This is a genomic window from Thalassobacter sp. HA4-2, assembly GCF_055693705.1.
The window spans coordinates 847,369-900,557 of the sequence record NZ_JBVFUK010000001.1; the positions used below are offsets into that span (position 1 = coordinate 847,369).

The 53,189-nt window shown below is 60.9% G+C and carries 65 protein-coding genes, 1 tRNA gene and 3 pseudogenes (1 of these 69 running past the window's edge); 53 read left to right on the forward strand and 16 right to left on the reverse strand.

The genetic code is table 11. The annotated features are described in order from the left end of the window. Window positions 1–50 precede the first annotated feature (50 nt). The 12 genes from ACZ1G0_RS04285 (at window position 51) to rplP (ending at window position 7,348) form a co-directional block, all read left to right on the forward strand. Window positions 51–818 carry a hypothetical protein gene (locus ACZ1G0_RS04285; protein WP_472735811.1) on the forward strand — a complete coding sequence of 256 codons (768 nt, stop codon included), beginning with the start codon at window positions 51–53 and terminating at the stop codon, window positions 816–818. 180 nt (window positions 819–998) lie between these two features. Beyond that, window positions 999–1,319 carry a 30S ribosomal protein S10 gene (gene rpsJ, locus ACZ1G0_RS04290; protein WP_472735812.1) on the forward strand — a complete coding sequence of 107 codons (321 nt, stop codon included), beginning with the start codon at window positions 999–1,001 and terminating at the stop codon, window positions 1,317–1,319. Window position 1,320: 1 nt separating this feature from the next. Next, window positions 1,321–2,046, forward strand: a complete 726-nt coding sequence (rplC, locus tag ACZ1G0_RS04295; RefSeq protein ID WP_472735813.1) for a 50S ribosomal protein L3 — start codon at window positions 1,321–1,323, stop codon at window positions 2,044–2,046. Then, on the forward strand, window positions 2,043–2,660 hold the full coding sequence (gene rplD, locus ACZ1G0_RS04300) for a 50S ribosomal protein L4 (protein WP_472735814.1): 618 nt from the start codon (window positions 2,043–2,045) through the stop codon (window positions 2,658–2,660). Before rplC ends, rplD begins: the two co-directional genes overlap by 4 nt. Continuing rightward, a complete protein-coding gene (locus tag ACZ1G0_RS04305) occupies window positions 2,657–2,953 on the forward strand; it encodes a 50S ribosomal protein L23 (protein WP_472735815.1) in 297 nt (98 codons plus the stop codon). Before rplD ends, ACZ1G0_RS04305 begins: the two co-directional genes overlap by 4 nt. A gap of 99 nt (window positions 2,954–3,052) precedes the next feature. Beyond that, window positions 3,053–3,235 carry a hypothetical protein gene (locus ACZ1G0_RS04310; protein WP_472735816.1) on the forward strand — a complete coding sequence of 61 codons (183 nt, stop codon included), beginning with the start codon at window positions 3,053–3,055 and terminating at the stop codon, window positions 3,233–3,235. A 110-nt stretch (window positions 3,236–3,345) separates the two neighbouring features. Beyond that, window positions 3,346–4,311 carry a hypothetical protein gene (locus tag ACZ1G0_RS04315; protein ID WP_472735817.1) on the forward strand — a complete coding sequence of 322 codons (966 nt, stop codon included), beginning with the start codon at window positions 3,346–3,348 and terminating at the stop codon, window positions 4,309–4,311. Window positions 4,312–4,706: 395 nt separating this feature from the next. After that, window positions 4,707–5,549: a 50S ribosomal protein L2 gene (gene rplB, locus ACZ1G0_RS04320; protein WP_472735818.1), complete on the forward strand. Its 843-nt coding sequence runs from the start codon at window positions 4,707–4,709 to the stop codon at window positions 5,547–5,549. A gap of 3 nt (window positions 5,550–5,552) precedes the next feature. Then, complete coding sequence (rpsS, locus tag ACZ1G0_RS04325) at window positions 5,553–5,831, forward strand: 30S ribosomal protein S19 (protein WP_472735819.1); 279 nt, start codon at window positions 5,553–5,555, stop codon at window positions 5,829–5,831. Window positions 5,832–5,834: 3 nt separating this feature from the next. After that, window positions 5,835–6,215, forward strand: coding sequence for a 50S ribosomal protein L22 (gene rplV, locus ACZ1G0_RS04330; RefSeq protein ID WP_472735820.1), 381 nt, complete (start codon window positions 5,835–5,837; stop codon window positions 6,213–6,215). Next, window positions 6,215–6,922: a 30S ribosomal protein S3 gene (gene rpsC, locus ACZ1G0_RS04335; RefSeq protein ID WP_472735821.1), complete on the forward strand. Its 708-nt coding sequence runs from the start codon at window positions 6,215–6,217 to the stop codon at window positions 6,920–6,922. The genes rplV and rpsC overlap by 1 nt, the downstream gene beginning before the upstream one ends. A gap of 12 nt (window positions 6,923–6,934) precedes the next feature. Continuing rightward, window positions 6,935–7,348, forward strand: a complete 414-nt coding sequence (rplP, locus tag ACZ1G0_RS04340; RefSeq protein ID WP_472735822.1) for a 50S ribosomal protein L16 — start codon at window positions 6,935–6,937, stop codon at window positions 7,346–7,348. A 475-nt stretch (window positions 7,349–7,823) separates the two neighbouring features. Here the strand turns inward: rplP and ACZ1G0_RS04345 are convergent. Continuing rightward, window positions 7,824–8,440: pseudogene (locus ACZ1G0_RS04345) on the reverse strand (TIGR02466 family protein). 228 nt (window positions 8,441–8,668) lie between these two features. On the opposite strand from ACZ1G0_RS04345, the gene rpmC reads away from it, so the two are divergent. The 18 genes and pseudogenes from rpmC to rplQ all read left to right on the forward strand — a co-directional run bounded on the left by rpmC (window position 8,669) and on the right by rplQ (window position 18,400). Then, window positions 8,669–8,869, forward strand: a complete 201-nt coding sequence (rpmC, locus tag ACZ1G0_RS04350) for a 50S ribosomal protein L29 (RefSeq protein ID WP_472737768.1) — start codon at window positions 8,669–8,671, stop codon at window positions 8,867–8,869. Continuing rightward, complete coding sequence (rpsQ, locus tag ACZ1G0_RS04355; protein WP_472735823.1) at window positions 8,869–9,099, forward strand: 30S ribosomal protein S17; 231 nt, start codon at window positions 8,869–8,871, stop codon at window positions 9,097–9,099. Before rpmC ends, rpsQ begins: the two co-directional genes overlap by 1 nt. 105 nt (window positions 9,100–9,204) lie before the next feature. Continuing rightward, window positions 9,205–9,573 (forward strand): 50S ribosomal protein L14, encoded by a 369-nt coding sequence (rplN, locus tag ACZ1G0_RS04360; protein WP_472735824.1) that lies wholly within the window; start codon window positions 9,205–9,207, stop codon window positions 9,571–9,573. Window position 9,574: 1 nt separating this feature from the next. Continuing rightward, window positions 9,575–9,880, forward strand: a complete 306-nt coding sequence (gene rplX / locus ACZ1G0_RS04365; RefSeq protein ID WP_472735825.1) for a 50S ribosomal protein L24 — start codon at window positions 9,575–9,577, stop codon at window positions 9,878–9,880. Beyond that, window positions 9,880–10,443 (forward strand): 50S ribosomal protein L5, encoded by a 564-nt coding sequence (rplE, locus tag ACZ1G0_RS04370; RefSeq protein WP_472735826.1) that lies wholly within the window; start codon window positions 9,880–9,882, stop codon window positions 10,441–10,443. Before rplX ends, rplE begins: the two co-directional genes overlap by 1 nt. A gap of 13 nt (window positions 10,444–10,456) precedes the next feature. Beyond that, the gene (rpsN, locus tag ACZ1G0_RS04375; protein ID WP_472735827.1) at window positions 10,457–10,762 is read left to right on the forward strand and encodes a 30S ribosomal protein S14; all 306 of its coding nucleotides are present in this window, start codon (window positions 10,457–10,459) and stop codon (window positions 10,760–10,762) included. Between the two features lie 12 nt (window positions 10,763–10,774). After that, a complete protein-coding gene (gene rpsH / locus ACZ1G0_RS04380; protein WP_472735828.1) occupies window positions 10,775–11,167 on the forward strand; it encodes a 30S ribosomal protein S8 in 393 nt (130 codons plus the stop codon). Between the two features lie 12 nt (window positions 11,168–11,179). Beyond that, a complete protein-coding gene (gene rplF, locus ACZ1G0_RS04385; RefSeq protein ID WP_472735829.1) occupies window positions 11,180–11,713 on the forward strand; it encodes a 50S ribosomal protein L6 in 534 nt (177 codons plus the stop codon). 11 nt (window positions 11,714–11,724) lie between these two features. Continuing rightward, window positions 11,725–12,084, forward strand: a complete 360-nt coding sequence (gene rplR / locus ACZ1G0_RS04390) for a 50S ribosomal protein L18 (protein ID WP_472735830.1) — start codon at window positions 11,725–11,727, stop codon at window positions 12,082–12,084. A gap of 129 nt (window positions 12,085–12,213) precedes the next feature. After that, window positions 12,214–12,798, forward strand: a complete 585-nt coding sequence (rpsE, locus tag ACZ1G0_RS04395) for a 30S ribosomal protein S5 (protein WP_472735831.1) — start codon at window positions 12,214–12,216, stop codon at window positions 12,796–12,798. A gap of 3 nt (window positions 12,799–12,801) precedes the next feature. After that, window positions 12,802–12,987 (forward strand): 50S ribosomal protein L30, encoded by a 186-nt coding sequence (gene rpmD / locus ACZ1G0_RS04400; protein ID WP_472735832.1) that lies wholly within the window; start codon window positions 12,802–12,804, stop codon window positions 12,985–12,987. A gap of 228 nt (window positions 12,988–13,215) precedes the next feature. Then, window positions 13,216–13,683 (forward strand): 50S ribosomal protein L15, encoded by a 468-nt coding sequence (gene rplO, locus ACZ1G0_RS04405; RefSeq protein ID WP_472735833.1) that lies wholly within the window; start codon window positions 13,216–13,218, stop codon window positions 13,681–13,683. 106 nt (window positions 13,684–13,789) lie between these two features. Next, window positions 13,790–15,151: a preprotein translocase subunit SecY gene (secY, locus tag ACZ1G0_RS04410; RefSeq protein WP_472735834.1), complete on the forward strand. Its 1,362-nt coding sequence runs from the start codon at window positions 13,790–13,792 to the stop codon at window positions 15,149–15,151. Beyond that, window positions 15,148–15,722: pseudogene (locus ACZ1G0_RS04415) on the forward strand (adenylate kinase). The gene secY and the pseudogene ACZ1G0_RS04415 overlap by 4 nt, the downstream one beginning before the upstream one ends. A gap of 199 nt (window positions 15,723–15,921) precedes the next feature. After that, the gene (rpsM, locus tag ACZ1G0_RS04420) at window positions 15,922–16,290 is read left to right on the forward strand and encodes a 30S ribosomal protein S13 (RefSeq protein WP_472735835.1); all 369 of its coding nucleotides are present in this window, start codon (window positions 15,922–15,924) and stop codon (window positions 16,288–16,290) included. Window positions 16,291–16,305: 15 nt separating this feature from the next. Beyond that, entirely contained in the window at window positions 16,306–16,695 is a 390-nt protein-coding gene (gene rpsK / locus ACZ1G0_RS04425) for a 30S ribosomal protein S11 (RefSeq protein WP_472735836.1), read from the forward strand. Between the two features lie 110 nt (window positions 16,696–16,805). Next, window positions 16,806–17,822, forward strand: coding sequence for a DNA-directed RNA polymerase subunit alpha (locus ACZ1G0_RS04430; RefSeq protein WP_472735837.1), 1,017 nt, complete (start codon window positions 16,806–16,808; stop codon window positions 17,820–17,822). A 158-nt stretch (window positions 17,823–17,980) separates the two neighbouring features. Then, window positions 17,981–18,400, forward strand: coding sequence for a 50S ribosomal protein L17 (rplQ, locus tag ACZ1G0_RS04435; protein WP_472735838.1), 420 nt, complete (start codon window positions 17,981–17,983; stop codon window positions 18,398–18,400). Between the two features lie 95 nt (window positions 18,401–18,495). Here the strand turns inward: rplQ and ACZ1G0_RS04440 are convergent, their stop codons facing one another. Then, window positions 18,496–18,675 carry a hypothetical protein gene (locus ACZ1G0_RS04440; RefSeq protein WP_472735839.1) on the reverse strand — a complete coding sequence of 60 codons (180 nt, stop codon included), beginning with the start codon at window positions 18,673–18,675 and terminating at the stop codon, window positions 18,496–18,498. A gap of 74 nt (window positions 18,676–18,749) precedes the next feature. Here ACZ1G0_RS04440 and ACZ1G0_RS04445 point away from each other — a divergent pair, with 74 nt between their 5' ends. The 11 genes and pseudogenes from ACZ1G0_RS04445 to ACZ1G0_RS04495 all read left to right on the forward strand — a co-directional run bounded on the left by ACZ1G0_RS04445 (window position 18,750) and on the right by ACZ1G0_RS04495 (window position 29,076). Continuing rightward, a complete protein-coding gene (locus ACZ1G0_RS04445) occupies window positions 18,750–19,361 on the forward strand; it encodes an autoinducer binding domain-containing protein (protein WP_472735840.1) in 612 nt (203 codons plus the stop codon). A 64-nt stretch (window positions 19,362–19,425) separates the two neighbouring features. After that, window positions 19,426–20,013 carry an acyl-homoserine-lactone synthase gene (locus ACZ1G0_RS04450; RefSeq protein WP_472735841.1) on the forward strand — a complete coding sequence of 196 codons (588 nt, stop codon included), beginning with the start codon at window positions 19,426–19,428 and terminating at the stop codon, window positions 20,011–20,013. A gap of 45 nt (window positions 20,014–20,058) precedes the next feature. Beyond that, window positions 20,059–21,372 (forward strand): replication-associated recombination protein A, encoded by a 1,314-nt coding sequence (locus ACZ1G0_RS04455; RefSeq protein ID WP_472735842.1) that lies wholly within the window; start codon window positions 20,059–20,061, stop codon window positions 21,370–21,372. 44 nt (window positions 21,373–21,416) lie between these two features. After that, complete coding sequence (gene crcB / locus ACZ1G0_RS04460; protein WP_472735843.1) at window positions 21,417–21,794, forward strand: fluoride efflux transporter CrcB; 378 nt, start codon at window positions 21,417–21,419, stop codon at window positions 21,792–21,794. After that, window positions 21,791–22,816 (forward strand): RluA family pseudouridine synthase, encoded by a 1,026-nt coding sequence (locus tag ACZ1G0_RS04465; protein ID WP_472735844.1) that lies wholly within the window; start codon window positions 21,791–21,793, stop codon window positions 22,814–22,816. The genes crcB and ACZ1G0_RS04465 overlap by 4 nt, the downstream gene beginning before the upstream one ends. Further along, entirely contained in the window at window positions 22,817–23,479 is a 663-nt protein-coding gene (locus tag ACZ1G0_RS04470; RefSeq protein ID WP_472735845.1) for an HAD-IA family hydrolase, read from the forward strand. It begins immediately after the preceding gene. Between the two features lie 2 nt (window positions 23,480–23,481). Then, window positions 23,482–24,192: an ATP12 family chaperone protein gene (locus ACZ1G0_RS04475; RefSeq protein ID WP_472735846.1), complete on the forward strand. Its 711-nt coding sequence runs from the start codon at window positions 23,482–23,484 to the stop codon at window positions 24,190–24,192. Between the two features lie 239 nt (window positions 24,193–24,431). Further along, window positions 24,432–25,439, forward strand: a complete 1,008-nt coding sequence (locus ACZ1G0_RS04480; protein WP_472735847.1) for an amino acid ABC transporter substrate-binding protein — start codon at window positions 24,432–24,434, stop codon at window positions 25,437–25,439. A gap of 128 nt (window positions 25,440–25,567) precedes the next feature. Continuing rightward, window positions 25,568–26,794, forward strand: coding sequence for an amino acid ABC transporter permease (locus ACZ1G0_RS04485; RefSeq protein ID WP_472735848.1), 1,227 nt, complete (start codon window positions 25,568–25,570; stop codon window positions 26,792–26,794). 1 nt (window position 26,795) lies between these two features. Then, the gene (locus ACZ1G0_RS04490; RefSeq protein WP_472735849.1) at window positions 26,796–28,271 is read left to right on the forward strand and encodes an amino acid ABC transporter permease; all 1,476 of its coding nucleotides are present in this window, start codon (window positions 26,796–26,798) and stop codon (window positions 28,269–28,271) included. Window positions 28,272–28,285: 14 nt separating this feature from the next. Next, a pseudogene (locus ACZ1G0_RS04495) lies at window positions 28,286–29,076 on the forward strand (amino acid ABC transporter ATP-binding protein). A 116-nt stretch (window positions 29,077–29,192) separates the two neighbouring features. Here ACZ1G0_RS04495 and ACZ1G0_RS04500 read toward each other — a convergent pair. From ACZ1G0_RS04500 to rpmH, 11 genes are all read right to left on the reverse strand, one after another. Further along, a complete protein-coding gene (locus tag ACZ1G0_RS04500) occupies window positions 29,193–29,828 on the reverse strand; it encodes a ferredoxin (RefSeq protein ID WP_472735850.1) in 636 nt (211 codons plus the stop codon). A 4-nt stretch (window positions 29,829–29,832) separates the two neighbouring features. Further along, on the reverse strand, window positions 29,833–30,627 hold the full coding sequence (locus tag ACZ1G0_RS04505; RefSeq protein WP_472735851.1) for a sterol desaturase family protein: 795 nt from the start codon (window positions 30,625–30,627) through the stop codon (window positions 29,833–29,835). Window positions 30,628–30,673: 46 nt separating this feature from the next. After that, window positions 30,674–31,540: an acetylglutamate kinase gene (argB, locus tag ACZ1G0_RS04510; protein ID WP_472735852.1), complete on the reverse strand. Its 867-nt coding sequence runs from the start codon at window positions 31,538–31,540 to the stop codon at window positions 30,674–30,676. A 30-nt stretch (window positions 31,541–31,570) separates the two neighbouring features. Next, window positions 31,571–32,230, reverse strand: coding sequence for a ribosome biogenesis GTP-binding protein YihA/YsxC (gene yihA, locus ACZ1G0_RS04515; RefSeq protein WP_472735853.1), 660 nt, complete (start codon window positions 32,228–32,230; stop codon window positions 31,571–31,573). Beyond that, on the reverse strand, window positions 32,227–32,961 hold the full coding sequence (locus ACZ1G0_RS04520; protein WP_472735854.1) for an MOSC domain-containing protein: 735 nt from the start codon (window positions 32,959–32,961) through the stop codon (window positions 32,227–32,229). The genes yihA and ACZ1G0_RS04520 overlap by 4 nt, the downstream gene beginning before the upstream one ends. Continuing rightward, window positions 32,958–34,814, reverse strand: a complete 1,857-nt coding sequence (gene yidC, locus ACZ1G0_RS04525) for a membrane protein insertase YidC (protein ID WP_472735855.1) — start codon at window positions 34,812–34,814, stop codon at window positions 32,958–32,960. The genes ACZ1G0_RS04520 and yidC overlap by 4 nt, the downstream gene beginning before the upstream one ends. Window positions 34,815–34,911: 97 nt before the next feature. Then, on the reverse strand, window positions 34,912–36,444 hold the full coding sequence (locus ACZ1G0_RS04530; RefSeq protein ID WP_472735856.1) for a putative bifunctional diguanylate cyclase/phosphodiesterase: 1,533 nt from the start codon (window positions 36,442–36,444) through the stop codon (window positions 34,912–34,914). Between the two features lie 60 nt (window positions 36,445–36,504). After that, complete coding sequence (gene ttcA, locus ACZ1G0_RS04535) at window positions 36,505–37,377, reverse strand: tRNA 2-thiocytidine(32) synthetase TtcA (RefSeq protein ID WP_472735857.1); 873 nt, start codon at window positions 37,375–37,377, stop codon at window positions 36,505–36,507. 67 nt (window positions 37,378–37,444) lie between these two features. Next, a complete protein-coding gene (gene yidD, locus ACZ1G0_RS04540) occupies window positions 37,445–37,663 on the reverse strand; it encodes a membrane protein insertion efficiency factor YidD (RefSeq protein WP_472735858.1) in 219 nt (72 codons plus the stop codon). Next, window positions 37,660–38,040 carry a ribonuclease P protein component gene (rnpA, locus tag ACZ1G0_RS04545; RefSeq protein ID WP_472735859.1) on the reverse strand — a complete coding sequence of 127 codons (381 nt, stop codon included), beginning with the start codon at window positions 38,038–38,040 and terminating at the stop codon, window positions 37,660–37,662. The genes yidD and rnpA overlap by 4 nt, the downstream gene beginning before the upstream one ends. A gap of 10 nt (window positions 38,041–38,050) precedes the next feature. Then, entirely contained in the window at window positions 38,051–38,185 is a 135-nt protein-coding gene (rpmH, locus tag ACZ1G0_RS04550; RefSeq protein WP_007255172.1) for a 50S ribosomal protein L34, read from the reverse strand. Window positions 38,186–38,507: 322 nt separating this feature from the next. Between rpmH and ACZ1G0_RS04555 the strand changes: the two genes are divergently transcribed. The 4 genes from ACZ1G0_RS04555 (at window position 38,508) to ACZ1G0_RS04570 (ending at window position 42,370) form a co-directional block, all read left to right on the forward strand. Beyond that, window positions 38,508–39,236, forward strand: coding sequence for a TVP38/TMEM64 family protein (locus ACZ1G0_RS04555; protein ID WP_472735860.1), 729 nt, complete (start codon window positions 38,508–38,510; stop codon window positions 39,234–39,236). 55 nt (window positions 39,237–39,291) lie between these two features. Then, window positions 39,292–40,707: a dihydrolipoyl dehydrogenase family protein gene (locus ACZ1G0_RS04560; RefSeq protein WP_472735861.1), complete on the forward strand. Its 1,416-nt coding sequence runs from the start codon at window positions 39,292–39,294 to the stop codon at window positions 40,705–40,707. A 124-nt stretch (window positions 40,708–40,831) separates the two neighbouring features. Then, complete coding sequence (locus ACZ1G0_RS04565) at window positions 40,832–42,226, forward strand: sensor histidine kinase (RefSeq protein ID WP_472735862.1); 1,395 nt, start codon at window positions 40,832–40,834, stop codon at window positions 42,224–42,226. Between the two features lie 67 nt (window positions 42,227–42,293). Then, window positions 42,294–42,370 (forward strand) — tRNA-Arg (locus tag ACZ1G0_RS04570). Window positions 42,371–42,452: 82 nt separating this feature from the next. On the opposite strand, the gene ACZ1G0_RS04575 is transcribed toward ACZ1G0_RS04570, so the two are convergent. Next, window positions 42,453–43,208, reverse strand: a complete 756-nt coding sequence (locus tag ACZ1G0_RS04575; protein WP_472735863.1) for an SDR family NAD(P)-dependent oxidoreductase — start codon at window positions 43,206–43,208, stop codon at window positions 42,453–42,455. A 125-nt stretch (window positions 43,209–43,333) separates the two neighbouring features. Between ACZ1G0_RS04575 and ACZ1G0_RS04580 the strand changes: the two genes are divergently transcribed. The 3 genes from ACZ1G0_RS04580 to ACZ1G0_RS04590 are packed head-to-tail and all read left to right on the forward strand — an operon-like array spanning window position 43,334 to window position 46,381. Next, entirely contained in the window at window positions 43,334–44,362 is a 1,029-nt protein-coding gene (locus tag ACZ1G0_RS04580) for a TRAP transporter substrate-binding protein (RefSeq protein WP_472735864.1), read from the forward strand. A 10-nt stretch (window positions 44,363–44,372) separates the two neighbouring features. Next, window positions 44,373–44,906, forward strand: coding sequence for a TRAP transporter small permease (locus ACZ1G0_RS04585; RefSeq protein ID WP_472735865.1), 534 nt, complete (start codon window positions 44,373–44,375; stop codon window positions 44,904–44,906). Then, window positions 44,903–46,381 carry a TRAP transporter large permease gene (locus tag ACZ1G0_RS04590; protein WP_472735866.1) on the forward strand — a complete coding sequence of 493 codons (1,479 nt, stop codon included), beginning with the start codon at window positions 44,903–44,905 and terminating at the stop codon, window positions 46,379–46,381. Before ACZ1G0_RS04585 ends, ACZ1G0_RS04590 begins: the two co-directional genes overlap by 4 nt. On the opposite strand, the gene serS is transcribed toward ACZ1G0_RS04590, so the two are convergent. Then, window positions 46,378–47,670: a serine--tRNA ligase gene (gene serS, locus ACZ1G0_RS04595; protein ID WP_472735867.1), complete on the reverse strand. Its 1,293-nt coding sequence runs from the start codon at window positions 47,668–47,670 to the stop codon at window positions 46,378–46,380. The genes ACZ1G0_RS04590 and serS overlap by 4 nt on opposite strands. A 217-nt stretch (window positions 47,671–47,887) precedes the next feature. Here serS and ACZ1G0_RS04600 point away from each other — a divergent pair, with 217 nt between their 5' ends. From ACZ1G0_RS04600 to secF, 5 genes are all read left to right on the forward strand, one after another. Continuing rightward, window positions 47,888–49,087 carry a PAAR domain-containing protein gene (locus ACZ1G0_RS04600; RefSeq protein WP_472735868.1) on the forward strand — a complete coding sequence of 400 codons (1,200 nt, stop codon included), beginning with the start codon at window positions 47,888–47,890 and terminating at the stop codon, window positions 49,085–49,087. Window positions 49,088–49,167: 80 nt separating this feature from the next. Then, on the forward strand, window positions 49,168–49,572 hold the full coding sequence (locus tag ACZ1G0_RS04605) for an ankyrin repeat domain-containing protein (RefSeq protein ID WP_472735869.1): 405 nt from the start codon (window positions 49,168–49,170) through the stop codon (window positions 49,570–49,572). A gap of 129 nt (window positions 49,573–49,701) precedes the next feature. Then, on the forward strand, window positions 49,702–50,019 hold the full coding sequence (gene yajC, locus ACZ1G0_RS04610) for a preprotein translocase subunit YajC (RefSeq protein ID WP_472735870.1): 318 nt from the start codon (window positions 49,702–49,704) through the stop codon (window positions 50,017–50,019). A gap of 3 nt (window positions 50,020–50,022) precedes the next feature. Next, window positions 50,023–51,687 carry a protein translocase subunit SecD gene (gene secD, locus ACZ1G0_RS04615; RefSeq protein WP_472735871.1) on the forward strand — a complete coding sequence of 555 codons (1,665 nt, stop codon included), beginning with the start codon at window positions 50,023–50,025 and terminating at the stop codon, window positions 51,685–51,687. A gap of 1 nt (window position 51,688) precedes the next feature. Further along, window positions 51,689–52,657, forward strand: coding sequence for a protein translocase subunit SecF (gene secF, locus ACZ1G0_RS04620; protein WP_472735872.1), 969 nt, complete (start codon window positions 51,689–51,691; stop codon window positions 52,655–52,657). 52 nt (window positions 52,658–52,709) lie between these two features. On the opposite strand, the gene ACZ1G0_RS04625 is transcribed toward secF, so the two are convergent. Beyond that, window positions 52,710–53,189, reverse strand: partial view of a hypothetical protein gene (locus tag ACZ1G0_RS04625; protein WP_472735873.1) — the 3' portion only. It continues 9 nt past the right edge of the window; the window shows 480 of its 489 coding nt (coding positions 10–489); its start codon lies off the right edge, out of view; it ends in the stop codon at window positions 52,710–52,712.

Here is a 53,189-nt window from a genome sequence, read left to right on the forward strand (position 1 = left end):
ATGGCCACCAAGGGCTAGAGTTAAGCACGCAGGCTCGCTACGCTGCCACCATGTCAGATTTACAAACCGTCATCACCATTCATGATCAGAACCTGCTGGATCGCTATGAACAGGGCCAGAAGTTCGCGGCCTTGCAGGGCCGCTATGTGTACATGTGTGTGGGGATGGCCGCGTTTCATCCATCGTCCACATCCGCACATGCGATCGTCGCTCGCGATTTGGCGGATAACATCGAAAGCCATCGTTATCTTGTCGATTTCACCTGCTGGTACGCTACGGTCAAAAACCAGTTGATCACTTCGGACATAGTGGCACTGATCCAGTACGACGTATCCATCACCGACGGTTTTGTTGCGCAGACGGAACATGTTTTGTCCGAGGATCCGTCGTGCATTGTTGGCTACAGCCCGGTTCCCCTAAAGGACCGGAATTTCATCCGCGACAATATGGGTGTCGCCCCGCTGCTCAAAGCATGTCGCGCTGTTTATGGCATTGACGCGTGGAAGGTTCTAAAAACCTATTTGCGCTGGTCCCAAGACGAATACTGGCCCGCCACAAATAACGTCGCCATGCATCGAGATACCCTGGCTGATTTTGTGCGCTGGTTCACGCCCTTGGCGATGCACATGGGCAATGAAAAACCAGTCGGCCATGCCTTTGAACGTGCGATCAAGCTCTACTGTGTTCTGTCGGGGCGCCAAAATCACTACCTGCCGGATGTGTTGCACCACTTCCAATTGGACAGCCATAAAACCCAAGGGATCGACAAGGACCTTGCGCAATTGCACGCTGTGCTTGCCGCCAACAAGACGGAGTAGGTTTACCTGTGTAGGCAACGTCTCGATTGGTCTTTACACCCCATCCGACTCCCCCTATACGCTCGCTATCGACACCGGGCTGCCATTGGCGGCCCGCTTTGTTGTGGCGCTGATGAGGGTGCCGGGTGGTCCGGTTTCCTCCTCTCAGGCCTGAAATACTGATACGAAAGGCCTTCCAACATGAAGAGCCAAAACATCCGTATTCGGTTGAAAGCGTTTGACTATCGCGTGCTGGATGCCTCCGCCGCAGAGATCGTCAGCACCGCGAAACGGACGGGCGCCAATGTGCGCGGCCCCATCCCGATGCCGAACAAGATCGAAAAATTCACCGTTCTGCGTGGCCCCCACGTTGACAAAAAATCCCGCGACCAGTGGGAAATCCGCACGCACAAGCGCATGCTGGATATCGTTGACCCAACGCCGCAGACCGTGGACGCGCTGATGAAGCTCGACCTGGCCGCTGGTGTTGCCGTCGACATCCAAGTGATGGGAGCGGCCTGATATGCGGTCCGGTCTGATTGCAAAGAAAGTCGGCATGACCCGGCTGTTCATGGAGGATGGTCGCCAGATTCCGGTCACCGTTCTCGATCTCGAAGGGGCGCAAGTCGTTGCCCAACGTACCGAGGCGACCGACGGCTACACCGCCGTGCAGATGGGCGCAGGCGCGGCGAAAGCAAAACGCACCTCCGCCCCCATGCGCGGTCACTTCGCCAAGGCGGGCGTTGCCCCCAAGCGCAAGCTGGTCGAATTCCGCGTGTCCTCCGACAACCTGATCGAAGTTGGCGCAGAGCTGTCCGCCGAGCACTTCATCGCCGGTCAAAAGGTTGACGTGACAGGTACGTCCATCGGTAAAGGTTTTGCCGGTGCGATGAAGCGCTGGAACTTTGGTGGTCTGCGCGCCTCGCACGGTGTGTCGATCTCGCACCGTTCGCACGGTTCCACCGGCCAATGTCAGGACCCCGGCAAGGTGTTCAAAGGCAAGAAAATGGCCGGTCACATGGGTGCAGCCCGCGTGACGACACAGAACCTCGAAGTCGTGAAAACGGATGCAGACCGCAACCTGATCATGATCAAAGGCGCTGTTCCCGGTTCCAAAGGCGGTTGGGTCACGATCAAGGACGCGGTGAAAAAGCCTGCGCCCGAAGGTCTGCCTATGCCCGCGGCGATCAAATCCGCAGCTGCTGCTGAAGCGCCCGCTGAGGCACCGAGCGAAGGAGCTGAAGAATGAAACTTGATGTGATCACTCTCGACGGTGGCAAGGCTGGCTCGGTTGAGCTGTCCGAGGACCTGTTCGGTCTGGAGCCACGCGCGGACATTCTGCACCGTGTGGTCCGTTGGCAGCGCAACAATGCGCAGGCCGGCACCCACAAGGTAAAGACCCGTTCCGAGACGTCTTACTCGACCAAGAAGATCTATCGCCAAAAGGGCACCGGTGGCGCACGTCACGGGTCGCGCAATGCGCCGATCTTCCGCGGTGGTGGTGTCTACAAGGGCCCAACGCCTCGCAGTCACGGCCACGAGCTGACGAAAAAGTTCCGCAAACTGGGCCTCAAGCACGCCCTGTCCGCCAAAGCCAAAGCGGGGGAGATCGTTGTGATCGACACCGCCGCCGCCGACGGCAAAACCGCAGTCTTGGCCAAACAGGTCAAGGAGCTGGGTTGGAAGCGTGCGCTGGTCATCGATGGTGCGGATGTGAACGAGAACTTCCTGAAAGCCTCGTCCAACATCAACGGCCTCGACATCCTGCCCAGCCAGGGCGCGAACGTCTATGACATCCTGAAACGTGACACGCTCGTGCTCACCAAGGCAGGTGTCGAAGCATTGGAGGCTCGCCTGAAATGAGTGCAAATGCAAAACACTACGATGTCGTGCGCAAGCCGATCATCACCGAGAAGGCGACAATGGCCTCCGAGAACGGTGCGGTCGTGTTTGAAGTGGCGATTGATGCCAACAAACCTGCGATCAAAGAGGCCGTCGAGGCGCTGTTTGGTGTGAAGGTGAAGGCGGTCAACACCACGATCACCAAAGGCAAGGTCAAGCGGTTCCGGGGTCAACTCGGCAAACGTAAGGACATCAAGAAAGCCTACGTGACGCTGGAAGACGGCAACACAATCGACGTGAGCACCGGCCTGTAAGGTCGCGTTTCACTGTGAACACGGAAAACCCCGGGGGCGCGGCTCTCGGGGTTTTCTTTGCGCGAGGGCCGCGTAGTGTGGCGTCAAAGGGGACACGCCATGAAATCAGTACCGAAAGCGACCACCGACGCGGCCTTGATCAAGGCGTTCCTGGAAAAGGGCGGCAAGGTGACGAAGGGCAAGACCAAACCCGCGCCCGCGGAATTGGGGCTCAGCAACAATGTCTGGGGCAACAAGTTGACCAAGGAAGAGAAGAAGGCGCGGGACGGGACAGATCAATAGGAATGCAACACCTCTTCCACTTACCGTCGATCTATGATCTTTAATGTGTCGGTTAAATGGGTCGAGCAGAATAATCCATCTCATCTAAGAATTTTCATTTAGGAAGAACAATGAGCGAAAATACGTATCCTTCCGGTCAGATGTCTGGTGTATCAGAAACTGTAAAAGGTCGATCTCCACATTGGCAAAAAATTGGATTTTTGACTATCGCAGCACTATTGTCCGGCTATGTGATACGTTTTTTGAATGCTCCAGACGAATGGTCGCAATGGCTAGATCGTCTAGTTGTTAGTGTGGGCTTTTTTATTCTTTTATTCGGTTTGATTTGGCGTGAATTTACAAGAATAAGAAAGGAAAAATACGCGAACGTGCAGGAAGATTTGCATGGAATCCAGCATGTTATTCGCGATCAACTTACGATATTATCGCTAATGGAAGGTAGGCCCAGAGAAGATATTAAACTTCATGCGCATATCGTTTGGGCCAATACGCAAGAGTGCTTGAACCGGCTAGCAGCAATCTTCTCACTTTTAACAGGTACAAAGTGCCGCGTATCTATCAAAATGATTGAACCTGGGGCGGACGAAGAAAGGCCAGTTGTTTATACTTTCATACGCGATACAGATTCGGAACGTTTTTATGACAACAACGATGATAGTCGACGCCGGGATGGTCTTGATTTGCTCGACAACAACACTGATTTTCGCTCTGTATTTGGTGAAGATGGAGAGCGATGGTTTTTCTGTAATGACCTACCTGCCCATTCTTATTACAGCAACTCCCGAGATCAAATGCTCAACCAAAGAGATTTGACTGGTTATCGGGGAATATTAAACCTTTTTAAACCTGTCGATTGGAAACTCCCGTATCGGTCGTGCATAGTCTGGCCTATCAGGCAAAAAGTTTTGAAACCTAGCTTAGGCGAAGAATTCAGTTTTGCTGGCTTTTTGACGGTGGACTCAAATCATCGAGGTGTGTTTGACGAACGTTTTGATCCTCACTTAGGGGCAGGTGTTGCAGACGCTTTACACAATATGTTGTTACGTTTAGAAGAGGTGGGGCAGGATGGTGCTTAACATGACTAAATCTGGTAAATATACGACGTCTAAAGCAGAGGCCAACTCCGGCTCATATCGTATGGCTAAGTCAGATAGTGGGCGTTCCTTTTATTATGTGACAAAGAGTTCTGAAGGGGATGTCGTTGAAAGAACTCGAACACTTGTACCTTCAAGGAAGAATATCTTTTTTGTGCGGCCTAAGGCTTCGTCAGCAGCATAATTGATGGGACGTTGGTGGGCATAATCTCATTGACCCCCACACCCCCATCCCCTAAACGCACCCACAAGGCAGCGCCCCGGATTCGTCCGGGGCTCTTTCTTTGCGCTATCTAGCGTATTCGCCGGGGACCTTCGGGGCCCTTTACATAGCGGGGGCCGAACACTCCCTCGCACAGCAACGGAAGACAGATAACATGGCACTTAAGTCGTATAAGCCAACGACGCCGGGCCAGCGTGGGCTGGTTCTGATCGACCGTTCGGAACTGTTTAAAGGTCGCCCCGTCAAGGCGCTGACCGAAGGTTTGTCCAAATCGGGCGGCCGTAACAACACCGGACGGATCACGTCGCGTCGGCGTGGTGGTGGGGCAAAACGCCTTTACCGGATCGTAGATTTCAAACGCAGAAAGATGGACGTCACGGCCACGGTCGAACGCATCGAGTATGACCCCAACCGCACCGCGTTCATCGCGCTGGTCCGCTACACCGACAATGAGCAAGCCTACATCCTGGCACCTCAGCGTTTGGGCATTGGCGATCAGGTTGTGGCTTCGGCCAAGGCCGACATCAAACCCGGCAACGCGATGCCCTTCAGCGGCATGCCCATCGGGACGATTGTTCACAACGTCGAACTCAAGCCCGGCAAAGGGGGCCAGATCGCACGCGCCGCTGGCACCTACGCACAATTCGTGGGCCGCGACGGGGGCTATGCCCAGATCCGTCTGTCCTCGGGTGAGCTGCGCCTGGTGCGTCAGGAATGCATGGCCACCGTTGGTGCCGTGTCCAACCCTGACAATTCGAACCAGAACCTTGGTAAGGCCGGTCGTGTCCGCCACATGGGCAAGCGCCCCTCTGTGCGTGGTGTCGCGATGAACCCGATCGATCACCCCCACGGTGGTGGTGAAGGCCGGACCTCCGGTGGTCGTACGCCTGTGACCCCATGGGGTAAGGATACCAAAGGTAAACGGACCCGTAACAAGAACAAGGCAAGCCAGAAGCTGATCATCCGCTCGCGGCACGCCAAGAAGAAAGGCCGGTAATTCATGAGCCGTTCTGTTTGGAAAGGGCCTTTTGTCGACGCTTACGTCCTCAAGAAAGCCGAAGCCTCCCGCGAGTCGGGCCGCAACGAGGTCATCAAGATCTGGTCGCGCCGCTCCACCATCCTGCCCCAGTTCGTGGGCCTCACCTTTGGTGTCTATAACGGTCACAAGCACGTGCCCGTGAACGTCACCGAAGAGATGATCGGCCAGAAGTTTGGGGAATATTCGCCGACGCGCACCTACTACGGTCACGCCGCCGACAAAAAAGCCAAAAGGAAATAAGCCATGGGTAAGGATAAAAATCCCCGCCGCGTGGCGGACAACGAGGCGATGGCCAAGCTGCGCATGCTGAAAACCAGCCCGCAAAAGCTGAACCTCGTCGCTGGTCTGATCCGCGGCAAGAAAGTTGACAAGGCGCTGGCCGACCTGACTTTCTCGAAAAAGCGTATCTCTGACGACGTCAAAAAGTGCCTGCAATCCGCGATTGCGAACGCTGAGAACAACCACAACCTTGACGTGGATGAACTGATCGTTTCCGAAGCATGGGTTGGCAAAAACCTGACGATGAAACGCGGTCGCCCCCGGGCCCGTGGCCGTTTCGGCAAAATCGTCAAGCCGTTTGCAGAACTGACCATCGTCGTACGCCAAGTTGAGGAGCAAGCCTAATGGGACATAAAGTAAACCCGATCGGCATGCGCCTTCAGGTCAACCGTACCTGGGACAGCCGCTGGTACGCCGACACCAAGGACTACGGTGATCTTCTGCTGGAAGACATCCGCATCCGTGAGTTCATCGGTGAAGAGTGTAAGCAAGCCGGCATCAGCCGTGTGATCATCGAGCGTCCGCACAAAAAGTGCCGAGTCACGATCCACACGGCCCGTCCCGGCGTGATCATCGGCAAAAAAGGCGCCGATATCGAAACGCTGCGCCGCAAACTGTCGGCCATGACCGACAGCGAGCTGCACCTGAACGTCGTCGAAGTGCGCAAGCCCGAGCTGGATGCAGCCTTGGTCGCCGAGTCCATCGCACAACAGTTGGAGCGTCGTGTTTCGTTCCGCCGTGCCATGAAACGCTCGGTCCAGAACGCCATGCGCATGGGGTCCCAAGGGATCCGCGTGAACGTGGCCGGTCGTCTGGGCGGCGCCGAGATTGCGCGGACCGAATGGTACCGTGAAGGCCGCGTGCCTTTGCACACCCTGCGGGCCGACATCGACTACGCCCACGCCGAAGCCATGACCGCCTACGGCATCATCGGCATCAAGGTCTGGATCTTTAAGGGTGAGATCATGGAACATGATCCCGCAGCCCGTGATCGTAAGGCACAGGAACTTCAAGACGGTCCAACACCTCGCGGTGCTGGCGGTCGTCGGTAAGGAGATAGGATAATGCTTCAACCGAAACGGACTAAGTTCCGCAAAATGCAAAAGGGCCGGATCAAAGGCGAAGCCAAAGGCGGCTCCGACCTGAACTTCGGCACCTATGGCCTGAAGGCCTTGCAGCCCGAGCGTGTGACCGCGCGCCAGATCGAAGCGGCACGTCGTGCCATGACGCGTCACATGAAGCGTCAGGGCCGCGTCTGGATCCGTATCTTCCCCGACACGCCCGTGACGTCCAAACCCGTCGAAGTGCGTATGGGTAAAGGTAAGGGTTCCGTGGATTTCTGGGCCTGCAAGGTCAAACCTGGTCGCGTGATGTTCGAGATCGACGGTGTATCCGAGCCCGTCGCCCGCGAGGCCCTGCGCCTTGCAGCGATGAAGCTGCCGATCAAGACACGGACAGTGGTGCGTGAAGATTGGTAATTTTTGCTTAGGCAAGAATGACTTAGCGAAAAACACAACCCCCGCTTGGGAACAGGCGGGGGTTGTTTTTGTGTCCAAAGTGCACGTATGCTCCTCAACATGAAGCGATATATCACAATAGCTCTCGGAGCTGTCACACTCTCGTTACTGGCCGGAGCGGTGCAATCAAAAGATGCTCAGTGTTTGCTAGTTGTTGACGGGGTCGAGTACTTTCGCGGCTCGTGTTTGTTTGAACAGTTCAATAGAGATGGATCGTTTTCCGTTTCTCAATTGAACGGCAAGCATAGAGCGATCATTTATGTAGATGCACCGGGCGAAGCCCATGGGTATTTCAACGATGAACCATACGCCAATCGTTTACACGGAAGCCTAGGGGACTTGGTGCGAGAAGAGGCTTGTTGGGTCAATGAACGTGTCAGCGTTTGTGCATGGTGAAATGACAAATGGCCCATTTAGGGCGAGCATGGCCACCGCATCAACGCCACCCAAAATTAAAACTTACCGACACCCGTTCTTCCTCGGCGCGGTTCATCATGACCTCGTGGCGCAGCCAGCTTTCCCACAGGATAACTTCGCCCTCTTCAGGCGTAACATAATGAAATTGCTGTAAATTCTCTGGGCAGTCTTTGCGGCGCAGGGGTGCGGCCATCATCATGGGCAGGCGGGGGTCTTCCAGTTTCAAGGCCGAACAGCCCGGGGGCATCTGGATGTAGGTCGTGCCCGAGATGACAGAGTGGGGGTGGATGTGGCCCGTGTGGATCCCCCCTCTGGCATGATGTTGATCCATAGGCTGTCGAGGTGCAGGGCTTTGTTGTCCAGATCGAAGTGGCAATCGCGTGCAAACTTTTCTGCGTGGGACATCAGTACCTTAGCCAGCGCGCCAAACACCGGGTTGCGCCATTCCAAGTCCAGCAGAGACGCGTAAGACGTGTAGCCGATGTAGCCGTTCTCCTCGCACCAGTCCTGCCCGGCCTCGTCGTCCTCGGCGATGGCATAGCAGTTGTCGAGCAGATCTTCGTTGTCAATCGCGTCCCCAAGGGCGTTGCGGTCGGCACGGTAAAGCGGGGTGGTGAACAGGTGTGTCAGGGTCATTCCAAACCCTTACCGAAACCTGAATGCCCCGGAAAGCCCCCGCCGCGACCCGTGCATGATCCCGCACGGGTCGGCCAAAACCCGTGCAGGTTGTCGCGCAGGTCGCGGTTTGGCGGAATGGGGTTGCCACGATGGGGCAGGGGGCCTATACGCGCGGTTCATCCACCTCCACCGGATTCGTGGTCACCCTGAAGGGGCCCGCCGGTGATGTTGAAAAAGGAACATACCATGGACGCTTCGGAACTTCGTTCCAAGACGCCTGATGAGCTGCGCACGGCTCTGACTGACCTCAAGAAAGAGGCATTCAACCTGCGTTTTCAGGCCGCCACAAACCAACTGGAAAACACAGCCCGCGTGCGTCAGGTGCGCCGCGACGTGGCCCGTGTTTCCACGATCCTTAACGAAAAAGCAGCTGGGGAGGCCAACTGATGCCCAAGCGTATCCTCTCTGGTGTTGTGACATCCAACCAAAACGCGCAGACCGTAACGGTTTCCGTGGAACGTCGCTTCAAGCACCCGCTGCTGCAAAAGACTGTTCGTAAGTCCAAGAAATACCGGGCCCACGACGAACAGAACACATTCAACGTTGGTGACAAAGTCCGGATTCAGGAATGTGCACCAAAGTCGAAGACCAAACGCTGGGAAGTGATTGCCGAGTAATCTTTGGGGCCTTTGGGCCCCTTTCGGTATTTGCCCAACAGTCTAATCGAAACCCTGGGGTCAATGACCTGCTGCAAGGCGGCCCCATAGGTCAGGAGAAACCAAATGATCCAGATGCAGACCAACCTGGATGTTGCTGACAACAGCGGCGCGCGCCGTGTTCAGTGCATCAAGGTTCTGGGTGGCTCCAAGCGGAAGTACGCAAGCGTCGGTGACGTTATCGTTGTTTCCGTGAAAGAAGCCATCCCACGCGGTCGCGTAAAGAAGGGTGACGTCCGCAAGGCCGTCGTCGTACGCACCGCCAAAGAGGTCCGTCGCGCAGACGGCACCGCCATTCGTTTCGACCGCAACGCGGCCGTGATCCTCAACAACAACAACGAACCCGTTGGCACCCGTATCTTTGGGCCAGTGGTTCGCGAGTTGCGTTCGAAAAACTTCATGAAGATTATTTCGCTCGCGCCGGAGGTGCTGTGAGATGGCTGCTAAGTTGAAAAAAGGCGACAAGGTCGTCGTTTTGGCCGGTAAGGACAAAGGCAAGACGGGCGAAATTGCCCAGGTCATGCCCTCCGAAGGCAAGGCTGTGGTTGAAGGTGTGAACATGGCCGTGCGCCACACACGTCAGTCCCAGGCCAGCCAGGGCGGTCGCATCCCCAAGGCGATGCCGATCGACCTGTCGAACCTGGCAATCGTCGACGCCAACGGCAAAGCCTCCCGCGTCGGCTTCCGCATGGAAGACGGCAAGAAAGTGCGTTTCGCCAAGACAACAGGGGACGTGATCTAATGCTGGACCAAGCAAACTACACCCCCCGTCTGAAGACGCTGTACCGCGACACCATCAAAGCGGCGATGATCGAAGAATTCGGTTACAAGAACGCGATGATGGCCCCTCGTTTGGACAAGATCGTCCTGAACATCGGTGCCGGTGCGGAATCCGTACGTGACAGCAAGAAAGCCAAGTCTGCCCAAGACGACTTGACCGCGATTGCGGGCCAGCTGGCCGTCATCACCAAGGCAAAGAAATCCATCGCTGGTTTCCGCGTTCGTGAAGGCATGCCTCTGGGCACGAAAGTCACCCTGCGGGGCGACCGTATGTACGAATTCATGGATCGTCTGATCAACGTTGCTATGCCCCGTATCCGCGACTTCCGCGGCGTGCCAGGCACCAGCTTTGATGGTCGTGGCAACTACAACATGGGTATCAAGGAACACATTGTTTTCCCCGAGATCAACTTCGACAAGGTCGATGAGAACTGGGGCATGGATGTGAACATCTGTACCACCGCCGCCAATGACACCGAAGCCAAGGCGCTGTTGAAGCATTTCAACATGCCCTTCAACAGCTGAGAAAGGGACGAAGATGGCTAAGAAATCCATGATCGCCCGCGAAGTGAAGCGTCAGAAGCTGGTGGAAAAGTATGCCGCCAAGCGCGCTGCGCTGAAGGAAATCGCAAACGACGAAAGCAAGCCGATGGAAGAGCGTTTCAAGGCGCGCCTGAAGCTGGCTGAATTGCCCCGCAATTCGTCACCGACCCGACTGCACAACCGCTGCCAGCTGACGGGGCGTCCCCACGCCTATTACCGTAAGCTGCGCGTGTCGCGGATCATGCTGCGTGAACTGGCCTCGAAGGGTCAGATCCCCGGCATGGTCAAGTCTAGCTGGTAAGGGAGAGATACTATGAATGATCCCTTGGGCGATATGCTGACCCGTATCCGCAACGCACAGATGCGTGGCAAATCCACTGTCATGACACCGGCCTCCAAGCTGCGTGCATGGGTTCTGGATGTGCTGGCGGACGAAGGCTACATCCGCGGCTACGAGGCCACGACTGGCGCTGACGGTCACCCCGCAATCGAAATCAGCCTGAAGTACTACGAAGGCGACCCTGTGATCCGCGAAATCAAACGCGTGTCCAAACCCGGTCGTCGTGTGTACCTGGGCGTCAAAGATGTTCCACAGGTCCGTCAGGGTCTGGGCATCTCCATTGTCTCCACGCCCAAAGGCGTGATGTCGGACGCAAACGCTCGCACCCAGAATGTTGGTGGCGAAGTGCTTTGCACCGTCTTCTAAGGAGGGCTGCAAATGTCTCGTATTGGTAAAAAACCGGTCGATCTGCCCTCTGGTGTTGAAGCTAAGGTGTCCGGCCAAACTGTTGAAGTGAAGGGCCCCAAGGGGACCCGCAGCTTCACCGCTGGTGACGATGTCACGCTGACGGTCGAGGACAACGCTGTTGTCGTCACCCCACGTGGCAAGTCCAAGCGCGCACGCCAGCAGTGGGGCATGTCCCGCACGATGGTGGGCAACCTTGTGACAGGCGTGACCGACGGCTTCAAGAAAGAGCTGGAGATCAACGGTGTGGGTTACAGGGCGACACTTCAGGGCAACACCCTGAAACTGGCGCTTGGCTATTCCCACGATGTGAACTTCGAAGTGCCTGCTGGCGTGACGGTGACCTGCCCCAAGCAGACCGAGATCATCATTGAAGGCATCGATCAACAACTCGTCGGTCAGGTTGCGGCAAACATCCGCGAATGGCGTGCGCCAGAGCCCTACAAAGGCAAAGGCATCAAGTACAAAGACGAGTTTATCTTCCGCAAGGAAGGCAAGAAGAAGTAAGGATTGCGATAATGGCAAACAGCAAACGGACCCTGTTCCTGAAGCGCCGCATGCGCGTCCGGAACAAACTGCGGAAAATGGCGGATGGGCGTGCCCGTCTGTCCGTGCACCGCTCGAACAAGAACATCAGCGTCCAGCTGATCGACGATGTGAACGGCGTCACTTTGGCCGCCGCGTCCACCCTCGAAAAGGATCTGGGCGTCGTGGGCACCAACAACATTGCAGCAGCGACCAAGGTCGGTGCGGCAATTGCGGAACGTGCCAAGGCAGCAGGCGTGGAGGAATGTTATTTCGACCGCGGCGGCTTCCTGTTTCACGGGAAGGTGAAGGCTTTGGCCGATGCCGCCCGCGAAGGCGGTCTGAAGTTCTAAAGACAACGCAGCGGGCCTAAATATTCGTACGAATATTTGGGCCCGTTCGATGATCCGGGCGGTCCACTCCTGTGGGCGCACTGGGATCGATCAAATCGGGCGCAGGCCCAAGATACAAAGGATTGCCACATGGCAGAACGTGAAAACAGAGGGCGCGGCCGCGGTCGCAACCGTGAAGAAGAAACACCGGAATTCGCCGACCGCCTCGTGGCGATCAACCGCGTCTCCAAGACCGTAAAGGGTGGTAAGCGTTTCGGCTTCGCAGCCCTGGTGGTTGTGGGTGACCAGCGCGGCCGCGTCGGTTTCGGCAAAGGCAAGGCGAAAGAAGTGCCCGAGGCGATCCGCAAGGCGACCGAGCAGGCCAAGCGTCAGATGATCCGCGTGCAACTGCGCGACGGTCGCACCCTGCACCACGATATCGAGGGCCGTCACGGCGCCGGTAAAGTGATCATGCGCACCGCCCCAGAGGGCACCGGGATCATCGCCGGTGGTCCAATGCGCGCCGTGTTCGAGATGCTGGGCGTGAAGGACGTTGTGGCCAAGTCGCAAGGCTCCCAGAACCCCTACAACATGATCCGCGCCACGATGAACGGCCTGGGCCGCGAGCAATCGCCCCGTTCCGTCGCACAGCGTCGTGGTAAGAAAGTGGCAGACATCCTGCCCAAGCGCGACGATGCACCCGCTGCTGCGTCGCAAGTCGTTGAGGAGGCCTGATCCATGGGCACTATCGTCGTCAAGCAAATTGGCTCCCCGATCCGCCGCCCCGAGAAGCAGCGTCAAACGCTGATCGGACTTGGCCTGAACAAGATGCACAAAACCCGCGAGCTGGAAGACACCCCTTCCGTGCGCGGCATGATCAACAAGATCCCACACCTCGTGGAAATCGTTGAAGTCAAAGACTAGCGCTCCGTAGGGTGGGACTTGTCCCACCGCCCGGCCGCCAACGCCCCGCAGGACACTGCGGGGCGTTTTTTGTTCTGATCCAAGTGCAACAGGGGGACTTGCGATACGGTGCGGTGCGCTCTATACGCCCCCAGTGGCCAGTAATATGACTCGCGCCGCACACCGAAAACATCATGCCGTGTCCGCCCTATATCGCTTCGGGGGTGTGTCCGGCGAAGGAGAAGCGATATGAAACTGAATGAACTGCGCGACAATCCCGGCGCCACCAAGAAACGCAAGCGCGTTGGTCGTGGTCCCGGCTCCGGCACCGGTAAAATGGGTGGCCGTGGTATCAAGGGTCAGAAATCCCGTTCGGGCGTTTCGATCAACGGATACGAAGGCGGGCAGATGCCCCTCTACCAACGTTTGCCCAAGCGTGGCTTCAACAAGCCCAACCGTGCGAAATTTGCCGTCATCAACCTGGGCTTGATCCAGAAATTCATCGACGCAGGCAAGCTGGACGCCGCATCCATCACCGAAGAAAGCCTTGTGGCCTCCGGTGCTGTGCGCCGCGTTCTGGACGGTGTGCGCGTGTTGGCCAAGGGTGAATTGACCGCCAAAGCCTCGATCACCGTGACCGGCGCGTCCAAGTCTGCCGTTGAAGCGGTCGAGAAAGCGGGCGGTTCCCTGACCGTTGCGGCCCCTGCGGCGGAATAAACGCTTGTGGGCGCGGCGTGTCGTGCCTACTTAGCTTACAGAGTTTCCAGCGCCGCCTGAGGGGAACCCCTAGGGCGGTGCTTTGCATTAAGACAGGAGAGGCCTCATGGCATCTGCCGCCGAGCAAATGGCTGCGAACATGAGCTGGGGCGCATTCGGTAAAGCCAAAGAGCTGCGCCAGCGTATCCTTTTCACGATTGGTTTGCTGATCATCTATCGCATCGGGACGTACATCCCCGTGCCCGGGATCGACGCACTCGCCCTGCGCGACTTCTTTGAGCAGGCGCAAGAGGGGATCGGGGGTGTTTTGAACCTGTTCACCGGCGGCGCGATCAGCCGGATGGGGGTCTTTGCCCTTGGGATCATGCCCTACATCTCGGCCTCGATCATCGTGCAGCTGATGGCGGCCATGGTCCCGCAGCTGGAACAGCTGAAGAAAGAAGGGGAGCCGGGTCGCCAAAAGCTGAACCAGTACACCCGCTACGGCACAGTGTTCCTTGCCACCGTGCAGGCCTATGGTCTGGCCGTCAGCCTGGAGGCCGGGTCCCTGGTCACCGAACCCGGTTGGTTCTTCCGCGCGGCCTGTGTGATTACGCTGGTGGGCGGCACGATGTTCCTGATGTGGCTGGGTGAACAGATCACCGCGCGCGGCATCGGCAACGGGATCTCGTTGATCATTTTCGTGGGCATCGTGGCCGAACTGCCCGCCGCCCTTGCGCAATTCTTTGAAAGCGGTGCCACCGGTGCCCTGTCGACCCCTGCGGTGTTGGGGGTCATCCTGATGCTGTTTGTCACGCTGGTCTTTGTGGTGTTCATGGAACGGTCTTTGCGCAAGATCCACATCCAGTACCCCCGCCGCCAAGTGGGCATGAAGGTCTATGACGGCGGGTCCAGCCACCTGCCGATCAAGGTCAACCCTGCGGGCGTGATCCCTGCGATCTTTGCCTCGTCCCTGCTATTGTTGCCGACGACCGTTGGCACGTTCTCGGGCAACCAGACGGGCCCTGTGATGTCGACCATACTGGCCTACTTTGGCCCCGGTCAGCCCCTGTATCTGCTGTTCTTCGCGGCCATGCTGATCTTCTTCACCTACTTCTACACGCTGAACGTGTCGTTCAAGGTGGATGATGTGGCCGACAACCTGAAGAACCAGAACGGCTTTATCCCCGGGATCCGTCCGGGCAAGAAGACCGCCGAGTATCTGGAATACGTCACCGTGCGCATCCTTGTGCTGGGGGCCGGGTACCTGACGCTGGTGGCCTTGCTGCCCGAGGTGATCCGGACCGAGTTGGCGATCACCGCCTACTTCAGCGGCACGTCCATCCTGATCATCGTGTCCGTGGGTATGGATACGGTCCAGCAGATCCAATCGCACCTTCTGGCGCACCAGTACGAAGGTCTGTTGGAGAAATCACAATTGCGCGGCAACAAGAAGCGTGGCCGGAACCGCGGGGCAGCACGTCGATGAACATCATTCTTCTGGGCCCCCCGGCGCGGGCAAGGGCACGCAGGCCGCACGACTGGTGGCCGAGCGCAACATGATCCAACTGTCCACCGGTGACATGCTGCGCGCGGCGCGCACCTCTGGCACGGAGATGGGCAACAAGGTTGCGGCGATCATGGACACGGGCCAGTTGGTCACGGACGAGATCGTCATCGGTTTGATCGAAGAGAAGTTGCAGGGCGATCACGGGGGCGGGTTCATCTTTGACGGCTTCCCCCGCACGTTGCCTCAGGCGGATGCGCTGGCGGACCTGCTGGAGCGCCACGGCGCCAAGCTGGACGCGGTGATCGAGTTGCAGGTGAACGACGAGGTTCTGGTGGACCGCATCGTAGGCCGCGCCGCCGAGGCGGTTGCTGCCGGGGGCACCGCGCGGGCCGACGACAACGCCGAAAGCCTGAAGATCCGTCTGATGGAATACTACAAAAAGACCTCGCCCCTGATCGGCTACTACTATGCCAAGGGCAATCTGACCTCTGTCGATGGGCTTGGCGCGATTGATCAGGTGGCTGCGGATATCTCGGCGATCCTGGATTAACCTCTTTTCTGGCCCCGTGGGGTGTGCGGGGGTTGACCCGACCGCGCCCGGGGCCTAATGGACCCCATCCTTGGTGTGGCCAAGGCGTGGGGGCGAGTCGCCTTTGCGATCACCTCCATCTTGGGCCCGCCCCGTATCGCGGGCCTTTGTTGTGAAAAAAGGTTCTGGATTTACGGAACCGCAACCAAAAGGAAAACGCATGGCACGTATTGCTGGCGTCAACATTCCGACGGGGAAACGTGTCCCCATCGCATTGACCTACATCACGGGCATTGGCCCTGCTTCGGCAAAAGAAATCTGCGCCTCTGTTGGGATTGACGAGTCGCGCCGCGTGAACGAGCTGTCGGATGCCGAAGTTCTGTCCATCCGCGAGCACATCGACGCGACCTACACCGTTGAAGGCGACCTGCGTCGCGAGACACAGATGAACATCAAGCGTCTGATGGACCTTGGTTGCTACCGTGGCCTGCGTCACCGCCGTAACCTGCCCGTACGCGGTCAGCGGACCCACACCAACGCACGCACCCGCAAAGGCCCCGCAAAGGCCATTGCCGGTAAGAAGAAATAAGGGAGGATCGGTTACATGGCACGTGATACCCGTCGCACGAAGCGCAAAGAACGTAAGAACATCGCCGCTGGCGTTGCTCACGTTAACTCGTCGTTCAACAACACCAAGATCCTCATCTCTGACGTACAGGGCAACGCGATTTCGTGGTCCTCTGCCGGGACGATGGGCTTCAAAGGCTCGCGGAAATCGACACCCTATGCGGCCCAGATGGCCGCCGAGGATGCCGGCAAGAAAGCTCAGGAACATGGCCTGAAGACCCTTGAGGTCGAAGTCCAAGGTCCCGGTTCGGGCCGCGAAAGCGCCCTGCGCGCCCTTGCCGCCCTGGGTCTGCAGATTACATCCATCCGTGATGTGACACCGATGGCCCACAATGGCTGTCGTCCGCCCAAGCGCCGCCGCGTTTAATCGGACAGTCTCCTAACCAGGCCGTGGGTTCTTCACGGCCTGGATTGTCGTTTTTACCTCGAGTGTCATGGGCGAAGGATCCCACCCGTGACGAGCATGGAGGGACACAGATGATCCATAAGAATTGGCAAGAGCTGATTAAGCCCCAGCAATTGGAAGTGAAACCGGGCAACGATCCCGCGCGTCAGGCAACTGTTATTGCCGAGCCGCTGGAGCGTGGCTTTGGCCTGACCATGGGCAACGCCCTGCGTCGCGTCCTGATGTCGTCGCTGCAGGGCGCGGCTGTCACGTCGGTCCAGATCGACAACGTCCTGCACGAGTTTTCCAGCGTCTCTGGCGTGCGCGAAGATGTCACCGACATCATCCTGAACCTCAAGGGTGTGGCGCTCCGCATGGACGTCGAGGGGCCAAAGCGGGTCTCGATTTCGGCCAAGGGTCCGATGGTTGTCACCGCAGGCGATATCTCTGAATCCACAGGGATCGAGGTTCTGAACCGCGACCACGTGATCTGTCACCTGGATGACGGCGCGGATCTGTACATGGAACTGACCGTGAACACCGGTAAGGGCTATGTCTCGGCTGATAAGAACAAGCCCGAGGATGCGCCCATCGGTCTGATCCCGATCGACGCGATCTATTCGCCGGTCAAGAAAGTGGCCTACGACGTGCAACCCACGCGCGAAGGGCAGGTTCTGGATTACGACAAGCTGACGCTGAAACTGGAAACAGATGGCTCCATCTCGCCGGACGATGCGGTCGCCTTCGCGGCCCGTATCCTGCAGGATCAGCTGGGCATCTTCGTCAACTTCGACGAGCCCGAAGCCGCCCGCGCCCAGGACGACGAAGACGATCTGGAGTTCAACCCGCTTCTGTTGAAGAAAGTGGACGAGCTGGAATTGTCGGTACGCTCTGCCAACTGCCTGAAGAACGACAACATCGTCTACATCGGGGATCTGATCCAGAAAACCGAGGCAGAGATGCTGCGCACCCCGAACTTCGGCCGCAAATCCTTGAACGAGATCAAGGAAGTGCTGTCCGGCATGGGTCTGCACCTCGGTATGGATATCGTGGACTGGCCGCCCGACAACATCGAAGATCTGGCCAAGAAGTTCGAAGACAACTTCTAGGTCCGTGGGGTAGGGCGGGACTTGTCCCGCCGCCCCTTACAAATGCCCGGACCTGCCGGGGAACATCAGGGCATCTGCCCCAAGGAGAGCCGGTGACACGCATCACAGGCCAGACAAAGCAAAACCGCCCGTAGAGGGCACACGACTGGAGAAGACATATGCGTCACGCACGAGGCTATCGCCGCCTGAACCGCACCCACGAACACCGCAAGGCGCTGTTCGCCAACATGGCCGGGTCCCTGATCGAGCACGAGCAGATCAAGACAACCCTACCCAAAGCCAAGGAACTGCGCCCCATCATCGAAAAGATGATCACGCTGGCTAAACGTGGTGACCTGCACGCCCGCCGTCAGGCCGCGTCCAAGCTGAAACAGGACGCCTATGTGGCCAAACTGTTCGACGTTCTGGGCCCTCGCTACAAGGACCGGCAAGGTGGTTACGTGCGCGTTCTGAAGGCTGGTTTCCGCTACGGTGACATGGCGCCCATGGCGATCATCGAATTCGTTGACCGTGACGTAGACGCCAAAGGTGCGGCCGACCGTGCCCGCGTCGCCGCAGAGGATGCCGCCGCCGAATAGGCCGCAGTAACCGATCCGAGATACCGAAAACCCCGCCTTTTTAGGTGGGGTTTTTTCGTCTCGCAGGTAAGGGCGTCTTTGGTGGCCTTTCGTCCTTAGGCATCAAGGCTGTCGTTGCCGGCCCCCTTTGTGCGGGCCTCGATCTCGGCGATCAGATCTTCTATATCTTGTGGCTGCATGTCGACGCCGCCTAGATATTCCAATAGATCGGTCCGATCCGATGCCTCCAAAAGCATCAAACGTGCGAAAAGTGCTGGCTCCAGACCTGCTTGCATGGGGTATTCCGATCATTTTCAATTGGTTGGCAGAATACGATTGACCTGTTTTGGCTCAACCTGTCTAAAAAGACATGTCTGAAAGCCGCGAGTTGCAAATGTTGTTAGCAGAGCTGGGCCGAATTGCGCCTTTGGGGTATTCGGTCGGCCTGCATATCAGGTTTGCGTCACCGCTGATTTTCAGGAGCACCTATCCCGAAGCCTGGCGGACCGAGTACGACGAGAACGCCTATGCGCTGCGGGATCCGTTGGTGTTTTGGGGGGTGGGTATCGCCGGTCAGACCCGGTGGAGCGAAATCGCCCTGCCTGATCCGTTCAACATCATGGACAAGGCCCGCGACCATGGGCTGACTTATGGGGCTGTGGCGTCCTGTGGTAAGATCACATCGCGGTCTATCATTGGTGTCGCCCGGGGCGATCGGGAATTCACCGACGGTGAAATGGATGCGGTGGCGGAATTGGCGCAAAAGCTTCATGCCTCCGCAGAGCCACCAACAGAACTGACCCAAGCGATGGTTGAGGCGCTTCGTCTAGTGGGGGACGGATATCGCCATACGGCTGCTGCGAATGAACTGGGCATCTCGGAAAGTGCGCTTAAGGCGCGTCTTTCGTCGGCCCGGGTTCGATTGGGTGCAAGAACGACTGCCGAAGCGTTGAGAAAGGCTCGAGAGTACCGGCTGCTATGACACATCCCCCACTCGCCTCTCCGCACAGGCTACAGGTTTCAACCAAGCCTAGGAGGGCAAAACAATGGAAGTTACCACCCTATCTTTCGACAACATGCACCAGCACGGGGCGCTTTTCGCCAACATGCTGCGCGCGCGGCACCAGACGTTCATCGTGCGCAACAACTGGCAACTGCCAGAGGCGAACGGGATGGAGTACGACCAATACGACACGCCCGCGTCCCGCTGGGTCTGTGTGCACGAGTTTGGCCGGGTCCTGGCCGGGGTGCGCCTGACGCCCACGACGAACCGCGTCGGCGTCTATTCCTACATGATCCGGGACGCGCAGTTGGGCCTTTTGGACACCATCCCCAAAGACCTATTGGACCGCGAAGCGCCGGTTGCCCCTCACGTGTGGGAAAGCAGCCGGGTTTTTGTTTGCGATGACGTGCCCGCGAAACAGCGGATGCGTGTGCAGATGAGCCTGATCGCCGAGATGGTGAATTCCGCGCGGGAACTGGGGGCCACCTCGGTGCTGGGTCTGATCCCTGACAAGTCGCGCCGTCTGGCCCGCCGGGTCGGGCTGGACTGCGTGCCTGCGGGGCCTGTCATGGATTTTGACGGGGTGCCCTGTGTCTGCGTCGATATCTCCATGGCGACGAAGATGCACTAAGACGATCTTTCCCTGCGGTGGGGCGCAGGGTAGGGTTTCGGTCTGATGACCGACTTGTTTGAAACGACAGCTGCCGAGACGCCCGAGACGGGCGCGCCACGCCCGCTTGCGGACCGCCTGCGCCCGCAAACGCTGGATCAGGTGATTGGGCAGCGGGGCGTATTGGGGCCCGGTGGGTCCTTGCGGATCATGCTGGACAGCGGGTCGTTGGGGTCGCTTGTGTTCTGGGGACCGCCCGGTGTGGGCAAGACCACCATCGCACGTCTGCTGGCCCACGAGACGAACCTTCATTTTTATCAGATATCCGCGATTTTTACCGGCATGCCCGAACTGCGCAAGGTGTTCGAGGCGGCACGGCTGCGCCATGCCCAAGGCCGGGGCACCCTGTTGTTCGTGGACGAAATCCACCGTTTCAACAAGGCGCAGCAGGATGGGTTCCTGCCACATATGGAATCCGGGGTCATCACACTGGTGGGGGCCACCACCGAAAACCCGAGTTTCGAGTTGAACGCCGCCGTTTTGTCCCGCGCCCAGGTGCTGGTGCTGGAGCGTTTGTCCATGGCCGAGTTGGAGGAGCTGGCGCAGCGCGCAGAGGCAGAGTTGGGCCGCGCCATGCCACTGGACGATCAGGGCCGCCGGGCCTTGTGCGAAATGGCGGACGGGGACGGGCGCGCCTTTCTGAACCTTGTGGAACAGGTGACGGCCTGGGACGTGGACGCGCCCCTTGGCCCCAAGGACCTGCAAGCGCGCCTGTCCCGCCGCGCCGCCCAATACGACAAATCCGGCGACCAGCATTACAACCTGATTTCGGCCCTGCACAAATCCGTCCGCGGGTCGGACCCGGATGCAGCGATCTATTGGTTCGGGCGGATGCTGGACGGGGGCGAGGATCCGCGCTTTCTGGCCCGTCGCCTGACCCGCATGGCCGTGGAGGATATTGGTCTGGCGGACCCACAGGCCCAAGCGGTCTGTCTGCAAAGCTGGCAAACATACGAACGCCTTGGCAGCCCCGAGGGGGAGTTGGCGCTGGCGCAAGCGGTGATCTATCTGGCGCTGGCCCCGAAATCCAACGCCGCCTATGTGGCCTACAAAGGGGCGCGGAAGCTGGCGCAAAAGACCGGGTCCGCCCCGCCGCCCAAGCACATCCTGAACGCCGCCACGTCCTTGATGGAAGAACAGGGCTACGGTGCGGGATACGCCTACGACCACGACGCCGAGGATGGGTTCAGCGGTCAGAACTACTTTCCCGATGCCGTGCCGCGCCCGGACCTCTATCAACCGGTGGAGCGGGGGTTCGAGCGGGACCTGGGCAAGCGTCTGGCCTACTTCCAAAAGCTGCGTGACAAGCGGGGCCGTTAACGCAAACGGTTGACAGGACGCCCGCGCAGGTTCAATCCCGCCCCATGACATATCCGGTTTTCTATGTGGCCCTTGGCGGGGCCTTGGGCGCGTCGCTGCGCTATCTCGCGGGGCTTGCGCTGTTGCGGGTGTGGTCGGGCAGTTTCCCCATCGCGATCATTAGCGTGAATATCGCGGGATCGTTTCTGATGGGTTTGTGCGTTGTGGTGCTGGGACAGCGCGGCATGATGCATCTGTCGCCCCTGCTGATGACGGGGATTTTGGGCGGATTTACAACGTTTTCCGCCTTTTCGCTGGAGGCGTATACTCTGTTCGAGCGGGGCGAGGTCGGCTCTGCCGCGCTATATGTCGTTGTTTCGGTGGTGGGGTCTCTGTTCGGCCTTGTTCTGGGTGTAACCTTGGCGCGAGGGATTTTGACATGAGTGGCGTACAACATATCACAGTAGGGGCTGGCGACGGCGACCAACGCCTTGACCGGTGGCTGCGTCGGCTGTTCCCCGAGGTCAGTCAGGGTCAGGTGGAGCGTTGGTGCCGCAAGGGGGACCTGCGCGTGGACAAGGGCCGCGTGAAGGCAAACACCCGCGTGGAAGAGGGGCAGGTGGTCCGTATCCCCCCCATGGTCGGGGACAAGCCCGTCTATGCGCCCGAGGCGCGCAAGGTGTCCAAGGCCGATGCGCAGATGATCCAAGGGTGCGTGATCTACCGCGACGACCACATTCTTGTGCTGAACAAACCTGCGGGTCTGCCTGTGCAGGGCGGCTCTGGCCTGTCGCGGCACTTGGATATGATGATGCCGGCCCTGCGGTTCGACTTGGACGAGGACCCGCGCCTTGTACACCGTCTGGACAAGGACACCTCTGGCGTTCTGATCCTCGCCCGCACGCGCCAGATTGCGGCCGGTCTGACGGCCAGCTTTCGGCACCGCGAGGCGCGCAAGATCTATTGGGCGGCTGTCGCGGGCACCCCGCACCCGCGCATGGGCACGATCAAATACGGCCTCGTGAAATCCGGCGGCGAACGGGAAAAGATGATCTGCGTGCATCCCAAGGCCGTAGGCGAGACCGAGGGTGCCAAGCGCGCCCATACGGATTACGCCGTGCTGGACGCCGCCGGGGGCCGCATGACATGGGTCGCCCTTGTGCCGATCACCGGGCGCACGCACCAGCTGCGCGCGCATATGGCCGAGATGGGGCACCCGATTGTGGGGGATGGCAAATACGGCGGGTCGGGTCAGGAAAACCTTGGCGATGGCTGGGGCGCGGGCATCGGTGGCGAGGTCAGCCGCAAGCTGCACCTGCACGCCCGCCGCCTGACGCTGGAACATCCGGTCACAAAAGCGCAGCTGACGTTTACCGCACCTTTACCCGAACATATGAAACGTACCTTTGATTTGTTGGCGTGGTCCCCACAGGACGTGCCCGACGACCCGTTCGAGGATTTGTAGATGCCACGCCTGCGCCTAGCCCTTTTTGATATGGACGGTACGTTGATCGACAGTGCCGCCCAGATCATCGGGGCGACGCGGGCGGCGTTTGCGGAATATGACCTGCCGATCCCGACGGATGATACGATCCGGTCAGGGGTGGGCCTGTCGGTCGAGGCTGCGATGGAACGGCTGGCCCAGGGCACCTTTGACCCCGTGCGCCTTGCCGTGCGGTATCGTCAGGCCTTCTTTGCGCTGGCCGAGGCTGAAACCGCGTCCGAGGCGTACCGCGGGGCCGATGCCGTGCTGACCGAGTTGGCGGCGCAGGATTGGACGCTGTTGGGCATTGCCACGGGCAAATCCCGGCGCGGGCTGGATCGCAGTCTGGACCGCGCGGGCTGGTCCAAGATGTTTCACACCGTGCAGGTGGCCGACAGTCACCCGTCCAAGCCACACCCGTCCATGGTGTTGACCGCATTGGCCGAGGCGGGCGTGGCCGCACAGGATTGCGTCATGATCGGGGATACGACCTACGATGTCGTGATGGGGCAGGCGGCTGGCGTGCAGACGATGGGCGTCAGTTGGGGCTATCACCCCGTCGAAGATCTGATTGCCGCAGGGGCCGATTGCACTGTCACTTCAATTGAGGATATCCCCGGCGCACTTGCGCAGATGTGGGAATAGGCATGGCAGATTGGAAGGCAAAGCGGTTCTGGGAAAAAGCCGAAGTGGCACAGGCCGAGGCGGGGTATCAGGTTTTGTTGGACGGGCGGCCCGTGCGCACGCCCCTGAAAACCCATGTCACCGTCCCGACCCTTGGCCTTGCACAGGCCATGGCCGCGGAGTGGGGTGCGCAAGACGGCGAGGTCAACCCCGAGACCATGCCCATCACTCGCGCCGTGAACGCCACGCTGGACAAGGTCATTCCCCAGTTTGCCGAGGTGGCCGATATGCTGGCGGAATATGGCGGGTCCGATCTGCTGTGCTACCGGGCGGAACACCCAGACGGACTGATCGCGCGGCAGGCGCAGGCGTGGGATCCCCTGTTGGATTGGTGCGCCACCACTTACGGTGCGCGTCTGGCAACCTCCTCCGGTGTCATGCCCGTGGCCCAATCTGAGGCATCGCAGGTGGCTTTGCGCGCGGCTGTGCATGATCTGACCCCATGGCAGATGACCGCCTTTCATGAGTTTGTGACCCTATCGGGGTCCCTTGTGATTGGCCTTGCCGCGATGCAAAGGGCCTTCGACCTGGATCACCTCTGGCAGGCCTCTCGAATCGATGAATTGTGGCAGGCCGAACAATGGGGCGACGACGAAGAGGCCATGGAGTTTGCCGAAACCAAACGCGCCGCCTTTTTTCAGGGCGCTGCTTTTCTGGACTGCCTAAACGGATAATTGCTTAAAAATCACAACCTTGTGGTGCGACGTCCCGGACTATTGTGCAGGCTATCTGCTTGTTTCCCTTGGGTAAACTGACTTGATTTTTAGAAGTGCACATTGATCGCTTGCCATTTGCTTCAACTAGCCTCACTTTCATGCACAGTGAGGGGGGTGAATTCCTCACATAAATCGTAACGCCCTCGACAAGGGGGTGATCAAGCCGTCGCAAGACGGTACTTCAGGAAGAGGTAAACATGAACAAATCTGTTCTTCTCGGCGCTTTGACCGTGGCAACGCTGGCCGCTGGTGGCGCTCAAGCTGCTACTCTGGATGACGTGAAAGCACGTGGCACGCTCAACTGCGGCGTCACCACCGGCGTTCCCGGCTTTGCAGAGCCCGACGCGAACGGCGTATGGCAAGGTTTCGACGTGGCTGTGTGCCGCGCCGTTGCAGCCGCCGTTCTGATGGACCCAATGGCCGTCACATTCGTGCCCACCACCGGCAAGACACGCTTCACCGCGCTGGCCTCGGGCGAAATCGACATGCTGGCCCGTAACACCACGTGGACGTTCTCCCGTGATGTGGACCTCAAGTTCGAATTCACAGGCATCAACTACTACGACGGTCAGGGCTTCATGGTCCCCAAAGACCTGGGCGTTGCATCGGCAACTGAACTGGACGGCGCAACTGTCTGCATTCAGACCGGCACTACCACAGAGCTGAACCTGGCGGACTTCTTCCGTTCCAACAACATCAGCTACGAGCCCGTGCCAATCGAAACCGGTTCCGAAGCTGTTCAGCAGTATCTGGCCGGCGCATGTGACGTGTACACCACCGACCGTTCCGCACTGGCCGCACAGCGCGCCAACTTCGAAACACCCGGTGACCACGTTCTGCTGCCAGACGTGATCTCCAAAGAGCCTCTGGGCCCGCTGGTCCGTCACGGTGACCACGAGTGGGGCGATATCGTCCGCTGGACCCTGAACGCCCTGATCGCAGCTGAAGAGCTGGGTGTCACATCCGCAAACACAGACGCCGAGTCGGGTAACCCCGAAGTCAACCGTCTTCTGGGTCGTGAAGGCGATCTGGGCGCGATGCTGGGTCTGGACGCTGAATGGGCCAAGCGCGCCATCGAAGCTGTGGGCAACTACGGCGAAGTGTTCTCCTCCAACATCGGGTCCGAGACACCCATCGGTCTGGCCCGTGGCCTGAACGCACAGTGGCAAGACGGCGGTCTGCTGTACACGCCTCCGTTCCGCTAAGACAACAGGGGGAGGGCGCGGGTATTCCGCGCCCTCTTTCCGTTTTGAAAACAAGAAGAATAACCCATGGAAGGGGCGGGGTGCTTGCACCGCGTGACCAATAACCGCCGGGAACTTCGGGGATTAACATGACCACACTTAGTGACCCGCCAAACGACGGTTTCCGTCTTGGCATGCTCATCAACGATACGCGCTATCGTTCGTACACCTTCCAATTCATAGCTTTGATCGCCATCATTCTTGGCGTCAGCTACCTTGCCTACAACGCTTCGCAGAACGAACAATTGCAGGCCAACGGGTTCAGCTACGAGTTCCTGTCCGCCCCAGCCGGCTACGACATCAACCAGCAGCCCATCGCCTACACCAGCCAAGACACCCACTGGCGCGCGACCATTGTCGGCGCGATCAACACGCTGATCGTGGCGTTTCTAGCCTGTCTCATGGCCACTGTGTTCGGCGTCATCGCGGGTGTGCTGCGGTTGTCCAACAACTGGATCATCAACAAGCTGATGTCGATCTATGTGGAGATTTTCCGCAATATCCCCGTGCTGATCTGGCTGATCATCATTTTCACCATCACCGCAAACGTGTTCCCGCCCATCGCGGAATTCCGGCTGCCCCGCGACGGATCCCCGCCAGAGCGGGAGTTGCTGTTCGGCATGATGGCCGCGACCAACCAGGGCGTGTTTATTCCGAAACTGAACTACGGCGAAGGGTCGGCCATTGTCGTCCTCACTTTCCTTGCGTCGATCGCTGGGATCTTTGGCTGGCGCTGGTACGCGCGGAAAACCCTGTTCGACACGGGACGCGAAGTGCCTGTGTTCCTTCCGTCGCTGGCGATCTTCTTCATCCCCACCATCATCATGTTCTACGTGGCGGGTCGGCCCATCGGCGTTGATTTGCCCGAAATGGGCCGTTTCCGTTTCGAGGGGGGCTTGCAGCTGCGGTCATCTTTCATCGCGCTTTGGTTCGCCCTGTCGATCTACACAGGGGCCTTCATCGCGGAGAACGTGCGCGCCGGTATCCTTGCCATCAGCAAAGGCCAGACCGAGGCGGCGGCGGCCCTTGGCCTGCGTCCCAACCGGACCATGTCGCTGGTCATTCTGCCTCAGGCTCTGCGGGTCATCATCCCGCCGCTGATTTCACAGTACCTGAACATCACCAAGAACAGTTCGCTCGCGATTGCGGTGGGCTACATGGACCTGACGGGCACGCTGGGGGGCATCACCCTGAACCAGACGGGCCGGGCATTGGAGTGCATCCTGCTGTTGATGCTGTTCTATCTGACGATCAGCCTGCTGATCTCGCTGTTCATGAACTGGTACAACAACTCTGTTAAATTGAAGGAGCGGTGAGATGAGCGATACACACGCACAAACCGTCGCTTTCGTCCGCGACACCGAAATCCCGCCAGCACCTCCGCCCCCCGGTGAAACCGGGCCGATGCATTGGGTGAAAACAAACCTGTTTTCAAACATCCCCAATGCCATCGCCACCCTTGTGGGGCTGTACATCATCTATTGGCTGCTGTCGGGGCTGGTCCCTTGGATCATCAACGGCACATGGGAAGGCGGCAGCATTCGTGAATGCCGCGAGACCCTGCAAGGCAACGGTGGCGGCTGTTTCGCCGTGATCACCGAACGCTGGGGCCAGATGCTGTTCGGGTTTGAATATCCGGTGGAATACTATTGGCGCCCCACCACAGCCTTTTACCTGCTGTTCCTCGCCATCCCGCCGATCCTGTACATCGGTCACAAAATGCCCCGTGGCGTGGTCATTGGCTGGCTGATTTCCATGGCACTGTCCGCGCTGTTCGTTGTCGCGATCCACGTATCGCTTCTGACGATCATTCTGACCGTCGTACCCTTTGTGATCATGGCCGCGCTGATCCTGCCCAAGCTGTCAGAGCTTTGGAACGAAGATGGACTGACAATCCCAAGCTGGATGGTCCTGTTCACCGCCGCCTTCCCGGTGCTGGCCTATTGGCTGATCTGGGGTGGCACGTTGATCGCCCCCGTGGGCACGTTGCTGGGCTTTGTGGCCGCTGGCTTTGCCTTCACACGGTTGGACAAGATCGGTTTTGCTGCCGGGGCCGCTGCCGCGATCGTGGCTGCCTTTGCGACGTGGTGGATCATGGGCATGGTGTCGGGCGGTTTGTCCGGCGTCTTGGCGCTGGATATCGTTGAAAGCCGCAACTTGGGCGGGTTCATGTTGAACCTGATCCTTGGCGTGGTCTGCGTGTCCCTGTCGCTGCCCCTTGGCATCGTGTTGGCCCTTGGCCGCCAGTCGGACATGTGGCTGATCAAAGGGTTCTGCGTGATCTTCATCGAATTCATTCGGGGCGTGCCGCTGATCACACTGCTGTTCGTGGCGAACGTGGTTTTGGCCTACTTCTTCCCGCCGAATTCGAACCCGGATCTGATCCTGCGGGTGATGATCATGATCACCCTGTTCTCGGGCGCCTATATGGCCGAAGTGATCCGGGGCGGCCTCGCTGCCCTGCCAAAGGGTCAGTACGAGGCGGCAGACAGCCTGGGCCTGAACTACGCCCAAGCGACCCGCCTGATCATCATGCCACAGGCCCTCAAGATCTCGATCCCCGGCCTCGTGAACGTGGCCGTGGGCCTGTTCAAGGATACCACGCTGGTGTCCGTGATTTCGATGTTCGACCTTGTGGGCATGATCCGCGGGCCGATCCTGTCGTCCACGGACTGGGCGGGGATCTACTGGGAAACCTGGGCCTTTGCCTGTGTCCTGTTCTTCGTCGTTTGCTACGGCATTTCGCAATATTCGCAGTGGCTGGAACGCCAACTGCAAACCGACCGTCATTAAGGAGGGTCTGACCAATGACTGAACCTGCAACTGCACAAACGGCCGACCGTTCCAAAATGTCCGTCTCGGACGAGGTGGCGATCACCATCAACGGGATGAACAAGTGGTACGGGACGTTCCACGTCCTGCGCGACATCAACTTGACCGTCCAACGGGGGAGCGGATCGTGATCTGTGGCCCCTCCGGATCCGGCAAATCGACGCTGATCCGCTGCATCAACGCGCTGGAGGAACACCAGCAGGGCTCCATCGAGGTCGATGGGACACTGTTGTCGTCCGACCTCAAGAACATCGACAAGATCAGGTCCGAGGTCGGCATGTGCTTTCAGCACTTCAACCTGTTCCCCCATCTGACGATCCTTGAAAACCTCACGTTGGCCCCGATCTGGGTGCGCAAGACGCCCAAGAAAGAGGCCGAAGAGGTGGCGATGCACTATCTTGAGAAAGTGAAAATCCCCGATCAAGCGTTGAAGTACCCCGGGCAGCTGTCCGGCGGGCAGCAGCAGCGTGTGGCCATTGCCCGGTCGCTGTGCATGAAGCCGCGGATCATGCTGTTTGACGAACCCACATCGGCCCTTGATCCAGAGATGATTAAGGAAGTGCTGGATACGATGATCGAGTTGGCCGAAGAGGGCATGACCATGCTGTGCGTGACCCACGAGATGGGCTTTGCCCGTCAGGTGGCCAACCGCGTGATCTTTATGGATGCGGGTCAGATCGTGGAGCAGAACGAGCCGGAGCCGTTCTTTACCAACCCGCAGAACGAACGGACGCAACTGTTCCTGAGCCAGATCCTTGGCCACTAGGACACGCGTGGTTTGACCTGAATGTGGGCGCCTTCGGGCGCCCATTTTTATGTGGGGGGCGCTGCCCCCGCGCGTGCGCGCTCCCCCGGGGGTATTTGTGGCCCGATGAAGCGGGGTTAGCGGTGAAAGTGGCCCATGTGGTGTGCGGATTGCGCGTCTGGCCGTGCGGGGCTGGCGGGGCAGGCGCGGCGGGCGGCGCAGCCTTGAGACATGCAGGTGTTTGCCGGTGTGTCCAAATGGCTGTGGCACGCGTCGAGATCGTAGCGTGTGGGCGACAGGGCCGACACGGGGCAGGTCGTCAAGCAAGGTTTGGCGCATGTCGTGCAGGGGCCGGGCGGGGCTGGCGGCAGGTCGATTGACGCGCGCAGGGCCAATGCGCCCCGAAACGACACCAGCAGCCCTTGGGTGTCATGGACAAGCAGTTGCACCGGTGATCCGTGACAGCGCCCCGTGCGCAGCGCCCAAGAAAAGAAGGGTCGGACGGGACTGCCGAATGGAAACAGCGCCTTGGCCCCAAGATCGCAGGCCCATGTGCCGATCACGCGGCGGGACCAACGGTCGATAGGGTCCTGTGTCGTTGCCTCTGGGCTGGATTGGAGTGTGGGCCAAAAGCGGTCGGGGTTCGGTCCCAGCAGGATGAGGGTGCCGGTGTTGGGCGGGCAATTGTCGGTGGGTGTCGGGTGGAAACCGCCAAGGACGACAAGGGCGCGCCCTTGTGCCTGTTGTGTCAGGTCGTCGTAGGTCAGGGCCACAGTGTCAGCGGTTGCGGAAGGGCAGCAGCAGCGACCAATCCAGCCGCGCGGTGCGGTCGTCTTGCCACGCCAGTCCGACGGTCATGCCGTCGTGTCCGCTCTTGGGTTGTGGGATGTAGGTGCCAAACAGTTGGTCCCAGATGGACAGGGCAAAGCCATAGTTGCTGTCGTGCTCTGCCCGGTTGTCGCTGTGGTGCACGCGGTGCATGTCAGGGGTCACGATGACGCGCCGCAGCCAGCGATCCACCCGCGTCGGAATGGCGATGTTGGCATGGTTGAACATGGCGGTCGCGTTCAGGATGATTTCGAACAGGATCACCGCGATTGCAGCGGGGCCCAGCAGGTACACAAGGCCGATTTTCAGGACCATGGACAGGGCGATTTCCAGCGGGTGAAAGCGGATGGCGGATGTCACATCCAGGTCGCGGTCGGAGTGGTGCACCTGATGCAGGCGCCACAGCAGGGGCACCTTGTGGGTGATCAGGTGCTGCAACCAGATGGCGAAATCGAGGATTAGGATCGTCAGGACGATCTCGGCCCAAAGGGGCAAGGCGAGGGCGTTGAACAGGCCATAGCCCTGCGCCTCGGCATCGACCGCCGCCCCCACCGCGAGGAAGGGCAAGGCGACGGCCAGCAGGCGCAGGGTTAGCGTGTTCGCAATCGTCATGCCCCAGTTCGTGAACCAGCGGCCCTTGCGGGTTTGGACGCGGGCGCGGCGGGGGGCGTAGGCCTCGATGCTGGCGAGGAGCACGAACAGACCAAAGAAGATCGAAAATCGGATGAGGGCTTCGTTTTCCATGGCTCTGTTCTATCGCCTTTGCCCGTTGGGGCAATGCACAGTTGCGTCAGTCCGCACGGATCATGGAGCCTGCACCGTGCTCGGTGAACAACTCCAGCAGGACGGCGTTGGGCACGCGGCCATCCAAGATCACCGCCGCGCGCACACCCATGTGCAGGGCATAGAGGGCGGTTTCGGTCTTGGGGATCATACCACCTGCGATGGTGCCGTCTGCGATCATATCCTTGACGGCCTTGGCGGTCAGTTGCGTCACCACCTCGCCGCTGTCGTCTTTGACGCCTGCGACATCTGTCAGCAACATCAGACGGTCTGCTTTGAGCGCGCCTGCGATGGCCCCAGCCGCCGTGTCGCCGTTGATGTTAAAGGTCTCGCCGTTCTCGCCGGTGCCCAAGGGGGCGATGACGGGGATCATCTCTGCCTCGAACAGGCGATCGAGAATGGCGGTGTTCACAGTCTTGGGGGTGCCGACAAAGCCGAGATCAGGGTCATCGGGGGCGCAGACCATCAGGTCGGCGTCCTTGCCCGACAGGCCAACCGCTTGGCCCCCGGCGGCGTTGATGGCTTGCACGATCCGCTTGTTGACGACACCGGACAGGACCATTTCAACCACCTCGACCGTTGCGGCATCGGTGACCCGCTTGCCGCGCAGGAATTCCGATTGCACGCCCAGCCTGTCCAGCATGGCGTTGATCATGGGGCCACCGCCGTGGACGACCACGGGGTTGATCCCAACCGTGCGCATCAGCATGACATCGCGGGCGAATTCGGCCATCGCCTCGTCACTACCCATGGCGTGACCGCCCAGCTTGATCACCACCACGGCCCCGGCATAGCGGCGCAGGTAGGGCAGGGCTTCGTTCAGGGTCTTGGCGGTGGCGATATAGTCGCGGGTCATGGCGGTCTGCTTTTTCATCTGTTCATCCTTGGGGCGAGGCGGACAGGATCATCGCACCAGCGTTGCAATCGTGGCCCGCAGGGTCGGAATGCCCCAGCCCTTTTCCGACGACGTGACCATCAGTTCCGGAAAGGCAGCAGGGTGTTTGGACAGTTTGCTGCGCACCTGGGTCAGGATCTTTTCGCGGTCAATCTCTTTGACCTTGTCGGCTTTGGTCAGGATCACTTGGAAGGTCACGGCGCTGCTGTCCAGCAGGCTCATGATTTCTTCGTCCACGTCTTTGACGCCATGGCGGCTGTCGATCAGGACAAAGGCGCGGCGCAGGTTGGCGCGGCCCGCAAGATAGGCCTTGAGCAGGCGCTGCCATTTCGCCACCTCGGCCTTTGGGGCCTTGGCAAAGCCGTAACCGGGCAGGTCAACCAGATAGTGGCTGTCGGCGAGGGTGAAGAAGTTGATCTCTTGGGTGCGGCCCGGCGTGTTGGAGGCGCGGGCCAGCGCGCGGCGTCCGGTGACGGCGTTGATCAGGCTGGATTTGCCCACGTTCGATCGACCGGCAAAGCACACCTCCAGGCGGTCGCCCTCGGGCATCCCGTCCATCGCCACGACGCCTTTCAGGAAATCCGTGCCGGTGGCAAACAGTTTGCGCCCCAGTTCGAGGGTCTGGGCATCGGGTTCCTCAACCTCGGGGAAGGGGAGTTGGTCTGTCATAACACGCGCACCTTTGCATTCGGGGCAATGGTGCCACCTTGGATCACTTCGCCGTATACCCCGAAATCTTGGTGACCCCAAGTGCGTAGGGCGGCCAATGTATCGTGGTCGCGGTGGCCGGTTTCGGGGTTGGCCATTGTGGCCTTACAGCGGGTGATTGGGCAGTGGATTTTGATCTGTGCCTCGCCAATCTCAAGGGTTTTGCCGATCCAGTCGAATTCCTCGAACAGGGCAAAGCCGTCAAGCCACAGGTTGCCCCGCCATCTGTGGATCGAAAGAGGGTAACCAATGCGCTGCTCGACCGCCCTGTGGGTGGCGGCGGTGTGGATCGAAATCCAAGGGTCCGGCACATCCGTAAAGCCTGTTGCAAGGTGGTGCAGGGCGGTCGGTTGCGGTTGATCCGCGGGCCACAGGGGGCGCAGCCAATCCATCAAAGGGGCCGTGTCGCCCGTGGTATCCACGGTCAGATTATCTTGCGCCGGGTGCCGCAGGGTGATCGTCGATCCTGCAACAGTGCAAGTGATGGCCATCAGTTGACTGCCTGTGACGCCGCGCAGGAAGTTGGCCTTGGCGGCCCAGCCCTGCGCCCCGTCTTTCGAGGCTGCGTGGGCGACGGCCCAGGCGCGGTCCAAGGGCAAGGTTTTGCCCGGTGACAGAGTGATGGACCCCAAACGCTCCCGCCCAATGGCCTTGATCGGGTGCCGCCAGATCTCCGTCAGGTGGCCGGTCACTTTTTGCCCTTGGGTTTCGACGTCTGGTTGGCAGCCTCTGCCTGCTTTTTCGCAAAGCTCTTTTTGATGTTGCCGAACACGTCCGGTTTCGTGCCGTGGCTGCGCATGATCAGATACTGTTGGGTGAATGTGATCGTGTTGTTCGCAATCCAGTACAGCACAAGGCCAGAGGCAAAGCCGCCCAGCATGAACATGAACACCCATGGCAGCCATGCAAAGATCATAGCCTGAGTGGCGTCTGTGGGGGCCGGGTTCAGTTTTTGCTGGAACCACATGGAGATGCCCAGCAGCAGTGGCAGGATACCGATGAACACCAGTGCCATCACCGTGCCGGGTTCTGGTGCCGCGTTGGGCAACAGCCCATAAAGGTTCAGGATCGACGTTGGATCCGGCGCCGACAGGTCAACAAAGGGGCCCAGCCATTCCGCGTGGCGCAGTTCCAGCGTCACGAAAATCACCTTGTACAGCGAAAAGAAGATCGGGATTTGCAGAAGGATCGGCAGGCAACCTGCGGCCGGGTTCACCTTTTCCTTCTTGTACAACTCCATCATTGCTTTCTGGAGCTTTTCACGGTCCTCGCCAGCGGTCTCTTTGATCTTCTCCATCTCGGGCTGCAGCTCTTTCATCCGTGCCATGGAGACGTAGGATTTGTACGCCAGAGGCAGCAGCAGGGCCTTGATGATCAGGGTCAGGGCGATGATGGCCCAGCCCATGTTGCCGATCAATGCGTTCAGGAAATGCAGGCCCATGAAGATCGGCTTGGTCAGGAAGTAGAACCAACCCCAGTCGATGCTGTCCACAAACCGGTCGATGCCCTTGTCGTTTTGATAGCTGCGGATGGTTTCCCATTCCTTGGCCCCGGCAAACAGCTTGGTCGTGACTGCGGTCGTGGCGCCGGGGGCGACGGTCACGGCGGGCAGACGCGTTTCCGTCTGGTAGATATCGGCCGATGGTACGTATTTGGCCACCGCGCGGAAATCTTGGCCTTCGCCGGGGATCAAAGTCGTCATCCAGTATTTGTCGGTAAAGCCGATCCATCCGTTCTGCTCGACGGGTTGCACCTCGACGCCGCCGCCTTCGGCGCGGTCAAAGTCGAAATCGACCATGTCGTCATAGCCGACTTCGTCCAGAATACCGTCGGATTTGCGGACAACACCCTCGTGCAGGATGAAGAAGTTCTGCAGATCGTCAGGCAGGCCGTGGCGGGCCACGATGCCGTAGGGCGCAAGGCGCACGTCCGCGCTGCCGGTGTTTTCCACGGATTGGGTGACGGTGAACATATAGTCTGCGTCGATGGCGATTTCGCGGCGGAAGACGAGGCCGGAGCCGTTGTCCCACACCAGTGTGACGGGGCTGTCCACGGTCAATTGGCTGCCGCTTTCCACGGACCACCCGGTGCTTGCCCCTGGCACATCGTCAAAGGAAAGCGCACCGGCGGGGGCCCATCCATAAAGCGCATAGTAGGCGGACGGGCCGCCAACGGGCGACAAGAGGGTCACGATGGGCGAGTCCTCGGCCAGGGTTTCGTCATAGTCTTTGAGGGCCAAATCGTCGATACGCCCCCCGTTCAGCGACAACGAACCGGTCACGCGGTCTGTATCAATGGTGATCCGCTGACTGGCGGCCAGTGCTGCCTCGCGGGTTTCCGTGGGGGTCACGGCGACGCCGCCGGGGATGGCCGCGCCGCTGTCGTCGGCCGAAGGGGGCAGAACAACGCCGCCATCCGTCTGTGCTGCGATCTCGGATGGTGGCGGTGCGACGGGTTCTTCGGGCGGGAACACCACGAACCATACAAGGATCACAAGAAAGCTGAGAGCCGTTGCGAGAAGAAGGTTCTTGTTCTGATCGTCCATACCGGGCACCTTGGCTACGTCTTCGGAAAGTCCCCGGTGTTCAATAGGGCCAAGGGTCCAACGTCAAGCGGTTTTCCAGCTATCAGTGCGGGGCAAATCAGCCGGACCGGCGACGTTTGATCATGGGAACACTGGTGATTTCCCGATTGTGCGCGGTCGCCCATTCCAACGTATCGTCGAGGGGCATTGGTTTGGCAATCCCGTAGCCCTGGGCATGGGTGCAGCCCAATTGCGCCAGAACCCCATGCTCGCCTTTGGTTTCCACGCCTTCGGCCAGGGTATCAATGCCCAGTTGGCTGGCCATGGCGAGAATCGCGGCCAAGACCTGTTTTTGCTGTGGCTCCGTATCGATGGCACTGACGAAGGAGCGGTCGATTTTGATGCGATCTACCCCAAACTTGGCCACATGCGCGATAGAGGATTGCCCGGTCCCAAAATCATCCAAGTCCAAACGGAACCCTAGGCTGCGAAAGCGGGCGAGGTTGGTGGTCACGGCCTCGTCCCCTTCGGTCAGTGCGACTGATTCCAGAATTTCAATGCAAAACCGCTCCGGCTTCAGGTCAAAGCGGTCCACTTGCCATGCGACCTGTTCGGCCAGGCGCGGGTCGCGCAGTTCCTCTAGGCTCATGTTCAGGCCGATGCAGGGCACCCGAACCCCAGCCCGATCCCAAGCCTTCAGGGCTTGGATGGCCTGGTCCAGCATATTGGCCCCGAGCTGCGGCATCAGGTTCGCGGCGCGCACTGCGGGCAGAAAGCGGGCCGGGGTCAGGGTGCCAAGGTCAGGATGCCGCCAACGTGCCAGCACCTCGAACCCGGTGATCGCACGGGTGTCAGTTGCAATCTGAGGCTGAAACCAAGCCTCGATTTCGCCGTTTTCAAGCGCATTGGCGACTTGATCGGTCAGTTGGTGTTCCACCTCACGCTCGCGCTGCATTTCGGGGGTGAACATGCGTACGGCCCCGTCGCCTTGGCGCCGCGCGGCCCCCAAGGCACATTCCGCCGCTGCGACCATTGCCGCGCCACCGGAGGCCGGGGCTTGATCCGCGGTACACACGCCGATGGAGGATCGTGCCCGCAGGACCCGGCCATTCACGGTAATCGGTTCCGCAACGGCCCCTTGCAACCTGTCCACAATGGCCATGGTCACATCCAGATCAGCCCGAGGCACCGGGGTCAGGGCAATGGCGATCATTGTATCGCCAAAACGCCCCACGACGTCTTTGGTGCGAACGGTAACGCAGACCCGTTCTGTCACGCGGTCCATGATATCGCGCGCCTCGGACGCGCCCCATGTGCCATGGAGCAAGAACAACTCCTCAATTTCCAACAGTAGGACGGCGGTGGATTTTTCCTGCGCCTGCGCGTCGTCCCAGATGGTGTCCACGGTTCCAGTGAATCCTTCGCGGGACGTCGGGCGCAGGTTCATCGCAGTCTCCTGTGGTTGGGGCGTTTCTTGGACCGAAAGGGCGAGCAAGGTCGGCAAGACCAACATGAATACCCATGCAAGGGCATCATGGCCAAGGCCATAAGCCACCACAGCGCACAGGGGAAATACCGCAATGACATCCATGCGCCGCACGGCATGCGCCGCGCGCCGTCGCAGGTGAAGTGTTCGTTTCTTGGCCGCCACGGGATTGGTCCTTTCGCCATTGACTGGCGTCGAACCTAAATCCCATGGATCACTGATCCCTTAACGCAACCGAGGGGGTTGCGGATCATTTCCTTCAAATGCGTCCGGTTCCGCGCGCATCAGCCCGGCGAAGTCGAACAGATCCGGGTCCAGCAGGTGGGACGGGCGCGCCTGCATCAGGGCCGAGAACATCTTGCCGCGCCGCCCGGGCACCTTGGCCTCCCACCCGTCCAGCATGGCCTTGATGGCCTGGCGCTGCAGACCGTCCTGGCTGCCGCACAGATCGCAGGGGATGATGGGATAGTTCAGGGCGGTTGCGAACTTGGCGCAGTCGGCCTCGGCCACATGGGCCAGCGGGCGCAGGACGAACAGGTCGCCTTCGTCGTTCAACAGCTTGGGCGGCATGGTCGCCAATTTGCCACCGTGAAACAGGTTCAGAAAGAACGTCTCAAGGATGTCGTCGCGGTGATGGCCGAGCACCACGGCAGAACACCCCTCTTCCCGTGCGATCCGGTACAGGTTGCCGCGCCGCAGGCGGGAACATAGGGCACAATAGGTGCGCCCGGCGGGCACCTTGTCCTTCACGATGGAATAGGTATCCTTGTATTCCACCCGGTGGGGCACGCCCATCTTTTCCAGAAATTTCGGCAACACAGTGGCGGGGAAATTCGGCTGCCCCTGATCCAGATTGCAGGCCAGGATGTCCACGGGCAGCACGCCGCGCCACTGCAGCTCTGTCAGGATGGACAACAGGGTGTAGCTGTCTTTTCCGCCAGACATGCACACCAGCCACCGCGCGCCGCGTTCCACCATGCCATAGCGGTCAATCGCATCCCGGGTTTCGCGCACAAGCCGCTTGCGCAGCTTCTTGAACTCCGCCGTTTTGGGCGCGCCGTGAAACAGCGGGTGGATATCGTCGTGATCATCGAGCATGGCGCAACCCTTCCTTCTTTGGGCCCCAAATACCCTCCGCCGGAGGCATCCGCCAGTGCCAAGGGCGTTAGGGGACGTTATCTATGCCAGACCTGCCCCAAGGGTGGCACCGCCCGATGCGTCGCAGCGTCAACCAACCGCCCTTGATCCCGCCGTGTTTCGACAATGCCTCCAGCGCGTAGGCCGAACAGGTGGGGTGATAGCGGCAGTTGAACCCGACCCAAGGCGAGAACACGGCGCGATAGGCTTTGACGGGCAGGGACAGGACGTAGGCGAGGGGGGTCACGGGTGCACCTTGGCCAAGGCTGCGCGCAGATCATTCAGCAGGGCCTCGAAGGGGCGGTCGGCGGTTTTGTCTTTCCACCCGATCAACACGTAGTCCCAGCCGGGGCGACCCTCCACGGTCAGAACGTGGCGCGCGGCCTCGCGCAGGCGGCGCTTGGCGCGGTTGCGGGCCACGGCGTTGCCGACCTTTTTGGAACAGGTGAAGCCCACGCGCACATCCTCGCCCACGTCCCGGGGGCGGGCCTGCAACATGAACGACCCCGCAGGGGCGCGGCGGGCGCGCGCGGCCCTCAGGAAGTCCGCGCGCTTGGACAGCACACACAAAGAAACCGCCTGCGTCCTGTCTTCCAAAGACGCAGGCGGTTTGAACATGGTCATGCTGTGACGCTTAGGCGCTGAGCGATTTCCGGCCGCGGGCGCGGCGGTTGTTCAGGATCTTACGGCCCGCTTTGGTGGCCATGCGTGCGCGGAAGCCGTGACGGTTTTTGCGCACACGGTTGGATGGTTGGAAGGTGCGTTTCATTGACCTGAGCTCCAAGCGGTTAAGCCGGTGCCTCGTTTGCTACCATAGCGCCCGAGATTCGACGGCAGTTAATCTGAGACTTGGCGTCTAAAGCCCACCCCTTGGGCTGTCAACCGCCGGGTCGCGGTAATTGCTGCGTTATACTGCAAGGGGCGGTTGAAACAAACACTTGAAACAATTCAGCGGATTTTGACACAAATCGAGCCTGATAGCTGTTTTCAATCACCTCTGATCACCGACCCGTGAGGGGGGATATCGCCAGCGGTTCTGATCGGGCATCCAAGGGGCAACTCGAAACACTAATTCCAAACGGAACCCTGAAATGTCTGATACAACGCAAAACATGCCCAAGAAAAAAGGCCTCCTCCGGCACCTGCCGCTTTTGACCATCCTCGCCGTGGCGGGGGTCGGGGCCTATGCCTTGGGTGATGTGCTGAATTTCCAAACCCTTGCCGACAACCGCGAGACGCTGCTGTCGTTCCGCGACAACAACTATGTGCTGACCGCTTTGGCCTTTATTGCCGCCTACATCGTGATCGTGGCGTTTTCCCTGCCCGGGGCGGCGATTGCCACGCTGACGGGGGGCTTTCTGTTCGGTCTGTTCCCCGGTGCGCTTTTCAACGCCGCCGCCGCGACCATCGGGGCCACGGCGATCTTTCTGGCCGCCAAGACCGGTCTTGGGGACCGGATGGCGGCAAAGCTGGACGCTTCCGAGGGGGTCGTGAAAAGGATCAAGGAGGGCATCAAGGAAGATGAGCTGTCGTATCTGTTCATTATGCGCCTTGTGCCCGCCGTGCCTTTTTTTGTGGCCAACCTGATCCCCGCCTTCGTGGGCGTGTCCCTGACCCGCTACGTGGTGACGACGTTCCTTGGCATCCTGCCGGGCGGTATCGTGTACACTTGGGTCGGTGCGGGCCTGGGCGAGGTCTTTGCGAAGGGCGAGACCCCCAACCTTGGCATCATCTTCGAGCCGCACGTCATCGGCCCCCTGCTGGGTCTGGCGGCCCTGTCGCTGCTGCCCATCCTCCTCAAACGTTTCAAGAAGGGCTGAACCCATGAACGCCCTGAACACACCTAACGAAATGCTCAAACGAAAGTCCCCCATTATGGAAGATCTCAAAACAGACGTGCTGATCATTGGTGCAGGATCGGGCGGCTTGTCCGTCGCCGCAGGGGCCAGCCAGATGGGCGCCGATGTGATCCTGCTGGAAGGCCACAAGATGGGCGGTGACTGCCTGAACTTCGGCTGCGTGCCCAGCAAGGCCCTGATCGCGGCGGGCAAACAGGCCTACACCGCCAGTCACGGGTCCTTCGGTGTTGCGGGCACCACCCCAGACATCAGTTTTGCCGGAGCCAAGGACCACGTGCAAAACGTCATCGACACCATCGCGCCGGTGGACAGCCAGGAACGGTTCGAAGGCTTCGGCGTCCGCGTCATCCGTGAATACGGCAAGTTTATCGACCCCAAGACCGTCGAGGCGGGCAACTACCGGATCCGGGCACGGCGGGTTGTGATCGCCACAGGCTCCAGCCCCTTTGTGCCGCCCATCCCCGGTCTGGACACGGTGCCCTACCACACCAACGAAACCCTGTTCGACGACCACGACCAGCCCGATCACCTGTTGATCGTGGGCGGCGGTCCCATCGGGATGGAAATGGCGCAGGCGCATCGGCGTCTTGGGTCAAAGGTCACCGTGATCGAGGGCGGCAAGGCCCTTGGCAAGGATGACCCGGAAATGGCCGCCGTGATCCTCGACAAGCTGCGCGGTGAGGGGATCGAGATCGCCGAGGGGGCCCTGGCCGAACGGATCGAGGGCGAGGCGGGCAATATCACGATCCATACCAAGGACGGGCGCAGCTTTACCGGCAGCCACCTTTTGATGGCTGTGGGCCGCGCGCCCAACGTGAATGGCCTGAACCTGGAGGCGGGGGGCATCGAATACACCCGCGCAGGCATCAAGACCGACGCCAAGCTGAAGACCACCAACAAAAAGGTCTATGCCATCGGGGATGTCGCCGGGCGGCACCAGTTCACCCACGTGGCGGGCTATCATGCCGGGGTCATCATCCGGTCCATGTTGTTCGGCCTGCCTGCCAAGATCCGCGAAGATCACATCCCTTGGGCCACCTACACCGACCCGGAAATGGCCCAAGTCGGCCTGACCGAGGCGCAGGCACAGCAGAAGTATGGTGCCAAGCTGGAGGTCGTCCGCTTTCCCTACCACGAGAATGACCGCGCCATCGCCGAGGGCAAAACCGCAGGTTTGATCAAGGTCATGATCGTCAAGGGCAAACCTGTGGGCGCGTCCATTGCGGGGGCCCACGCGGGCGAGTTGATCCAGACATGGGCGCTGGTTCTGGCCAACAACCTCAAGATCGGGGCCGTTGCAGCCATGATCGCGCCCTATCCGACGCTGGGCGAGATCAACAAACGCGCGGCGGGGCAATACTACACCCCCCGTCTGTTTGACAATCCGACGGTCAAACGTGTCGTGGGCCTTGTGCAAAAACTGTTGCCCTAGGGGCGGTAGGGCGGGACTTGTCCCGCCTCTCAACGGGGCGGTGGGACAAGTCCCACCCTACGGGGCGGCATGGACAGACTGTGCCGTTTCGCTTACACGATGGCCGACAATCAAAGCAGACAGCATGTTCAACTCCCTCTCTGGCCGATTTCTGATCCTGACGACCATCTTCGTGATGATCGCCGAGGTGTTCATCTTTGTACCCTCCATCGCACGGTTCCGCGAAGACTACCTTTGGGCGCGGCTGGAACGGGCACAGATTGCCTCTTTGGCCCTACTGGCCACGGACGAAATGATCACCCCTCAGATCGAGGCAGAGCTGTTGGCCAACGCAGGTGTGCTGAACGTCGTGTTGCGCCGGGACGAGACGCGGCAATTGGTGCTGTCCAGCCCCGTGCCGCAGATGGTGGGCAAGACCATTGACCTGCGCGACAACCGCCCCGCCGTTCTGATCCGCGACGCCCTGTACCGTCTGGTGCACACTGAACCGCAGGTCCTGCGCGTCATTGGGGAACCTGTCATGGGCGGGGGCATCCAGATCGAGATTGCCATGGACAGTCGCCCCCTGCGCGCGGCCCTGTTGGAGTTTGGCCTGAACATCCTTCTGCTGTCCCTGATCATCTCGGTCATCACCGCCAGCCTGTTGTTCCTGGCCGTGCGCCGCCTGCTGGTCCTGCCCATCAAGGGGCTGGTCAGCGACATGGAACGCTACGCCGCTGCGCCACAGGATGCGACGCGGATCATCACCCCGGCCTCGACGGTCACCGAATTGCGCGCCGCCGAAGAGGGGTTGCTGAAACTGGAAACCCAACTGTCCGGCTCCCTCAAGCAGAAGGAGCGCTTGGCGCAACTGGGCGCGGCCGTGGCCAAGATCAGCCACGACCTGCGCAACATCCTGACCACCGCGACTCTGCTCAGCGACCGTCTGGAACGGGTGGATGATCCGACCGTGAAGCGCGTGGCGCCCAAGCTGGTGCGTTCCATGTCCCGCGCCGTGTCCTTGTGCGAGGGGACGCTGGCGTTCGGCAAGGCGGACGAAAGCGCGCCACAGCTACAGATCGTGGACCTTGCCCCCCTGTGCCACGACATCGCGGAATCAGAACAACTGGCCGTGGACGCGGAAAAGGTGGCCATCACCTGCGCCATCCCCGACAGTCTGCGGGTACGCGCGGACCCTGAACAGTTGTACCGCGTCATCGGCAATCTGGTGCGCAACGCCCGCCAAGCCCTTGAAGGGCTGCCCACCGCCGGCGCGATCACCATCACCGGCGATCAAAGCGACACCCACTGGTGCATCCGCGTGTCGGACACCGGTCCGGGCCTGCCCCCAAAGGCGCAGGAATTCCTGTTCCAACCCTTCCAGGGCGGCCAGCGGCAGGGCGGTACGGGCCTTGGTCTGGCCATCGCGGCAGAGTTGATCCGGGGCCACGGGGGCACGCTGGAGTTGGAGCGGACGGGCGCCGACGGCACCTGTTTCGTGATTCACCTGCCGCGCAAGACCGTTTTGGAAAAGGTCTGAGCGGCGCGGAAAAATCCGCAAAAACGGTCTTGCGCTTTGAAGGCGGTAAAGATAGGTCACACCTCGTGGTCCGATAGCTCAGCTGGATAGAGTACTTGACTACGAATCAAGGGGTCGGGGGTTCGAATCCTCCTCGGACCGCCACACTTCCACACAGGTGGAAATCAAAAACCGCGCAAAGCAATTTGCGCGGTTTTGTTTTGTCTGGGCCCCCGTATTGCGCGCCTTATCGCGGGGGCAGGCGCACGGACCCGTCCAGCCGGATGGTGCTCCCGTTCAGATAGCGATTCTCAATGATATGCTGCGCTAGGTGCGCATATTCATCGGCTTGCCCAAGGCGGGCAGGGAAGGGGATGTTGGCGGTGATCGCGTCCGTCACCTCGTCCGGCAGACCCTCCATCATCGGGGTGTGGAACAGGCCCGGGGCAATGGCCATCACGCGGATCCCGCTGCGGGCCAACTCTCGGGCGGCGGGCAGGCACATGGCGGCAATCGCCCCCTTGGAGGCGGCGTAGGCCGTCTGCCCCATCTGCCCGTCCTCGTAGGCGACAGAGGCGGTGTTGATCACGACGCCCCGCTCCCCATCCTCGACCGGGTCCAGCGCCATCATGGCCGCGATCCCGTGGGTCATGACGTTGTAAGTGCCAAACAGGTTGACCGCCATGGTGCGTTGAAACACGTCCAGCCCGGTGGCCCCGTCCCGGCCCACAATGCGCGCGGCGGGGGCGACCCCGGCGCAGTTCACGACGATCCGCGGGGCGCCAAAGGTCTTTGTCACCTGCGCGACAGCGCGTTCCACGGCCTGGGCATCGCTGACGTCGACGGACACGGCAAGCCCGCCGATGTCATCCGCCAGCGCACTGGCATCGGCGTAGTCCAACACCGCCACCCGCGCGCCCAGCCCTGCCAAGTGCCGCGCCGTGGCCGCCCCCAGCCCGCTGGCCCCGCCTGTGACAATCGCCGTTTGGTCCTTGATCTGCATTGCACGCTCCTCCTTCTGCCTGCGCGACAGATTTCACGGGGACGGGCGCGCAATCAAGGACAATCGCTGGTTGACCCACGGGGCAACGCTCCATACCCCTTGGACCATACAGTTGGGAGGATCTGATGATCACACGCACCTCATTCTTGACCGCAGCGGCCACGGCCCTTGCGGTTCTGATCGGCCCCGTTGGCGCGCAGGAGGTGACCCTGCGGATGCACCAGTTCCTGCCCGCCCAAGCCAATGTGCCCGCCAATATCCTGATCCCATGGGCCGACCGGATCGAGGCGGCGTCCGAGGGCCGGATCAAGATCGACCGGTTCCACGCCATGCAGCTGGGCGGCGCGCCGCCGCAACTGATCGACCAGGTGATCGACGGGACGGCGGATATCGTGTGGACCGTGCTGGGCTACACCCCCGGACGCTTTCCCAGTGCCGAGGTGTTCGAACTACCGTTCATGATGCAAAACGCCAACGCCGAGGCCACCTCGCGCGCCTATTGGACCCTGGGACAAGAGGCGATGCAGGAGGAGTTTGCGGATTTCCATGTGCTGGGCTTGTGGGTCCATGGGCCGGGCCTGATCCATTCGTCTGACCCGATTGAAACCGTGGCCGACCTGAACGGCGTCAAACTGCGCGCGCCCTCGCGCACCACGAACATGCTGTTTTCGGACCTTGGGGCGACCGCTGTCGGTATGCCCGTCCCCGCCGTGCCGGAGGCGCTGTCCCAAGGGGTGATCGACGCCGCCGTGATCCCGTGGGAAGTCACAGGCGCGTTGCGGGTGCCGGAACTGGTGCAGAACCACACGGAATTTGCGGACGAAAGCCTGTATACCCTCGCCTTCATCTTCGCCATGAACTCCGCTGCCTATGACGCCCTGCCGGCGGACCTGAGGGCGGTGATCGACGACAACTCCGGGCTAGAGCTGTCGGCCTTCGCCGGGCGGCAGATGCAGATCGACGACGGGCCCGCCCGCGAGGCGGCCGAGGATCTGGGCAACACCATCATCACCCTGACCCCCGATCAGGTGGCCGAGTGGCGCACCGCGTCCCAGCCCACCATCGACCGTTGGATCGCCGAGATGGATGCGGCGGGCAAGGATGGCACGGGGCTGGTGGCGCGCGCCCGTGCCCTGATCGCTGAAAACCAATAGGCGCAGCCCCGTGCGCGGTCTGGTGGATAAAGTCGCGCGCGGGATGGCGATCCTTGGGGGGCTGGTCCTGCTGGCCCTGATCATGCTGACCTGCGTCAGTGTGCTGGGCCGGGGGCTGAACACGCTGGGCCATGCGCTGCCGGGGGATTGGCTGCTGCGCATGGGCGTGGCCCCGGTCCCGGGTGACTTCGAGGTGGTGCAGGCGGGCATGGCCTTTGTGGTCTTTGCCTTTCTGCCCTGGGTTCAGTTGCACCGCGAACACGCCACGGTGGACGTCTTTACCCGCGCCCTGCCTGCCCGGGCCAATCAGGTCCTTACAGCGGTGTGGGAGGTGGCCCTGGCCGGTGTCATGGTCGTCATCGCGTGGCGTTTGGGCGTGGGCGCGGTCGAGAAATTCCACAACGGCGAGACGTCGTTTCTGCTGCGCTTTCCGATCTGGTGGTCCTATGGGGCCAGCTTTGTCGCTGCCGTGATTGCCGCCCTTGTGGGGGTCTATTGCGCCGTGGCCCGTGGGATCGACGCCCTGCAAGGCCCGCGCCCATGACGGCCCTGACCGTGGGTCTGTGGTCCTTTCCGATCCTGCTGGCCCTGATCTTTGCCCGCGCGCCCATTGGCGTGGCCATGTTCGCCGTGGGGGCAGGGGGCCTGTGGGTCGTGACCGGGAACCCGGACATGGCGCTGAACCTGCTGAAATCCTCCAGCTACGGGACGTTTTCGAATTACAGCCTTTCCATCATTCCGATGTTTCTGCTGATGGGCCAATTCGCCAGCCTGTCGGGCATGTCCACGTCCCTGTTCAAGGCCGCCGAGGGCTTCCTTGGTCACCGTAAGGGCGGGGTGGCCATGGCCAGCGTGGGGGCCTGCGCGGGGTTCGGGGCGATCTGCGGGTCGTCCCTAGCCACGGCGGCGACCATGTCGCGCGTGGCCCTGCCGGAGTTGAAGCGCAACGGCTACCCGGGCGGCTTTGCCACGGCGACGCTGGCGGCGGGGGGCACCCTTGGCATCCTGATCCCGCCCTCGGTCATCCTTGTGATCTATGCCATCCTGACCGAACAGAACATCGCATCGCTGTTCCTTGCGGCCTTTGTGCCCGGGATCCTTGCGGCCCTTGGCTACATGCTGACAATTGCAATCTATGTGCGCCTTGTCCCCATGGGGACAACCCGGCCCCGCATGGCCTACGCCGCACGCTTGCGCGCCCTGTGGGACGTCTGGCCCGTGGTGCTGGTGTTCGGGCTGGTGGTGGGCGGCATCTATCAAGGCTGGTTCACGCCCACCGAAGGGGCGGCAGTGGGGGCGGCGGGCACGGGGCTGTTGGCATGGGCGCGGGGCAACATGACCTGGGCCCTGTTCCGCGACAGCATCCTGACCACGGCCAGCGCCTCGGCCATGATCTTTCTGATCATTCTGGGCGCGTCCATGTACAATTCGTTTCTGGCCCTGACCCAATTGCCGCAAGAGGCGTCAACATGGGTCGTGACCCAAGGCTACGCCCCCTTGACTGTCCTGATCCTGATCCTTGCGTTCTACCTGATCATGGGCTGCCTGATGGACAGCCTGTCCATGATCCTGCTGACGATACCCATCTTCTGGCCGGTGATGCAGGGGATGGATTTCGGCCTGATCACCCTGTTGGACATGCAGGCCGCCCGGCTGGCCGAGGGGGTGGAGGTCGCCCCCGAGCTGCTGCGCGCCGCCCAGGACAAGCTGGACGCAGGGATCGCCCTGACCCGGGACGAGTTCCGCGAGATGGGCCTGCGCCCGGTGACCGAGGCCATGCACGCCCGCTTCAACGAGACCCTGACCGCGATCTGGTTCGGCATCCTTGTCCTGATCGTGGTAGAGGTCGGCCTGATCACGCCCCCCGTGGGGATGAACCTGTTTGTGATCAACGCCATGGACCGCGACACGCCCATGTCCGCCACCTACCGCGCGGTCCTGTGGTTCGTCGCGTCAGACCTGATGCGGGTGGCGATCCTTGTCGCCTTCCCGTCCATCACGTTGTTCTTGTTGGTCTAGGCCAATCCACCGTCTGCGGTCAGCGTGGACTTGCCGCCCAGATAGGGCGCAAGGACGGACGGCAAGGTGACCGAACCATCGGCATTCTGGCCATTTTCAAGCACCGCGATCAGGCACCGCCCCACCGCAAGGCCGGAGCCGTTGAGGGTGTGCACGAACTCCGGCTTGCCGCCGCCTTCGGGGCGGAACCGGGCGTTCATGCGGCGGGCCTGATAGTCGCCACAGACCGAACAGCTGGAGATTTCGCGGTAGGTGTCCTGACCGGGCAACCAGACCTCGATGTCGTGGGTGCGGCGGGCACCGGCGCCCATGTCACCGGTACACAGAACGACGGTTCGATAGGGCAAACCCAAGGCTTCGAGGATGCCTTGGGCGCAGGTGGTCATGCGGTCCAGCTCGGCCCGGGACTGATCGGGATGGGTGACAGACACCATCTCGACCTTCTCAAACTGGTGCTGACGCAACATGCCGGTGGTGTCCCGGCCTGCCGACCCGGCCTCGGACCGGAAGCACAGGGAATGGGCCACCATCCGGCGGGGCAGTTGATCCGCCTCGATGATCTCGCCCGCGGCGGTGTTGGTCAGGGTCACCTCGGAGGTCGGGATCAGCCACATCCCCTCGCGGGTCTGATAGCTGTCCTCGCCGAATTTCGGCAGTTGGCCCGTGCCATACATGGCGGCCTCGTTGACCAGAACGGGGGTGTTGGTTTCGGTCAGGCCATTTGTGTCAACGTGGTGGTCCAGCATGAATTGCGCCAGCGCCCGGTGGATCCGCGCCACGGCCCCGCGCAGCACCACAAAGCGCGAGCCGGACAGTTTGGCCCCCATCTCGAAGTCCATGCCCGGTTGCACGCCGGCCAATTCGAAGTGCTCCACGGGTTTGAAATCAAAGGTGCCGGGCGTGCCCCAGCGGTGGATTTCCACGTTGTCCGCCTCGTCTGTCCCCATGGGGACATCGTCAAACGGCAGGTTCGGCAGGGCCATCAGCAGGTCGCGCAGGGCGGCATCCTTGGCCTTGGCCTCTTCCTCCATGGCGGCGATTTCCGCTTTCTTTTCAGCGACTAGCGCGCGCAGGCGTTCAAATTCGGCCTCGTCCCCACGCCCCTTGGCGGCCCCCACTTCCTTGCTGGCCTTGTTGCGCTCGGCCTGGGCGGTTTCGGCGGCGAGGATGCAGGCGCGCCGCGCCTCGTCCAGGGCCAGAATGGCGGGGGATTGCGGGTCCAGCCCACGACGAGACAGGGCGGCGTCAAAGGCGCTAGGGTCTTGGCGAATGGCGCGAATGTCGTGCATCGGGTGTCTCCGGTTTGGGTGTGTTTGCGGTGGGATGTGCCACGGCACACAGGGCATTTCCAGCAAAATCCGGCATCTGGGTTTCCCCCCGAAACCACCCCCGAAAAGCCCCCCGAAACGCGCCCCGCACCTCGCCCATGCATACGCAAACCAGACAGGGGGGCGGGGGCCGGGCTGTTTGGGGAAACACAGGGCATAGCACGCGCTTGAAAACACCGTGGTCCTGTGGAACGCTACAGCCCAAAGCTTGTCAGAGATCACCTTGGCCAATCTACCCGCTGCACGTCTTACCGATCCGCACCTGTGTCCCCTGTGCTTTGGGGTGCCGGCCCCGATCGTGAAGGGGGAGTTTACGGTTCTGACGGGAAAGATGCCGCAAGCGCGTCTGTCGGATGTGTGTGTCTGTGCAGGCCCGCCCGATCCAATTGCCTTCGGGTCGCCGACCGTGCTGGTGGGCAAACTGCCTGCCGCCCGCATGACCGACCCCACCGCCAAGGGCGGCGCGATCCTGAAAGGGGAGCCGACGGTCCTGATCGGAACCAAAGGCGGGGCCGGGGGCGGCGCTGCAGCCGGGATCATGTCGCCGGTCTGTGTGGCCCTTGGTCAGGCGTTGCACGAAAACCAAGCCGCCCAGACCGACCTGCAACTGGCTGCGGCCACCTATGATCCCGATGCGCCCCTGCCCGATGGCTATCGCCGCGCAACACAGGCCGACCTGGAGGCGATTGGCCTGCATGACGGGACCACCGATCTGACGCATCTGCCAGACAGTGATTTCAGCAGCACCGTTTTTGTTAACACGGATCCCCTGACCGGCGCGGACCATTACACCGTGGGGTTTCGCGGGACACAGACCGCACGGGATTGGGGGCAGAACCTGACCCAAGGGGCCGGGATGGAAAGCGCCTATTACGACCGCGCCGCCGAGATCGGGCGCACGGCCAGCGCGGCGGCCCCCGGTCGGGTCAGTTACACGGGCCATTCTTTGGGGGGCGGGTTGGCCGCGACCGCGGCGGCGACAACGGGGGCCCCGGCGCGGACGTTCAATGCGGCGGGTCTGTCGCAGGGGACCATGGACCGGTATGGTGCCGCGACCGGCGGGGTGGAGGCCTATTCCCTCAACGAGGATCCGTTGAACAGTTTGCAGGATGCCACATGGGCCGCCGATGCCGTGGGCAACCGCCGCCGGTATCCCGCAACCGAGGAATGGGCCGCGAGCGACCGCGTCCCACTGCGGCAGCCCTCCAACGATTGGATCCCCGACGCGGTGGAGCGGCGGATCGCGCGTGCGGAACAGGCCGCAAAGGAAAAGGCGAACCAGCAGTTGCGCTTTCACGGCACGGACGAATTGGGCAAGGCCCTCAAGGTCGAGGAACAGCAGATCCGCGATGCGCAGCAGGAAAACGGATGCGGATAGGTTGGATCATAGGCGCGAGTGCTTTGCTTTTGGGCATAGGCGCGGCATGGATGTTTCTGTCGCAAGGAAGGGCGCAAGACATGGTTGATATCACTGCAAAGGGTCCCGACGGGCTGCCGATTATTTTTTGGCGCCTCGCCCAGGATGACTACGACGGGGTGCGCGCCTTGCTGGCCGCCGGGGCCGACATCGAGGTCGAGGGGTTCCAGCAGGCCACGCCGCTGATCAAGGCGGCGGTGTCCAACAACTGGATCGGGGTGGAGTTGTTGTTGGCCAAGGGCGCGAATCCCCGGGCCAGCGACCGGCGCGGTTTTACGCTGCCCTATTTGGTGCAGACCTCGACCGTGCCCGAAACCGGAGCGACGGGGCAGGCCCTGGCCCGGGTGCGCGCGGCCCTGCAGGCGCAGGGGGCAATGGCCCGTATTTATGAACCGGCCGAGGTGAAGGCGATGCGCGACAAGGGGCAGTGGCCGCCCACCCCATAGGTGTCGCGCATGGCGGGCGGGGTCTGCGCGTGCTTTGGCGCCGCTTTGGGCGCAAAGCCCCTTGCATCCGGGTTGCGTCTGGCCCACCTGCGTCTTAACGTGCCGCGACTTTGAAAAAGGACCCATCTGATGTTCGTGACTCCAGCCTACGCCCAAGCCGCCGGTGGTGCCGGTGCCCTTGGCAGCTTTGTGCCCCTGATCCTGATCTTTGCGATCATGTATTTCCTGTTGATCCGCCCCCAGCAAAAGAAGCTCAAAGAGCATAAGGCCATGGTCGATGCCGTGCGGCGCGGGGATCAGGTGATCACCCAGGGTGGTCTTTACGGCAAGGTCGTGAAGGTCAAAGAGGGTGACGAGGTCGAGGTTGAAATCGCCGATGGCGTCAAGGTCCGGGTTGTGCGGTCCACGCTTGTGAACGTGATCAGCAAATCTGAACCGGCGACCTAAGACATGCTCGACATCCCCCTTTGGAAGCGCCTCCTGATCTTGGGGGTATGTCTGGCAGGCCTGCTGATGGCCTTGCCCAATGCGTTCTACGGCCCCGTGGAGCGTCACAATGATGCGGTGGCGGCGATCGAGGCGGGCGCGACCGGCGCCCAGCTCGAGGCTGCGCGGGCGGAATGGCCCGATATCCTGCCGAACCGGTTGATGAACCTGGGGCTGGACCTGCGGGGCGGGGCGCATCTGTTGGCCGAGGTGCAGGTGGCGGACGTCTACGCCACCCGTATCGACAGCTATTGGGTCACCGTCCGCGATGCCCTTCGGGACGAGCGGGCCACGGTGGGCACCATCCGCCGCCTGCCCAGCCCGGACGCAGAGTTGCGCGTGCGCATCGGCACCCCCGAGGGTATGGCCCGCGCGGTGGAAGTGGTGCGCGGACTGGCGCAACCCCTTGTCAGTTTCAGCGGCGTTGGGTCCTCGGACATCGAGGTGTCGGGCAGCGGCGACGTTCTGACCGTGACCCTGTCCGAGGCGGAGCGTGCGGCGACCGACGACCGTACCATGCAGCAATCGCTTGAAATCATCCGCCGCCGGGTGGACGAGGCGGGCACCCGCGAACCCACCATCCAGCGCCAAGGCACCGACCGGATCCTGATCCAGGTGCCGGGCATCGGGTCGGCCACGGAATTGAAAGAGTTGATCGGGACCACGGCCAAGCTGACCTTCCACCCGGTTGTGGCTGTCACGGGCGATCCGAACGCGCCCTTGCAGGGGCGGCAGATCCTTGTGCCCGATCAGGCCGAGGACGGGCGGTACTATGTGCTGGAACAGACCCCCGTGGTGACGGGTGACGATCTGGTGGACAGCCAGTCGGCCTTTGACCAGAACGGCCTGCCCGCCGTGACCTTCCGGTTCAACGCCAGCGGGGCGCGGGCGTTCGGGATCTACACCTCCGAGAATATCGGCAGCCCCTTTGCGGTGGTGCTGGACAACCACGTCGTCACCGCCCCTACCATCCGCGACGCCATCACCGGCGGGTCGGGCCAGATCACCGGCAATTTCAGCGTGACCGAGGCCACGAACCTGTCGATCCAGCTGCGCGCAGGCGCCTTGCCCGCCGAGATGGTGTTCCTGGAGGAACGCACCATCGGGCCCGAGTTGGGCCAGGACAGCATCGACGCAGGCCAGATCGCGGCGACTGTCGCGCTGGTGGCAGTGGTGTTCTTCATGGTGGCCAGCTACGGCCTGTTCGGCCTGTTCGCCACGGCGGCCCTTGGGGTCAATATCGCGCTGATCGTGGCCTTTCTGTCCCTGATCGGGGGCACCCTGACCCTGCCGGGCATCGCGGGGATCGTGTTGACCATCGGTATGGCCGTGGACGCCAACGTGCTGGTGTTCGAGCGGATCCGAGAGGAGCTGCGCCGCCAGCCCAAGGCCGTCGCCCGTGCCATCGACCTGGGCTACGAAAAGGCTATGTCGGCCATTCTGGACGCCAATATCACCACCTTCATCATTGCGGTGATCCTGTTCGCCTTGGGCTCTGGCCCGGTGCGGGGGTTCTCGATCACGCTGGGGATCGGGATCATCACATCCGTGTTCACGGCCCTGTTCGTCACGCGCCTGATCGTGGTGATCTACTACGACCGCAAACGCCCCAAACAGCTGGAGGTGTGAGATGCGCCTGAAACTTGTGCCCGCCGAAACCAACTACGACTTTTTCCGGTTCCGCCACATCACCGTGGGGATTTCCGCCTTTGCCATGGTGGTCAGCCTTGTGGCGTGGATCGGCATGGGCCTGAACTTCGGCATCGACTTTCTGGGCGGCACCACCATCCGGACCGAGGCGTCGGAACCCGTGGACGTGGCAGACTACCGCGCCGCGTTGGAGCAGTTGGATCTGGGCGATGTCACCATCACAGAGGTTTTTGACCCCACCTTTGCAGAGGATCAGCACGTCGCCATGGTCCGTATCCAGGCTCAGGACGGCGAGGAAAGCGTGACACCCGAAACCATCGCCGCCGTCGAGGCGGCCCTGCGCACGGTCTATCCGGCCATGACCTTCCCTTCGGTGGAATCCGTGGGGCCCAAGGTGTCGGGCGAATTGGTGCAAACGGCGATCCTTGCCTTGGCGGCGGCGATTGGCGCGATGCTGATCTACATCTGGTTGCGGTTCGAGTGGCAGTTTTCCGTGGGCGCGGTCGCGGCCCTTGTGCACGACGTGTTGCTGACCATCGGCATTTTCAGCCTACTGCAAATCCGCTTCGATCTGGCCACCATCGCGGCGTTGCTGACGGTGCTGGGCTATTCGATCAACGACACGGTGGTGATCTTTGACCGCCTGCGCGAGAACCTGATCAAGTACAAGAAATCCCCCCTGATCGAGGTCATGAACCGGTCCGTGAACGAGACCTTGTCGCGGACCCTGATGACCTCTGTCACCACGATCATTGCGCTGCTGGCGCTGATTATCCTGGGCGGTGACGTGATCCGCGGGTTCGTCTTTGCGATCCTGTGGGGCGTGTTGGTGGGGACGTACAGTTCTGTCTACGTGGCCAAGAACGTGGTCCTGTGGCTGGGCGTCACCCGCGAGCCGAAGAAACCCGAGGGCGGGGCAGGCACCCAGTTCGGCAAGGTGGACGCGTAACGGCGCAGGGTCCTTTCGGGGCCCCGCATTTCGGGACAGGCAGTGTCGAAGCCTATATGTTTTGCAGGTCTTGGTAGATCTTTTCGAACCGCGCACGTTCGCCAGCCAGATCGTCTAGGGTGCCGGGGTTTGTCTCGGCGTAATCTAGGTAGGCGAGGGCGGAATCGAGTTCCAGAAGGACATCTTCATCTGTGAACATCACTTCGGTGCCATCAAGGTAGTCTTCGGCAAGGTTCAGGTGGGCATCCAACTCTGTCTTGAGTTTGCCCGGGGTGCTAGAATAAGTGGCCGCGTAGCCTAGGTATTGGTCGTACCAGTCTTGATCGTTGACCTGATAGGCCGTCCAGTTTTCAGGCACCACTTCGAAGGACGACTTGATGATGTCGTCGCGGGACAATTCGGTTTTCACATCGCCGGACAGATCCTCGATCCCGCTGGACACGACGCCCATGGTCGCAAGGCCGAGGCCCACGAGCGCTGCGGTCAGGACGACCCAGTCCACCGTGACTGCGCCGGTTTCATCTGTTGTGAA

What these genes read in the sequence shown, in the direction of transcription:
- ACZ1G0_RS04285 (WP_472735811.1), top strand. Translation starts at nt 51, where the DNA reads ATGTCAGATTTACAAACCGTCATCACCATTCATGATCAGAACCTGCTG.
- rpsJ (WP_472735812.1), top strand. Translation starts at nt 999, where the DNA reads ATGAAGAGCCAAAACATCCGTATTCGGTTGAAAGCGTTTGACTATCGC.
- rplC (WP_472735813.1), top strand. Translation starts at nt 1,321, where the DNA reads ATGCGGTCCGGTCTGATTGCAAAGAAAGTCGGCATGACCCGGCTGTTC.
- rplD (WP_472735814.1), top strand. Translation starts at nt 2,043, where the DNA reads ATGAAACTTGATGTGATCACTCTCGACGGTGGCAAGGCTGGCTCGGTT.
- ACZ1G0_RS04305 (WP_472735815.1), top strand. Translation starts at nt 2,657, where the DNA reads ATGAGTGCAAATGCAAAACACTACGATGTCGTGCGCAAGCCGATCATC.
- ACZ1G0_RS04310 (WP_472735816.1), top strand. Translation starts at nt 3,053, where the DNA reads ATGAAATCAGTACCGAAAGCGACCACCGACGCGGCCTTGATCAAGGCG.
- ACZ1G0_RS04315 (WP_472735817.1), top strand. Translation starts at nt 3,346, where the DNA reads ATGAGCGAAAATACGTATCCTTCCGGTCAGATGTCTGGTGTATCAGAA.
- rplB (WP_472735818.1), top strand. Translation starts at nt 4,707, where the DNA reads ATGGCACTTAAGTCGTATAAGCCAACGACGCCGGGCCAGCGTGGGCTG.
- rpsS (WP_472735819.1), top strand. Translation starts at nt 5,553, where the DNA reads ATGAGCCGTTCTGTTTGGAAAGGGCCTTTTGTCGACGCTTACGTCCTC.
- rplV (WP_472735820.1), top strand. Translation starts at nt 5,835, where the DNA reads ATGGGTAAGGATAAAAATCCCCGCCGCGTGGCGGACAACGAGGCGATG.
- rpsC (WP_472735821.1), top strand. Translation starts at nt 6,215, where the DNA reads ATGGGACATAAAGTAAACCCGATCGGCATGCGCCTTCAGGTCAACCGT.
- rplP (WP_472735822.1), top strand. Translation starts at nt 6,935, where the DNA reads ATGCTTCAACCGAAACGGACTAAGTTCCGCAAAATGCAAAAGGGCCGG.
- rpmC (WP_472737768.1), top strand. Translation starts at nt 8,669, where the DNA reads ATGGACGCTTCGGAACTTCGTTCCAAGACGCCTGATGAGCTGCGCACG.
- rpsQ (WP_472735823.1), top strand. Translation starts at nt 8,869, where the DNA reads ATGCCCAAGCGTATCCTCTCTGGTGTTGTGACATCCAACCAAAACGCG.
- rplN (WP_472735824.1), top strand. Translation starts at nt 9,205, where the DNA reads ATGATCCAGATGCAGACCAACCTGGATGTTGCTGACAACAGCGGCGCG.
- rplX (WP_472735825.1), top strand. Translation starts at nt 9,575, where the DNA reads ATGGCTGCTAAGTTGAAAAAAGGCGACAAGGTCGTCGTTTTGGCCGGT.
- rplE (WP_472735826.1), top strand. Translation starts at nt 9,880, where the DNA reads ATGCTGGACCAAGCAAACTACACCCCCCGTCTGAAGACGCTGTACCGC.
- rpsN (WP_472735827.1), top strand. Translation starts at nt 10,457, where the DNA reads ATGGCTAAGAAATCCATGATCGCCCGCGAAGTGAAGCGTCAGAAGCTG.
- rpsH (WP_472735828.1), top strand. Translation starts at nt 10,775, where the DNA reads ATGAATGATCCCTTGGGCGATATGCTGACCCGTATCCGCAACGCACAG.
- rplF (WP_472735829.1), top strand. Translation starts at nt 11,180, where the DNA reads ATGTCTCGTATTGGTAAAAAACCGGTCGATCTGCCCTCTGGTGTTGAA.
- rplR (WP_472735830.1), top strand. Translation starts at nt 11,725, where the DNA reads ATGGCAAACAGCAAACGGACCCTGTTCCTGAAGCGCCGCATGCGCGTC.
- rpsE (WP_472735831.1), top strand. Translation starts at nt 12,214, where the DNA reads ATGGCAGAACGTGAAAACAGAGGGCGCGGCCGCGGTCGCAACCGTGAA.
- rpmD (WP_472735832.1), top strand. Translation starts at nt 12,802, where the DNA reads ATGGGCACTATCGTCGTCAAGCAAATTGGCTCCCCGATCCGCCGCCCC.
- rplO (WP_472735833.1), top strand. Translation starts at nt 13,216, where the DNA reads ATGAAACTGAATGAACTGCGCGACAATCCCGGCGCCACCAAGAAACGC.
- secY (WP_472735834.1), top strand. Translation starts at nt 13,790, where the DNA reads ATGGCATCTGCCGCCGAGCAAATGGCTGCGAACATGAGCTGGGGCGCA.
- rpsM (WP_472735835.1), top strand. Translation starts at nt 15,922, where the DNA reads ATGGCACGTATTGCTGGCGTCAACATTCCGACGGGGAAACGTGTCCCC.
- rpsK (WP_472735836.1), top strand. Translation starts at nt 16,306, where the DNA reads ATGGCACGTGATACCCGTCGCACGAAGCGCAAAGAACGTAAGAACATC.
- ACZ1G0_RS04430 (WP_472735837.1), top strand. Translation starts at nt 16,806, where the DNA reads ATGATCCATAAGAATTGGCAAGAGCTGATTAAGCCCCAGCAATTGGAA.
- rplQ (WP_472735838.1), top strand. Translation starts at nt 17,981, where the DNA reads ATGCGTCACGCACGAGGCTATCGCCGCCTGAACCGCACCCACGAACAC.
- ACZ1G0_RS04440 (WP_472735839.1), bottom strand. Translation starts at nt 18,675, where the DNA reads ATGCAAGCAGGTCTGGAGCCAGCACTTTTCGCACGTTTGATGCTTTTG.
- ACZ1G0_RS04445 (WP_472735840.1), top strand. Translation starts at nt 18,750, where the DNA reads ATGTCTGAAAGCCGCGAGTTGCAAATGTTGTTAGCAGAGCTGGGCCGA.
- ACZ1G0_RS04450 (WP_472735841.1), top strand. Translation starts at nt 19,426, where the DNA reads ATGGAAGTTACCACCCTATCTTTCGACAACATGCACCAGCACGGGGCG.
- ACZ1G0_RS04455 (WP_472735842.1), top strand. Translation starts at nt 20,059, where the DNA reads ATGACCGACTTGTTTGAAACGACAGCTGCCGAGACGCCCGAGACGGGC.
- crcB (WP_472735843.1), top strand. Translation starts at nt 21,417, where the DNA reads ATGACATATCCGGTTTTCTATGTGGCCCTTGGCGGGGCCTTGGGCGCG.
- ACZ1G0_RS04465 (WP_472735844.1), top strand. Translation starts at nt 21,791, where the DNA reads ATGAGTGGCGTACAACATATCACAGTAGGGGCTGGCGACGGCGACCAA.
- ACZ1G0_RS04470 (WP_472735845.1), top strand. Translation starts at nt 22,817, where the DNA reads ATGCCACGCCTGCGCCTAGCCCTTTTTGATATGGACGGTACGTTGATC.
- ACZ1G0_RS04475 (WP_472735846.1), top strand. Translation starts at nt 23,482, where the DNA reads ATGGCAGATTGGAAGGCAAAGCGGTTCTGGGAAAAAGCCGAAGTGGCA.
- ACZ1G0_RS04480 (WP_472735847.1), top strand. Translation starts at nt 24,432, where the DNA reads ATGAACAAATCTGTTCTTCTCGGCGCTTTGACCGTGGCAACGCTGGCC.
- ACZ1G0_RS04485 (WP_472735848.1), top strand. Translation starts at nt 25,568, where the DNA reads ATGACCACACTTAGTGACCCGCCAAACGACGGTTTCCGTCTTGGCATG.
- ACZ1G0_RS04490 (WP_472735849.1), top strand. Translation starts at nt 26,796, where the DNA reads ATGAGCGATACACACGCACAAACCGTCGCTTTCGTCCGCGACACCGAA.
- ACZ1G0_RS04505 (WP_472735851.1), bottom strand. Translation starts at nt 30,627, where the DNA reads ATGGAAAACGAAGCCCTCATCCGATTTTCGATCTTCTTTGGTCTGTTC.
- argB (WP_472735852.1), bottom strand. Translation starts at nt 31,540, where the DNA reads ATGAAAAAGCAGACCGCCATGACCCGCGACTATATCGCCACCGCCAAG.
- yihA (WP_472735853.1), bottom strand. Translation starts at nt 32,230, where the DNA reads ATGACAGACCAACTCCCCTTCCCCGAGGTTGAGGAACCCGATGCCCAG.
- yidC (WP_472735855.1), bottom strand. Translation starts at nt 34,814, where the DNA reads ATGGACGATCAGAACAAGAACCTTCTTCTCGCAACGGCTCTCAGCTTT.
- ttcA (WP_472735857.1), bottom strand. Translation starts at nt 37,377, where the DNA reads ATGCTCGATGATCACGACGATATCCACCCGCTGTTTCACGGCGCGCCC.
- rnpA (WP_472735859.1), bottom strand. Translation starts at nt 38,040, where the DNA reads ATGACCATGTTCAAACCGCCTGCGTCTTTGGAAGACAGGACGCAGGCG.
- rpmH (WP_007255172.1), bottom strand. Translation starts at nt 38,185, where the DNA reads ATGAAACGCACCTTCCAACCATCCAACCGTGTGCGCAAAAACCGTCAC.
- ACZ1G0_RS04555 (WP_472735860.1), top strand. Translation starts at nt 38,508, where the DNA reads ATGTCTGATACAACGCAAAACATGCCCAAGAAAAAAGGCCTCCTCCGG.
- ACZ1G0_RS04560 (WP_472735861.1), top strand. Translation starts at nt 39,292, where the DNA reads ATGGAAGATCTCAAAACAGACGTGCTGATCATTGGTGCAGGATCGGGC.
- ACZ1G0_RS04565 (WP_472735862.1), top strand. Translation starts at nt 40,832, where the DNA reads ATGTTCAACTCCCTCTCTGGCCGATTTCTGATCCTGACGACCATCTTC.
- ACZ1G0_RS04575 (WP_472735863.1), bottom strand. Translation starts at nt 43,208, where the DNA reads ATGCAGATCAAGGACCAAACGGCGATTGTCACAGGCGGGGCCAGCGGG.
- ACZ1G0_RS04580 (WP_472735864.1), top strand. Translation starts at nt 43,334, where the DNA reads ATGATCACACGCACCTCATTCTTGACCGCAGCGGCCACGGCCCTTGCG.
- ACZ1G0_RS04590 (WP_472735866.1), top strand. Translation starts at nt 44,903, where the DNA reads ATGACGGCCCTGACCGTGGGTCTGTGGTCCTTTCCGATCCTGCTGGCC.
- serS (WP_472735867.1), bottom strand. Translation starts at nt 47,670, where the DNA reads ATGCACGACATTCGCGCCATTCGCCAAGACCCTAGCGCCTTTGACGCC.
- ACZ1G0_RS04605 (WP_472735869.1), top strand. Translation starts at nt 49,168, where the DNA reads ATGGTTGATATCACTGCAAAGGGTCCCGACGGGCTGCCGATTATTTTT.
- yajC (WP_472735870.1), top strand. Translation starts at nt 49,702, where the DNA reads ATGTTCGTGACTCCAGCCTACGCCCAAGCCGCCGGTGGTGCCGGTGCC.
- secD (WP_472735871.1), top strand. Translation starts at nt 50,023, where the DNA reads ATGCTCGACATCCCCCTTTGGAAGCGCCTCCTGATCTTGGGGGTATGT.
- secF (WP_472735872.1), top strand. Translation starts at nt 51,689, where the DNA reads ATGCGCCTGAAACTTGTGCCCGCCGAAACCAACTACGACTTTTTCCGG.